Here is a 57,671-nt window from a genome sequence, read left to right on the forward strand (position 1 = left end):
GGAGAGGGGGGTCGGGTAAGCGGAGGGTCCGGACAGAACAGGTGGGAGGTAGGAAATTCGGGGCCAAGGCCAAGGAGTATGCGGATTTACGCGCCCCTACATCGCGCAGGACCCACACATCGACCACTTCCGGCTCCGAAAATTTTTTTTCGGACCCTTTTTCGGCTACCGATGATATGCACAAAACACCTACGCTGGACGATAGCGGCCCCAAAAATGACGTGCACACGTCATTTTTGATCTCGCTACGTCGACTCCGCGCCCCTCGGCCACCCCGACGACGACGTGTACACGTCATTTTTGAGTCTGCTGCGAAAGCAAAACACCCCGGCGAACGCTTCAGAAATGACGTGCGCATGTCATTCTGGCCGTCACTTCGTATCCGAGCCCTGTGATGCGTCGCCCGCTGCATCTCTGGCGGCGTTCGCGTCATCGGCTTGCAGGAGTGTCTTGCGGTTTTGAATCAAGTGTTCGAGCTTCTCCCGCAGTTCGACGATGGTCTCCTCGGACGCGTCCGCGAGCATGCGAAGATTCACATTGAAGACTGAGCCCTCCACGCGAAACACGGCGGGCTTTGCCCGCGCAATTCCCTCTTTGCTCTCGCTGGTCGCGCGCTTCACGAACTCCTTGACGCGCATCAGGTTCCAGCCGTCTTCTAGCGCTCGTTGAATGTGGCGTGCAGTCAATAGCGTCGCGCGCATCGGCTCGGTCTTCCGGAAGTGCTTGTGGAGTTTTCCGAATTCGATTGCTGCGTCGCGCGAGATTGTGCGGTCGGCCTTCCGCGGCTCGGCCGGTGGCAGAAGAAACGCCCCGCCCTCCGCAGCCGCCGCGAGTTCCGCCTCAGTCCGCATGAAGGGAGCGAGGTCCTGTCCCCGGACCGCGGCATGCACTACGGCGGGGCAGTCATCGTGTAGTTGGAGAAGGGTTCGCACCTTTCTCTCATCCATCCCAATATCTGCAGCAACGTCGCTCGCCTTTTTCAGCTCGTTGAGTTCTCGGTACTGTGCGAGCGACGCGGCCTCATCCATTGGATTGAGGTCTTCCCGCACCATGTTCTCGTGTAGCGCTTGCCGTAGAAGCTCGGAGTCGGGAACGCCAATCTTGAGTTCGACTCGAAGGTGAGCGAACCGTGCCCTTTCGTCTTCAGTCGCCTCCTTGTAGAGGAGCTTCACTGCCTCGGCGCGCGTGCCGCCGGCAATGAGCATCACCCGTCCGTCTTCGAGTTGCTTGCCGCTCGCCGCCTGAAGCTGGCCCGTCTGCTTGATTGACGAAGCGAGTTCCCGAACCTTTGCGGGATTCATCCAGAGTCGCGGCTGGAACTTGTTCTGGACGACGAGCTCAATCGGCACAAGAACCGTCGTCATTTGCTCGTACCGTCGTCCGGGCTCATACGTCAGCTGGCCGCCCTGGACGGAAACAGGCGCCGCCTTGCTGGCTGCAATCTCGTCCTGGAGAAATGCGTTCGTGGAGCCAGCGGGGGATGGCTTAGTATTTCGCACGGGAAACAACCTCCTCAACGAGACTCATGTATTGCTGAGAGCCCTTGTGCTCGGGCTCCAGAAGCACAATCGGCTTGCCCTCGCCCGAGGCGGCCCGGATGGCAGTCGCTTCGTCAATCACCGTCTTGAAGACGAGCGCGCCGAAGATTTGCTGCACCTGCTCCAGTGCCTGTCGCCGGACGGTTTGCCGGCTATTGAATGTGCCGAGCACTCCGAGAATCTGCGCACGCGACTCCAAGTCCAGGCGGACCTTCTCGACGAAGGTCCGGAGCGCAACTGCGCCAAACGCCGCGAGCGGCGAAAGCTCAATCGGTACCAGGACATTACGGCACGCATTCACCGCGTTGATTGCCAGCATGCCCAGATTGGGAGGGCAATCGACGATTATCCAGTCGTACTCCTCGTCCACTCGCCCCAGCGCGCGAACCAGCTTCTGGTTTCCGCTCATGTGGTTTTCCAGAAGGCGCATCTCCAGCAACGGAGATGTCGACTTCATCGCGGGCACAACGTCAAGCCCTGCGAGGCCCAGCTGGGCTCGCTGGGGGCTGAACTCGCCCTCACCCAGCACGAACTCGGCGGTGCCGTATCCCCCCTTCTGCTTGACGAGATGCGCGAGCCCGACACAAGCGGTCGCGTTGCACTGTGGATCGAGATCCACCAAAAGAACGCGGCTTCCGCCCTGAGCGAGAGCTGCCGCGCAGTTCACCGCGGTCGTCGTCTTGCCCGACCCGCCCTTTTCATTGAGGACTGCTATCCGCTTCGACCTTCCCAAGAGCGCCTCCAGTTGCGCGGCACCATACCGAATGAGCAGGACGCTCGCTCGGCCGACCGCCAGGGCCCGGGATTAGCACTTTGAAGTGCATTTTTTCCACCAACAAATGCAGCAATGGCCCACAGGCACCTGCGACCCTGCCGAGTGGCCGAGAGGGGAGAGGTCCCGCCATAGTCCGGCCCCCCCAGGCCGGCACAGGCAGACTCAGCCTGCGGGCCTGCCGCGCCAGCTGCTATTGCTATGCGGGACGCGCTGGGCGCGCACGTCCCATCTGAACACCAATGAGGAAGCGTGATGGCACCCGTGGATGCAGAACTACGTTACGCCTTCTGGGCCTCCCCACCTCCGCTCCCTCGAGGAGTCACAATCCTTCGGACGGAAGCCTGCGTCATGCCGCAGTCGGGCCCTCCCGGGCACGCGATTTACGACCTGGCCGAGGTGCGGCTGGGCGACGCTCAACTGCCCGTGTTGGTGGGCTACCGTACCCCCCTTCACCCTGTCGACGTCCCGACGATGCGTGAGCGCCTCCGCCGTGTGGACGAGCACATCCAGCGGCGCACCATGCCCCACGCCCAGCCTGTGGAGCGAGCGCCAATGATTGCCACAGACTCTGTTTCCTCCCGAGTCCTCGATGTGTGTGAACGCGAGGGCGTGGCCGTCATTGACCAGAGGGGCACATTCTTTGTCCGCGCTGGCGGCACCCTCATCAAAGTCCACGGGAGCCTCCCTGCTCCCAGCAGGCCGCGAATGCCTCTGTTTCAGGGAAAGGGATGCCGCCTTGTTCGGGTTCTGCTTCAGAATCCCAATGAGGCACAAACAATCCGCGCGTTGTCACAGCAAACTGAAACGAGTTATGCAGTCGCGCGGGGACTGCTGCGTCAGCTCATCGTGGATGGATATGCCGAGTCAATAGAGGACCGACACGGATTCCGCCTATCCCATCCGGTGGAGTTGATTCAGGCGTGGCTCAAGAGCGAATCGAAGACTGCAGTGGTGGAAGGATTCAACGCCGCCTCGACCACGCCGGACTTGCTTCAACGGGCCTTCTCCAAGTTGCAGGAGCAGGGGGGTCCGCGCAATCTTTACTCTTGCCAGCGAACTTCTACCTGAAGAGAGGTTCGTTTCCGGATTGCCGCACGGACTGTACCTCTCGGGATCCATCAAGGCGGCAGTCTCTGCGTTTTCGCTGCGGTGCATCACCCCCCACAACTTCTGGGTTCTACGCGCAGAGCCTGCGGCCGAGACCGAAGCAGGTGGCATCTACTATGCGCCTCGGCAACTCGCGCACGGACCTGGCGTGGGGCTTCCTCAACTGTGCGTTGACCTCCATCTCAGCGGAGGCCGAGGGACGGAACAGGCTGAAGAGTTGGTGAGGCGCTACGCTCAGGCGCTCGTCGCACTACCCACGCTCCAAGGGCAACCGTGATGCCCTACGGACAGACGTCGGCGAGGGTTTGGGAAGAGGGGAGCGTGGCGGCAATTAAGCCTAACGCATCCTATCTATCAGGGCACGCCCCACACCCTCGAGTATGAACGCGCTTCAGTTGCACCTCCACGCGACCCCGCGCGGCCAGGGACGGTACGGTGCGCGCCGTCATTTGCGCCGGCACGCACCCGAAGCAGATTACGCTGCCGACAACGCGTCGTCGTCCGCGTCGTCACTGGCTTCTGCGCCGACGTCTGCGGAGGAGGGGAGCGAAGCCGGCGACACCTCGTCCTTCTTGACGTGGCGACCGCGCTTCGAGCACGCCGCCTCTCTCCTGGCGGCGACACGCGCGAGCGCCTCGGCCTCCAGGTTGGGTACCTCCAAGCCGAAGAGGCTGCAGCCGTCAAGGAATGCGGCGCCATACGTTTCAGCATAGCTCGGCGTCGCGAACCTGACGGCGACGGCCTCGACCAGGAGGCCGGTGAGCTGCTGGGCCGTCATCGTCTCCACTGCCGCAAGCAACGTCTGCTCTGCGCTGGCCGTGTCGCGTCGGGTGAAGCCGCGTCGTCTCGCGAGCGAGCGGCGCACGTCCTGCCACGAAGCCTCCAGCACGCCGCGAGTGACGTAGCGAAGCACCTCCACCGGCAGGCCCCCCGCCTCAGCTGCTGCCACCATGGCCTCCAACCCAACATCGACCGTCGCCCGCTTGCGCGACTGAGCCTCTCGCTGGGCGGCCTCAGCGGCTCGCGGGTCCGACGCGGCCCCAGCCGATGGACCACCAGTCGCGCTCTCTCCTTTCGCTGTCGGAGCCTTGAGGCCAAGCGCTTCCAACGCGGCGGCGGCCTCAGCACGCAACACCAGGCGGTGCCCACGGCCGTTGTCATCGCGGGCGAGCGTGACCTGCAGGCGCGCCTTCTGGAGGACGTCCCTCCAGGTGCGGTTGCCCTCCACTTCGGGGCAGGGTGCGGCGAGGTCGACGTACGGCGCTCCCGGAATGAGGCGGCCGCCGTATGCGAAGAGATGCCGGCTCGTCTCCTCGTCGAGAATCTCCTCGCCCCTGGCGAGGGCCTTCTCGCAGGCGAGCGTCCACGCCGCCGCCGTTTTCTGCGCAAAGCACCCCCCGTCCGTGCAGAGGTTTTCCTGAGAGAAGTCTCCAAAAAGGTCCGCGTTGGCACCAGTCCGCCTCGGGCACGTCGTGCATGGCCCCGCCTCCGGCACCAGCGCCTCGCTCTTCGTGTCGAACGCGGCGTCGCGGAGCGAAAGCATGTACCGCTCCGCCACCCGCCGGCAGCGAGCGTCGCTGGAGATGCCGTCCGGCGAAACGAGCTCGCGCAGCGCACGAGCCTGCACCTCCGCGCCCGGAAGGCGCGCCAGCGTGAAGGCGCCATACTCCGAGAGCGAACCAGCGCGGAACGCGGCGGCAGCCTCGGCGCACAAGCTGTTGAGGCTCAACCGCCGTACCACATACGCCCGAGACTTCCCGATGCGGGCGCCAACCCGCTCAGGGGTGTACCGGTGCTGGGCGAGCAGCTCCGCGAAGCTCTCTGCTTCCTCCAGCGGATGGACGTCTTCGCGGCAGAGGTTCTCCACATGCTGCAGCTCGCGCACCTGCTCGTCGGAGGCATCCATGAAGATGACGGGCAGCAGCTGCAGCCCGGCGCCGAGGGCGCCGCGCTTTCGACGGTGTCCGGCGATGAGCTGCGCCTCGTCCCCCACCATTCGCGCGAGGACCGGCTGACACACACCATGGAGCCGAATGCTCTCCGTCAACTCCGCGAGCTTCGCAGGGTCGTACGTCTTCCGGGGCTGGAACGGCGAGTCGTGCAGCCGCGAGATGGGCCACAGGACAGGTTGCAGCGGGACAGGCGAGGGGAGGGGACTCGAAACAGAACCTTCCATGAACAACCTCTGCCGGCGTGGAGCCGGTCGTGTCTGCACCCGGGTCCGTCCCAGGTGGGCGCCGGGGCGTTGTCACCCGTCAGCGTGAGAAGGTTGTAGCAGGTAGGTCCGACATTGAGTGACGTCGCGCGGGCGACCATATTTCAGCTCTGACAGGCCCGGTTATCGACACAACCACCCGGGTTGTAATCACCGACACGCGCGACAGTTCAAGCTCCGCGACGCGGGGCCTCCACGCACGCGTCACCGGGCGCCCAGGCGCGGTAGCAGCCCCGTAGACGTCTGCGCCGTTGAGGCACTCCTCGCCTTTGGCGAGGAACGGATGCGCCGGCCGGAAGTGGTGGACGCAGTCAAGGACGCGCGAAGCGCGCCGCGGCACGCGGGCGACAGCTCCTTGACGGCGGCCACCACGGACGGCACCTGCGGAGAGAAGGGGCACCGAATGGACGGCCTCGGGCTGCCGCGGAATCTGCACAGCGGAGCGAGCCGTTCGGTTCCTCTCATGCGGAGTCGTCGCCCAGGAGGCGCCGCTCGAGGGCGCGCGGGGAGGTGCTCCTCGCGCGCTGGATTCACCTTCGGCGGCGTGACGCAGCGGCTGCAACGAGTTCCGGACGCACGACGTCGGCTGCAACGCCGGCGGCCAGCAGTGGACCCTGCTCGGAGTAGGCGGGCGCGGAAGGGGAGGGGAGTTGCTCGGAAACGACTGCGAGGCGGCGAGCCTTCGCGAAACGCTTTAAAGCCCGCGCGAGAAGGAAAGCTACGACAGGAGGGGCGAGGAGAGGGCGCCAAGTGCCGAAGTCCACCACCAGGTGCACGCCAAGCACGAGGCCCGCGGCGGCGAAGAGCAGGGCGGCACGAACGCGAAGGCGGTGGACCAAGTGGCGACGAACTCGGGAGCTCATGCGAAAAATCGCCCCCGGCACGCTCGGGGGGAGGTGGTGCCGGGGGCGACGGGGCAACAAGGTTTTTGTCAGTGAGGAGACCGGGCGGCAACTGCAGCCTGAGTGAGAAGGTCTCCGCTCTGAGATAGCAGCGTCCGAAGCGCCTCCAGCGGTTGCCTGAGTGAAGGATTCAGGGACGCGTCGACAACAGCAGAGGACAGCTCCGAGGCGGCGGAGGCGACATGGTCTCTCGCGCGCTCGATGTGATTACAGGCGGGAGAGTCAATTGTCATCGACAAGGAGGTCGGCGAACTCAGGAAGCTGAGCAGGCGAGGAGAGAGGAAGTTCCGAGTCCCCGGCGTTGCGACGGAATTCTACGGACGGCAGCGGAGTAGGCTGCATGTTCGGAGAAAGCGCCTGGAGCGGCACGGTCCGCTCGAGGATCGCTCTCGTCATGAGCCAGCACGTCTTGGTGGTAGCCCTATCCCAGGACGCGCGGCCGGGAGCAGCCCTCTCCTCGCCATGAATCACTGTCGCCTGATTACGAGGCGCCCCGTCGGTGGAGTATTTGCCGGGCTTTCCACAAGCACCGCAAGTTACGTCCATGCCCTCGGTGAGAGCGGTAGACGATTGAGTGGAAGATGTTTCCATAGCAACTCCAGAGTGAGCGGTGGGAGGTGTTAGCGGCGCCGAAGCGTCAGAGCGCCGTAGAGCTGGAGAACGCCAGTCCCCGTTCCAGCAACGGTGTTGAGACGAAAAGTGCCGACCGTCCGGAAGACCGGCTTGCCGCCGTTGCGACCCGGCTTCCGGCGACTCGACTTCACCGTCCACTCCGACTCCCCGGCGACCAGATCGAGCTGTGAGGAGGACTCAAGGAAGGCCACGAACGAGAAGTCCGCGCTGGACGGAAACATGTTGAGCTCGAGTTGGCAGTCGCGGGGGCCGAGAAACGCGTCGCCGACATGTTGGGGTTTCTGGAACCCCGGCTGTTCGGCCATCAAGCTCCACTGCTCCCGTTGCACCTTCTGCGGGGAAGCGGCCCCCGGAAAGGAGGGTGCAGGTGTTGGTGGAGAGGTAGCGCTCAAGAGGGCTCCGACGTGGAACGCGGTGAATCCAACGCACTCAATCATGCAGCACCGACACTAAATAGTGCAAGAACTGGCAACACAAGTGCACAAAAGTGTAGGTGGGGAGAATTTGGGGTCGCGCAGCATGGACGGGCGTCCGGAAGTCGGGACGGGCCCGGCGAAAGCGGCAGCAGCTCCTGCTCACCGGGGTGTCGCGGTAGGCGGACGCGGCGAAGCCGCGCAAAAGCCCAGGCACACCACCAGTAAAGCCGCAGAAGGTAGCCTGATGACCGCAGGTGCGTCGAAGTCCACCGGCCACCCCTATCCTCGATGCCCGCTGGAAAGCATCAGGGCAGGGAAGTGGGTGGCTTCCGCATGCTTCCCGTGGAGGCGCGCTTGCGCGCCGGAACGTCCAGGCTTGAGGGCCCGTAGGGCCCGGATCTCCGTGTTCCGCTTTAAAATCTATTTGCAGGGGCTTAGAGGCAGATCTCTAGATAGAGGCAGTGCTAACTGAGAAGCTATATGCGGGGAAGCGAAAATCGCGGCTAAGCACATGAATTTACATGGCTTTTATATATGGTCACACCGCGACTTTTTGGGGTGCCCCCGCATAGGCTCTTGGGGTGCCGCAGCACACCCTTTCTGGGGTGCCACAGCAGCCTTTCTGGGGTGCCGCAGCAGCCTTTCTGGGGTGCCGCAGCACTCCAAGCTATGGGGTGCCGCAGCAGGGATAACCCAGGTTTCTGGGGTGCCGCAGCACACCCTTTCTGGGGTGCCGCAGCAGTTTTCGTGGGGTGCTGCAGCAACCTCGTGGGGTGCCGCAGCAGGGATAAGTCCCTTGCTGGGAAGGCGGCCGCGCTCGGACGTCGGCCCCTTTGGCCGTCTTATGTCCCCAGTCTATGGTACATAAGATAGGTGCCGGAAGACGTCTCCCTCACCGAGTTGCTTCAGGACCTCACCCCGGATCAAGCGGCGCAGCTCTCCCAGGCGCTCAGGCGTCTGCGGCGGCAGCTCGCAAGCGGCGAGGCCCTGCAGCTCGGCGCCATCATCATCCGCAAGCAGGTCGTCCGGTGCGGGAAGGCACGCTGTCGCTGCAACGCGGCCGTGGCGGCCGCCGCGGGGGTGCCTCCCTCGCTGCATGGGCCGTACTGGTACGCTTGGTGGTGGAGTGCGGCGGGACAGAAGCGCTCCGCCTACGTTGGTAGAGAAGTGCGACGCAAGCGGGTGGACGCTCAAGTCCGGGTGTTGGAGGGCCTGGCGATGACCCTGGCGGAGCTTGAGGAGCTCGCCGCCGTCACCGACGAAGAGTTGGACAGGGGGTGGGCGGGTGAAGCCCCTGGGGACGCAGCCAGGGCCCGGCTGGCGGCAGCGCTGGCCCGGGGAGAGCTATCCCGGAGGAGAGACGGAAAGGTCGACGCGCCCGCAGCCATCACCTGGCTGGAGGCGCTAGGCGCTCTAGGGTTTCGCCAGCGGCGGCGCCGGGGTTGACGAGGCTGTTGGGCCGTCAGTCGCTGCTTGGCAGCAGCCTCGCGGGCACGTGCGTGGGGCTCGGAAACAGTCTGATGCCGCCGCGGACATACTGAATCTTTGCCTCAGGGTAGAAGACGAGGGCCTTCGCGGCCTGGAGCTTGAAGTCGCGGGCGAACTCATAGGGATTCGTGTGGACGGTGCCCATCTGCTCCATGAGCTTCTTCCATGGGATGGGCGGCGTGGGCTTCTCGAGGCCGTGCATTCGGCCCGTCCACCAGACGTAGATGTCCATGGCGAGACTCGAATGCGCGCGAGCGAGCTCGCGCATCACCCGCATGTCGACGGGGGTGTTGTGCTTCAACAAGTGCTGGAAGAAGGTCTCGTTGAGACTGACCTCCGACTGCCAGAAAGCGCGTTTGTCCGGGTCGCTAGGGTCCCAGAAGAGAATTCTCGACTCGATGGGGAAGATGTTCTGGCCCGTGTCGAGGTACTTGGCCTCGCGCCAGGTGGTGCCGTCCTGGCCTGAGGACCGGTACTGCCAGCTGATGCTCGAGGTCAGAATTCGCCTGAGCTGATTGCGGATAGCCGCTTCCGACCCGCTCGGGCCGCCAGTGCGGGGAAGCTGCAGCTTTCGCATGAAGGCGCCGAAGCTGTCGCCGAGCTCAATGCGCCGCGACCGCGTCCGCACCGCCTCCGTGCCCAGCCACGCGAACAGAAGCCGAGCGTGCGTGCCGAAAGGAAGGCCCATCCGCTTGTGAGTCTTCGTCGCCTCGTCGTACTGCAGGCCGGTGCTGAACGTCAGTGTGAACCGGCCATTTTGGCGCGTCCACGCTGCGAGGTCCCCCGGGTCCTTGTGGGGGAGGGCGGTCTGCACCAGGAGCTGACTGAAATAGCCGAGTTCGCCGGCGTCTAGCGCCGACTGGTGGTGCACTTCCGCCGCCGCAGCCCCTAGCTTGCTCGCATTCTTCACGCTGAGCCGGCGGGCTCGGGAGGCGGAGGACTCCCGGGGCTTCACCGCGGCTCCAACTCGTGCTGGGTCCAGCGAGTCCGCTCCAGGCGCATGCGCTTCGCGCGTCCCGAAGACGCCGGGGTACAGATCCAAGGTCGCAGTCGATTTGGTGTCGCTCATGGCGCCTCGCGTACGCGCGTTGGAGTTACTGTTGATCGACTCCGCCCTAACGGGTAGGGGGTGGCGTCCGAATTCCTGTGGATCGGACGGCTGCAGACGTTTGCGGTGCTGCTACAGGGTGCTTCATGCCTGCCGCAGCTCGGTACGCGTAGAAGAAGCCGAGGACGGAGCGGACGTACTCCGGCGTTTCTCCGTTGTCCGGAAGCGGCGCTCCCAGCTCTCGAGGCCGAGCGTTGTAGGCAACCAGGACGGAGATGACGTCGCCCTGGTAGTGCCGGAGGAGCACGGCGAGCAGCCGGGTGCCAGCGAGGATGTTGCGGGCCGGGTCCACCAGGTCCTCCACGGTGACCCCGAGCAAGGGGGCGTTGAAGGGCATCACCTGCATGAGGCCCAGGGCGCCGGCCTTCGAGCGCGCTTTGGGGTTGAAGGCGCTCTCCCGGCGAATCACCGCCTTCACGAGCTCCCGAGGCACGGGGTAGGTGGGAACGGTGGCAGCGACGGCCGCGTCAATCTCCCGCTCGAACGGAGTCGGCGTGTCGAAGGGTGGAGGCGCTGCTGACAGGACGAGCGTGAGGAGTAGCAGCATGGGCAGTCGATGAAATGAAAACGCCTGCCGCGACGCGGCAGGCGTGAAGGGGCCGGCAGGATGGGAAGCGCGAACTCCACCACGTGGTGAAGTCAGCGCTGGGCGCTAGAAGATGGAGGGAACCGACGTCTTCACCGGCCGAGCCGCGGCGGAGGGAGCCTTCGCGGGGGTGCGTGAGGCGGCGGGGGCGGACGGCGGCACCTCGCGCAGCGTCGCGTAGCTCCCCAGCGCGAACCCCAGGAAAACGGCCAGCGTCAGCGCCGGCCGAGCCATCAGCAGCCTGAAAACCACCATCAGGACGGACGCCAGGAACGAGAAAATCAGCAGCACGGCAACCTCCGGGGAGCGGGGTGTGCGCAGGCGACGTACGCAGCGCGAGCCAGATTCACCACAAAATGCGCTGCACGCACCAAATAGTGCAAAACCCTCGGAGCCGCAAGGCCCCGCCCATGAAAAAGCGGGCTCGGCTCGCGCCGGCCCGCCTAGGAATGCTGCTGGTGCTACCTCTACAGGTACCAGCTCCAGGAGAACGTCACCGGGGCCATGAGCACCAGCGCGGGCTCCGGCCCCACGAGCAGCTGAACCCGTGGCTGGAACGACACGCTCCAGTGGTCGCCGGCCGCCCACTCCATGCCGAGGACGGGGGACAGGACCAGGTTGTTCGCGGTGAAGTCCCGCAAGGGGACCTCATAGGCGACGGGCGCGGCCGGGTTGCTGTCGTCGATGTGCTCCATGCTCGAGTAGCTCCGGTGACTCCAGCCCACGTCGAGCCCCAGGGAGACCCGCCACACCATCCCGACGAGGTAGCGCGGCCCCACAACGGCCCCGTACCGCTGCACTGTCTCCCGGAGCGTCCCTCTGAAAGCGCTGCCCTCGGAATTCAGCGTGACGCCGTTGTGCCACCCGGTGACGGCGGGCTCCCAGAAGGCCGAGGCAGTCAGCTCCAGGCGGTTGGAGAGCGCATAGCGGCCGCCAAGCCAGACCGAAGGCGCGGTAAGCCGCAGGGTGCTGGAGTCCGGTGCATAGGGCGCGCGGAGAAAGGGGGCGGAGACGCCGCCGCCGGCGTCGATGCTGAGGGCGCCCCTGTCTGCGAGGGCGACGCTTGGCAGAACAGCCAGAAGGAGGAAACAGGCAGCTCGCATAGTGGAACGTGCTCCTACTGCGTCACCATCAACGTGAGAGGCCCAGGCACGACGAATGGATAGTTGAAGAGTTCGTTGCCGCTGCTTCCCGACCGCACGTAGAAGGAGCGCACCAGGACGCCCGACAGCGGCGTCGTCCCGGTCACTGGCTCGCAGGTCCCCGTAGCAGCACGCCGGACGTACCCAGGCACCCACTCACCCCGTGTTTCCGAAACCCGGTAGGCAGCGGTGCCGCTGCCCACAAGCCAGCCAGGTGCGGCGTTCGGGTCCGTGACGAACGTCCCGTCGCGGCCAACTTCACGGCATGGAGAAGCAATCGAGGTGAAGTAGACGTCCACTCTTTGGGCGATTTCGCCGGTCGCAACCGACCTCGTCACCAATAGCTGTTCGGTGCGGTCCTGTAAGTCAACGGTGTAGGGCTCAACCAGCGTCACGAGCCCGCTGGTGAGGCCGTAAGAGGCTCCGAGGGTGCCCCCATCCGCCTGAGCGACGCGAACCAGGGGACCGCCTGCGGGCCCCTGAGGGCCTGCCAGGCCCTGAGGGCCTGCCGGTCCCTGAGGGCCTGCGGGCCCCTGGGCCCCAGCGGGGCCGGTGGGACCGACAGGGCCTTTGTCGCCGGAGCATGCGGAAACGAGGAGAGCTGCGATGAGGATGGTGCCGGAGCGCATAGAGGCCCTTCAGTTGTTGGTCAGGTCAACCTCGCCGGTAATACCACCGGAGGCGACGAACCGCGGTGCCCCAACCGCAGGGAAGTTGCCGGCACCCGCGTCATAGGTCGCCATGGCGTTGATGACGTACGGGAGGGCGAGCGAGAGGGACGCGCTGGTCATGTCTCGGTACAACAACGCACGTCGACGGCTGGAGAGCCGCTGGCGGTTGTCATTGGGGTCGGTGCAGCTTTGCCCGCCCGTTTCCACGGTGTAGTCGAGTGCGTAGAGGTACTGGTACCTCGTCCCGCCCTCAACGGTGAACTGAGGCATGGTGCCACGGTTGCGTGGAACGAGGGCGTAGAGCACCAACTCTCCCGGCACGGCCCCGGAGGCAGCTGGCACCCGCCACGCAGCCCTTTCGTTCAACGAGTAGCCACCAGGGGCGAGCGAGGACTCTGGCTCGTTGCCCGTTGGAGTCGGAGAAAGGTAGCCGGCCGACTCCACGTCGCTGCGCGCTTCAGCCACGGTGGAGGGAGAGGTGTAGCTGGGCACGACGCAGCTCCATTGCTGGGAAGAGCCAAGAGGGTGAATAGGGTTCGACAGCACCACGCCATCCTCGACTTCGCAGGGGAACTGAGGCCTCGGTTGGCCACCCGCGCAGGTGTCGTACGCGCCGAAGAGGTCCCAATGCTGCAGGGCCGGGAAGGAAAAGCCGTCGACCGCTGTCGCGGTGGTGGATGAGTCGTCCACCTTGCGGTGGGTGTAATTCTCCTTCAGCGTCCACGTGCCAGCGCCAGTGCTGGTGAGGTTGACGACCATCGGAATTGAGTGCGGATTGCGGACGCGGAATCGAGCGAGCCTCATGTGCGCCTTCCCCTCGAAAGCCAGGGTGCCTGGAGCCCAGAGATCATCGTAGGTGAAGAGCCCAACCCGATAGCCATAGGGGCTTTTAGGGTCCCTCGCCGAAGGGTAGGCGTCCTCCTTGAGCACAGACAGCATCGGCGAAATGAGATGGAAGGTCACCGACGCCGCCGCGCTGGTCGCGGAGTTGCCAGCAGCGTCCCGCGCCGTCACATGAATAGTCAGGGTGACTGGAGTCTGCGTCGCATTGCGCAACCCGGGAATCGTGTCGACGGTCAGGGGGAGCGCGTAGGTGACGCGGGAGCCTGCCGGGTCTACCAATAGCAGCGAACCGGAGCTGGAGCTGGGAGCGCCGCACCCAGCGCAGGTGATGGCGTAATCTACCCCGACGATTTCGGACTCGGTGGCGGCTCGGACGACGGAGTATTTCAGCCACGGGGTGTTTGTGGTGTTGGAGGACGAGAGGTCGGTCCCGTCTAGCGGGCCAGGCGCGATGCGAGTAACAGCCTTGAAGACAAGGCTGCCCGCCGTCAGGGCCACAGAAGGACTCGACACCTCGTACTGCACAGGGACGGCAGGCACGCCAGGAGCAGTCTCCTTGTGCCGGATACCCGCCTCGGGACGATAGAAACCGCCTTCGACCAACTCGACAGTCGGCGGAACCGTGTCGCGTCGAACCGTCGGAGTCAGCTTGTAGGGATGGCTGCGTGACTCGCCGCTGTTGGCCGGCGTGGCCGTGTCGACGGCCCACACGTGGTACTCGATGTCGCCTTCGCCCGTGGCGGGCAGGGTGAGGCTCCACGTGCCCTGTGCGTCCTTCGTGGCGGCAATGGGCGTGCTGGAGCCCACGCGGCGGCCGTACACACCAGCGACGCCGGCGGCGCTGTCCACGGCGCGAACCGCAAACGTGACAGTGTTGGCGTTGGTGTTCTGGACGGGGGCTGTCGCGAAGGACAGCACCGGGGCCTCGCGGTCCAGCGCAAACGTCTGCGGCTTCGAGCGGCAGTTGCCGACGACGTCGCACGCGGCGAAGGTGGCCGTCACGGAGCCATCCGCGGTGCCCGCCGCCGGCGTCCAGCTGCCCACCACGTGCGTGATGCCACTCACGGACGCGCCGGTGAGGCCGGCGACGGAGTGGGACGCGACGCCGTTGGTGTCCGTTGCGGTGGAGTCCACAGGCACCGCACCCGCGCCGTAGAAGGCCGCGGCTGCAGGAGCAGAGACAGCAAGAGCCGGAGCGGCGTTGTCGACGATGAGGACATAGCGTGAGGTTGTGGTGTTGCCGAGGGTGTCCTCCGCAACGGCGACGAGCTCGCTCGTGCCGTCCGCGGTGGGAGTCCACATGCCGGAGACGCGCCCCGAGGCCGTCTGCTGCCCATTCAGGGCATTTCCGTCCGCAGTCACCGTGAGAGCCCGTACTCCCGACGCCTCGGGGTCCACCGCGGTGGCTTCGACGGTGAGCGTGTTGGCCACCACCTTCGTATCGCCGACAGGCGCGGTGTAGGCTGTCCCGTTGTCTCCCATGAAGGTGATTCGCCAGCTCACCACCGGGGCATTCGTATCGAATGGCGTGGGCGGCACGGCCGAATCGAAGAGACTCGAGGTGTCGAGGCTGATGGTGTCGTAGACGTTCGGCTCGGCGCTCCTGAAGTCCGCCCGCGCCAGGCCACTGCGGTTGTGCGGGCCAGTAACGAACCGGTCCAACGCAACGGCCAGCCGGACGCGCAGCTCGTCCGCGGAGAGCTCATAGGCGGGAGTGCCCAGGACGCGGAGCAGCAAGCCGCCCTCGCGGCCGTCGAAGCGGCCGTCCGAGATGTCGCGCTGCAGGAGCGTCAGCAACTTCACCGCGTCGAAGCCCTGGACGGGGCTCAGGCCCGCGCTGAGGGCAATGCTGCGGGCGAGCTGGTTTAGGGAAACGTCGGGCAGGGCCGCGAAGACGACGTCACGCAGCGCCTGGCTGGGCGGCTGGGTGAGTGAGGCAGGGACAATCCTCCGCAGGGCCCACGGCGTGGCGCCGGCAACGTGCTTCTCGAAGAGGACGTCCACCACCGACAGGGCGTCAACATACGAAGACGCCGGAAATGAGGAGTTCTTCCCGCGCGAGTAGGCGCGGGCGGCCGAGTCCGCCAGTGTCGTGTAGAGCGTCACCGGGGCGACGAGCGTTTCCCCCGTCTTGTAGTGGCGGAGACTCGAGGTGAGCGTGACTGCGGCGGGGATGCTCACCGGCGCTGTCCCATCCGTCGGGTCCACGTAGGACAGCGTCGAGGAGCCTGACACCTGCAGCTGCACGGGCCCGTCCCAATTCTCCTGGGAGAGGGAGAAGGTGAGGGTGCCGTCAGCCTCGGTGGGCCCGCCCTCTCCGAGGACGGAGCCTCCAGGCCGGCTGGCGGGCCCGCCCGTCGTTACGTCAAGCGCCACGACTCGGACGGTGGCGCCAGCAATGGGGTTGCCGGCGGACACCGAGACTTTCACCGTGCCGAGAGCGACGTTGTCGACCTTCACGACGACGGACACGTCGGTGGATGCTCCGAAGGAGTCCTCGGCATGGAACACGAGGACCTGCTCGCCTTCAGGCGCCTGCGTCGTATCCCACTGCGCGGCGTAGCTGTCCGCGGCAGCGAGCGTGTCAGGGCCCACTCCGGAGGGAGCGTTGCGGAGCTCCAGACGGCTGACGACGCCCTGCTGAGAGGTGGCGCTCGCCGACAGGAGCACCCGCCCACTCAACGTTGCGCCGTCTGAGGGTGCGGAGACGGAGACGGAAGGCCCGCGGTTGGACACCGTGACGGCCACGCTCCTCGAGACGGTGTTTCCCTTCGCATCCTCCGCTGCGACGGTGAGGGTGAGGGGGCCGTCGGGAAGGGCGGACACGTCTAACGTTCCCTTGAGGAGGGCGCTGGTGCCGTCGATGACGGAGGTGAGCGCGACAAGGCTCGCGGGGGCGGTGAAGCGCAGGGACTTGATGCCGCTCGCATCCACAGCCCGAACCTCCACGGGAGCGGAGCCGCTGACACCTGTATCGGCCGCGGGCTTGAGCCACGTCACCTCGGGTGCATCCACGTCCACCTCGGCGGCCGGGCCGCCCGCGAAGAGGTACTCGTCGACGGAGCCCGCCATCGCGTTGATGAGGCTGCGGACGTCTTCCAGCCGCAGCGCGCTGGCATTACGGGGCCCCGAAACGAAGACGCCGATAGCAGCGGCGAGCCCGCTACGCGCCGTCAACCCGTCCAGGGCATAGGAGGCCTGGCGGAGCTGCCCAGCAGGGCCGGCCCCGTCGAGGCGGCCGTCGGCGCCGTCCGCCGCGAGCGCGCTGGTGAGCGTCGCTCCGTTGACGAGGGCCGCGCTGACGCCACTCTCCTGGGCAATGGTGGCGGCCTGCTGCGACAGCGCGGCGAGCACCAGCCCCGCGCGCACCTGGGGCGTCAGCGTGGTGGCGCCCGCGACGGTGAGGTCCACTGGGGTGGCAGTGCGCCAGTCCACGTCGCCGAAATGCGCGTTGAGGTGCGAGTACGCCTCGCCCACCGCCTGCGCCAGCTCCTCGCCGGCCGCTACGTGGTGAGCCGCGAAGGCGGCCGTCAGGGTGGAGATGGGCGTGACGCGGACACCGATGAGGTGCTCTCCGCTGCGGTAGGAAGGAATGACAGCGACCATTTCCCGCCCGCCAAGGGAGACAGGCGTCCCGAGGGCTTCGTCCACATAAGTGCCGGAGCTGCTGACGACGAGCAGCGCTCCGTTGTAGCTGCCAACGGGGACGGTGAAGGCGCCGCTCTCGTCCGTCCGCGCAGTGCCAAGCGCGGTGCCTCGAACGAACTTGGCGTCCAAACGGTAGACGGTGACGCTCGCATCTTGGACGGGGCCCTTGATGACAACGCCAGCCACCTCGCCGGCGCTGGTGCCGATGGGTTGGACGGGATTGCCACCACCGCAGGCAGAGACGAAAGCGAGACAGAGGGAGAGGAGGCGGGCGCGGGCCGGCCGAAAGGCTGTCGTGAGACGAGGGTGCATGGTGACCTCCGAAGAACTCAAACGCCCCTTAGCACCATAAGGTGCAAGGGGCGCAGTAACACGTGCAAATAGGTGCGGGAGGCGACGTCAACCGCTCAGAAGGCGGCTTTGACAATCACTTCAAAATCTTTGCCAGCATCCAGGAAGAGCACGTCCTGCGGGGTGGACGTCCCACCTCCGCCCTGCTGAAGAATGGCGCCGCCCGCGCCGCGGACGACGTCGGCGGCGGTGCCGCCCGTCACCGTGCTCAGGACGGTGGAGGCAGCGCCCTTCGCCACCTCCGCGCCCACGTCGGTGCGGGGCGCGGCAGCCGCGACGCTGCGGGTGGCACGAAGGCCCGCCTTCTGCTCCGCGGTGTCCAAGGCGAGGCCTTGAAACTCGTACGTGGCGAAAGAGGGGAGGCGGACGTTGGTGAAGGAAATGAGGAAGCGCCCGGCCGACGTGCTGCAGGTGCCGTAGAGGCGCGTGCGGCTGGGGAGGACGACTGCCCCCCGCTCCACGTGTGCCCGCACCAGCTCCGCCTCGACTGGGCCGTTGGCGCACGCGTCGCTGTCGACGTTGTTCTTCAGCCTTGCCTTGATGTGAGCGCCCATGGGCACCCCCAACTCTGCAACCTTGGCGCTCCCGGCGTCAGCGGCGCCGGAGCTCGACACCTGAAGCCATGAAGGCGTGGGCGGCGCGGCCGGCGCGCGCGCTACCTCGGCCGGCGCCTGGGCGGCCGTTTCACCGGCGCCCGCCGTGAGGGCGCCGTCAGGAGTGACTCGCGGACGCCCATACTCCCGCGTCAGGGCCTCGTTGATGCGGCCGGCTTCGCCGCCCCTCGGCGCGCGGACTGCGCGAGTGCCTTCCGTCGGGGGTGGCACTGAAACGGAAGCGCCCGTCGCGGGTGCAGCGGGAGCGGGGACTTGAGGCGTCGGAGTCGCCTCACGCACCTGCGGAGGAGGCATTTCGGCGACGAGCCCCTCGGAAGACAAAGAAGGCGTGCCGCCATCGGAATAGGCGGTGAGGAGGGTACGCGGCGCGTCCTGCGGAGTACCCGGCGCGCGCATCACGAGGCCCACCACAAGCGCGGCAGCGGCCGCGGCGCCTCCCGCGACCAGCCATGTCCGCGAGGAAGGAGGAGGCGGAGGTGCGGGCCGACGGAGGGCCTCCTGAACCTCATGGATGGCCGTGGCAAGCTGCCCGGCCGGCGCAGCAGCCGCAGGCGCTGCGCCGGCCGGCGGGGTGTAGCGCAGCTGGTGGCTGGACGGAGGTACGAAGGCAGACGTCTGCGGTGTAGGGGCCGACGGAGGCGCCGCGCTCGTTGAGGGGGCCGGTGCGGCAGCGGCAGGCCCTACAGGAATGCCGGCGGAACTCGGCACTGGCAGGGCGGACGCACTGGGGAGGACCGCGAGAATGGCCGAGTCCCGCACCACCTCTTCGGAAGGAGGAGAAGCCGCCGCGAGCGCCTGCACGCTCGGACTCGTCAGACGCGGCGTGGGCGCACCGCCTTTGCCAGGACGCATCGGCACGGGAAACGGCTGCAGCCACTCCGCCGTCGACGACGTCGCCAGGCACTCGTCGACAGCTTCGGCGAGCGCCATGCCAGAGGGCGTTCGCTCCTCGGGCTTCTTCGCCAGGAGCTTCGCGAGGAGCTCGTCCACCGCGGGCGGCACCGCCGGGTTGTGCGACGAGGGGGGGGCGATGGGCTGGTTGAGGATGATGTCAATCAACCTGCCAGGAGACTCCTCCTTCTCCGTGGTGAAGGGAAAGACGCCGGTGAGCGCCTCGTAGAAGAGCACGCCGAGTGCCCAGAGGTCCGTCTGGGGCGTGTTGACGAACGGCTGAAGGTTCTCCATCGCCTCCGAGCCGGCATAGGCGCAGTACTCGGGAGACCAGAACGGCACCGTCCCCACCATGCTGTAGTGCTGCGTCACCGTCCTCGTGGACAGCGGGCGGGCAATCCCGAAGTCGATGACGACCGGCTCGTCATCCACCAAGCGGACGAGGATGTTCGCGCTCTTGAGGTCTCTGTGGAAGATGCGCAGGCGGTGCATCTCCGCCAGCGCGGTGCCAATCGTCCGGAAGACTCGAAGGATGACGGTGAGGCTGGGCTGCTTCTGGACGCGCCACGTGAGCAGCGGTGGACCGTCCACGTAGTCCATGACGAGGTACGGGTAGCCGTACTCAGGCTCGGGCCAGACGTCGTGCGCGCGGATGGCGACGATATTTGGGTGGTCCAGCCCGTTGAGGGCCGCGACTTCCCGGCGGATTCGCGCCTCTTCCGAGCGCCGCTGCTCCGCGGTGAGCTCCTCGAGTTGGAAGGTGGCGATTTTGAGGGCGTACACCTTGCCCGCGCGGGTAGCCCGGTAGGTGGCACCCATGGCCCCAGTCCCGATGAGGTCGACAATCGAATAGAAGCCAACCACCGTGCCGGGAAGCAGGTAGCGGGGATTCACCTTCGTAGGTGTGGAGTCCATGGGTGCACCTCGGGTTACAGCTCGACGTTGTTCAGCGCGACGTGGCGCGAGCCCGCTCGCTCGAGGAGGCGGAGCGTGAAGCGCTGACCCGTTGTCTGGGTCGGCGTCGTGAAGGCGATGACCACCTTCGTCACCTCGCCAGGGGGCAGCTCGGGAATCTCGCTGTTGAAGGTGACCACCTGGGCCTCGGTGGAAGCGCCGCCGCCGGAGACGCCGATTTCGGCGCGCTCCATCTGCCAGACCTTGTCAGGGTCGCGATTCTCGACGGTGAGGACGACATACGACTGACCGAAGAGCCGGTAGACGGCGCGCGTCTCCACCAGGAGCCGTGACTGCTTGTCCAGGTGGCGCGCATTGAGGCGGCGCTCGACGGTGAACGCCTGCGGCTTGTCGAAGTCCTGGGAGAGAATGAGGGAAGCGACACGACTCACCCCCGCCGTGTCCGCCGTCGACTGGCACTCGTCCAGGCGCGCCTGCAGCGCCATGAGCTTGTCGGTGAGGGCGGCGGCGCTGCTGGGTGTCGCGCGCGCCTGGAGCACCAGCTTGATTTCTATCTGGACGTCCACCTCGGCGGGCACAGTCACCAGGCGGAACGACTGGACGGTGCCGTCCAGAAACGTCAGCGTGAGGGGGAACGTCTCTCCGGGCGCCAAGTCTCGCTGGGGACTGAGCACCAGGACTTTATTCTCCTGGAGCGGCAGAGGCGCCGGCACGACATGGGGGGGCGCCGCGAGGATGGCGCCTCCATTGCCTGAAATCGCCTGCGGGAGGACCAGCGTCGTCGCAGCACCGGCGGCGACGCGGAGCTCGTGGATGTCGCTCGCGTTCGCGTCGCTGATGATGATGGTCCGCGACTTGAACTCCCGCCGAGGAACAGACGTCTGAGGGGCGGGACTGGTGGCCCCCTGCCCGAAAGCCGCAACTGAAACAAAACAAGACATCACAGCACACAAGCACACGGTAATCTTTTGCACAGTTTGCCTTATACAGGTGTTGGTGAAATCACGGTAGAGAGGGGCCGGCACCGGCGTCAGCCGGTGTCGGAGTTGGGGGCGTAGTTACGGCGAAGTCTCGAATCACAAGGCCCGAAGGCCGGTGCATCGTTCGTGCCTCCACGCCTTGTACGAGGTCCACCTTCACGCGGTCCGTCTTCGGCGTCGCGCCGGTGAGCAGGTCGGAGCGTGTGCGGGAAAGGAGAGCGCGCACGTGAAGCAAGCTGTCGGTGCGCTCGACAAGCTCCACTGACTCGAACTGGAGGTCCGTTCGGACCTGCGCGGCCTTCCATGTTTCCAGGACGCGCTGTGCCGCGTATTCGCGCTGGAGTTTCGTGGCCAGGGCCCCGTCCATCATCGCCAGCGCTTCTGGCCACGTGTTTTCCAGGGTGCTGCTGTTCACCCCCAGCACCAGCGAGAGAAAGTGCCGAGTCGTCTGGAGTACCTCCGCCTCGCTGGGCTGTCCCTTGGCCTTCTGAATGGCGAAGAGGATGGAGTCGCCCACCGCCGCCCGCGGCACGTAGGTGGCCTTCCCGTCCGGCGTCACCAGCACCACGTCTGGCGCGCGGTCCGCCAGGTGGACATTGGCCACGGTGAAGAGGGCGATGACGGCCAACTGCACCAGCAGCACCCAGTTCTTCCACGCCCCTTGTCGCGCGAATGCGACCCATACCGCCGGCGGCGCCGGTAGCGAGGAGGGGCTCGGCATCACAGTCTTGAGTTCGGCGGCCATTGAGTTCCTCACCTGCGGTCATTGCGAGTGCCCTGCTCCGAAGGAGGGGAGGGCTGCTGTGGAGAAGCGGCACCACCCGGACGAGCGCGGCCATCGCTGGTGGCGTCCTGGGCGGCGAAGATGGTCGGCGCATCCGGCCTTGACGCGGGAGGAGGCCCAAGGACGGGCACGTGCCCCAGTGTTTCCTCTCCTGTGGCGGAGGGCGCGGGTTCGCCGCGGAGCTCCCGCAAGGATGGAGGGTCTGCACTCGCGGCCCACCAGGAATCCCATTCAGATGCCTGGGCTGCGTCCGCCGCGTCGTCCCTGTATCTCCCCTCGCGCTCGTCCCACCCTGGCGGAGAGGGAGGAGGGGAAGTTGCCGCAACCCCTGGAGGCGGCGGCAGCTCGGCCTCGAGCCGCTCGTGAACGGACATCGCTTCGCGCCGCGCCTGACTCCCGGAGGTCCTCGTGTTGGCCTCCTGTGCCGCCAGTGACGCGGAGGTCCTCGTGTTGGCCTCCTGTGCCGCCTGGCTCGCAGAGGTGCGTGTCGCTTCTGGAGGCGGACGGGGCCGGCCCAGCGTGGTGCTTCCCTGCGCAGGAGAGCGGGCCCCCTCCGCCTTCGTGGGCGCGCCAGCGAAGGGCACCGAGGGAGGGGGAGGCATCGGCGCACCCTTTGTCTCCTCTCCCGCCGTTGCCGCCGCCTGCCGAAGCATGGCGGCTGCGGCTCCTGGGACGTCGGGCGCGCCGGGCGTACCTGCGTTCTTCGCGTGGGCCACCGCAGCGGCCGTCCTTTCGCCCATGCCCGCCGCGCCAGCTGCAGCGCCGCCCGCCGCGTTTGCGGCGGCAGAGGCGCCGCCGGTGGCCGCAGCGGCCTTCATCTCCGCTGCGCGGCGCGCCCAGCGGCCGACGTCGCCGGCGGTGCCAGCAGCATTCGCCGCTGCATGGCCGGCGAAGTTGCCCGCGCCCACCGTCACCAGCGCGCCGGCAATGGCGGGCGTGGAGACGGCCGTCGCCACAAGGACGAGCGCTGTCGCGACGCCCTTGAGGGCCTGGAGGACGGCGGCGGAATTCGCGGCCACCGCCCCCGAGGAGGAGGGAGGCGCAGTCGCCACGGAATCAATTGAGGAGGTAATCATCTGGCCCACCAGCGCGACGAGAATCGCGCTGATAATCGGCCACGTGCAGTACGTGGCGAACTTGCCGAACCAGCGCAGGGCGATGCCACCTCCCGACGGAATGGCGAGCATCAAGGCCAATGGACCCAGGATGTAGAAGAGGCTGATGAGGATGCTGGCGAGCTGCCCCAGCACCCAGTGAGCCAGTAGCCCCAGGAGCATGACGAGGGAGAGGAGGGCATTGAAGATGGCGCCGCCAATTTCCGCGGTGGCACCAGCGAGCTTCTCGGCCACCCACCCAGGCGCTGCGGCGGAGGCGTCCCCAGTGAGCACTTCTTTCGCGACGGCCGCGTTAGCGGCCCGCATGCGCTCAATCATGCTGCGCATCGAGGCTTGGTACTGGGCCTGCGCTTCGTCGGCGCCGACAGCATCACGAATGCTGCGTGACGTCTTGATGACCGTGCCGAAAACCGTCGGGTAGTTCGCGAGCAGGGCAAAGCAGAGCATGGCTCGCCAGGCGAAGCCGGCGAGGTTCCACGTCGGCGTGGGCCCGGACTTCAGGAAGGCGACGATGAGGCCAAGGATGATGGCGGTGGCGAGCCACGACCAGGCGATGGCCGTCGTCTTCTCCAGCAAGGCGGCGACCGCTGCATTCCGCGGGTCCCCGTTTGCAAGGGCCACCCCCGGCACCGAGAAGAGGATGGCCGCGACGAGGCGTGTCGCACGCATTACTGCCCCTCCTGTTGCATGTCGAAGCCCCCCTCCACCTCCACGGGAGTGGGGGTGGGTGCGAAGAGGTCTACCGCCTGCTCGAGGAACTCCTCACGCTGCTGCGCCCCTCGCTGCTCGCGTTTGCGCTCGGCCGACTCGTGGGCCAGCTGTGTCGCCTGCAGCGTGTTGGACTGCGCGAGCTGGTCGGCAATCGCCGCGGACTGCTCCAGCGCGGCAATCTGCGCTACGCTGCCGGCGGCCTGACAGGCGGAGAGGTCCTTCGCCGAGGTGCAGCGCTCCATCAACGCCCGGGCCGTGAGGCGGAGCACCGCGTCACGTCCCATCTGGGACTGCGCGGCCTCCAGTGCGAGGGCGGCCTGCTGGTCCATGATGTGGCCCTCGATGTCCCCGGGAGGGGACGTCCCGAAGGTTGCGGAGATGTTGCTCGTCGCCTGCTGCAGACTCAGGGCGCCCTGCACCTCGGTGCAGCGGCCCTGGGCGATGCAGACGCGCACCATCTGGGACAACTCACCGCGATTCTGGAACAAGTCATTGCTCCCGGAGGCGGCTGCGGAGCGGAGATAGGCCAGGTCCGGGAAGGTGGCATCGAGCGCCGCCGTGACGTCGCCGGAGAAGACGCGAGCGCCCAACTGCTGGAACTCGTGGAACTCGGCGGCCGCCTCCGCGGCGTACGAGGTCAGGCGTCGCGTCTCCTCGTACGCGGAGCGCGCGGCGCTCAAGCTCTCGTTCAGCACCTCCAACTGGGAGAAGGAGTTCGACACGAGCTGCACGAGTACAGGCACATCTGCGCCGAACAGGTCGGCGCGGGCGGGAGTGGGGTAGACGACCAGCAATGCGACAAGGCCGGCAGCAATGAGCTGCCGGGGCGCGGAGCGCACCATGGGACACCTCCTGAGTGAGAGGACGGGGACGAACCAGCAAACCGACGGCGCAGACGTCTGCTATGCGGCCCGGGAGTTGGGACGGCCTGGCTGCGGCGTGCGCCACCCCTGGGGGTACTGCTGTGCGAGGTGACGAATCAGCTCCAACTCCGGCATGGCCGGGTTGGCCGCCTGTGCGCAGCGCAGCAAGTCGTTGTCGTACCGGTCCGTCGTGAGGAGCCAGTAGGTGTACGGGTCCACGCGGTTGCGGCAAACCACCTGGTGGGCGCCGTACATGAGGAGGAAGTCCGAGTAGAAGCCGGGACTCGTCGAGAGGCTTTCCAGCGCCGCCTTCGCACGGGGCGTCAGGCGGAAGTGGTGGGACAGCTGCTCGTAGCCGCCCTGGGGATGGTAGAGGACCATCTTCAGGGTGCTGTTCTCAATGAGCGTCGGGCCGCAGCGCGCACTCGTGAAGTCGTTGAACTGCTGGGAGATGAGCCAGCAGCTGATTCCCTTCTTCCTGAAGGTTCGGTAGGCGTACTCGATGAAGCTCTCTGTCGCCGGCGTCTTCAGGAGTTGGTGGGCCTCGTCGATGGCGAAGAGGGTGAGGGCGCCTCTCTGCTTCAGCGCCCGGGCGGCCCGCACTTCGACGGTGCGCGTAATCGTCGCCAGGGCGAGGGCCTTGAGGCCCTCGTCCTTGGAGACTTCCTCCAAGTCAAACGTCAGCAGCGGCGAGGAGAAGTCGAGGGTGCAGGGGCGGTTTAGCATGCCGGCATAGGTGCCCTCGGTGCAGTTCCAGAGGCGCCGCACGAGACTCTGCGCAATCGCCTCGTCGTCCTGGGACTCCCAGCGGAACCCCACCAGTGCTTTGGCGAAGTCGCTGATGATTGGGCGTCGTGACGGCTCCTTCCGCAGCTGGACATACGCCGCGCTCACCGCACGGAGGGCGACAGCCTCGTGCAGCTTGTCGAAGGTGGGCAGCGTGGAGTCACAGGTGCACACCGCGAGGAAACGCACCACATTCGCCAGGTCGGCGGGATTGAGCGTGCCGTCCGCCTGCACCAGCTCGGAGTACGACTCGAAGGGGGAGAGGCTGGTGTTGAGGGTGACGGGCAGAAACGCGCCCCCGGAAGCCTCGGTGAAGCGCCGCCAGGAGCCGCCGTTGTCGAGGAGGATGGCCTCGTAGCCCCGCGCCCGCGCGTCGCGGACGAGGCTGCCAAACTGAAAGCTCTTTCCGCTTCCCGTGGCTGCCGCCGCGAAGCCGTGCGTCGAGGGCACGCTCGGGTCGAAGAAGTCGAAGGCCACCGGGTCCCCCGCGGGCGTCTGCAGCAGACTCGTGGGCGTCGTCGTCCCGCGCCACGGCCCGAAGACGGGCAGGAAGTCCGCCGCATTCCGGGAGGTGCACGCCTTGCGGCGGGCGGGGTAGGCGAGGGCCCCGGGGAATATGCTGAAGAACACAGGGAGCTGCGCGACCGTCTCCCGGTACAGCTCCGCGTTGCCCTGGCGGTTGAAGACTTCCCGCATGCCCTCCACCTGCGCATCCACCTCCTGCGGCGTACCTGCCTCGAGGAGGACAGCAACACTCAGGTCCACCACCTTGGAGGAGGTGTGCTGCAGCTCGCTGAGCGCGCCGAGGATGGAACTCTGGGCTGCCGCGTCCTCGATGTCCTGGCTGGCGCTGTGGCCGCCCAACCCCAACCGGCCCATGAAGCTGCGGGAGAAGTCCACGAAGCGTGCACGTCGATTCAGCGTCGCCTTGCGCTCCCGCTGGTTGCCGACGGTGAGCGAAACAGATAGCCAGAAAGGGAAGAGGGCCTCACCTCCCCCGCGTACGGCAGCACGCGGGTAGAGGAGGTGGTCCCCCAGGGCATAGTGGGTGTCGCTCTCCGGGAGCACCTTAAGCGTGCAGATGGCGCGCACCCGGCGCTCCTGGCGCCAGAAGCCTCGCTCCTCGAGGATGTCCTCGTAGGAGAGTTGCTCGCCCTCCGTGTATGCGCGCAGTACGTCGCTCTGCCCCGCCTCCTGGGAGTGGGGGATGCAAACGCGCGGTGCCCGCAGGCGCTGCTGCGCCCTGTCCGGGTTGAGCAGCTCGTAGTGCACCTGGCGCACCTCCTCCACCGTCATTTCCCGGGAGGGCAGGCCCACCTGGCGAAGACGGCTGGAGAGCTTGTCGCGGAGGGCAGCAAGGCCCTCCAGCGCGCGCCGGTGCTCCTTCTCGGCGTGCCCGGCGAGGCTGGCGAAGGGGAGCGCGGAGCCGAGCTCGCCCCGTACCAGCCGGGAGCCTCCGGGCAGGCAGAAGAAGAGGAAGAGGCGCACCCGCCGCATGGGCAGTGCCCGAAGCCAGCGCGCTCGGGCCGCGACATGCTCCCGGAGGCTGGGCTCGCAAGCCCCCGCACCCGCCTTCTCGTACTCCCGAATGGCCTCCTCGCCGTCGCTGTCCACGCGGTACAGGAAGCGCACGGTGATTCCGTCGTTGAGGGTGGAGACGAAGCTCCGGAGTCCCTCGCCGAGGGACTTCAACCCCTCCTCGGACTCGAAGGTGCAGTCCCGCGGTTGCACCACGAGGGCCCCGCAATAGTCGAGGGAGGGGCTGATGACTGCCGTGACGCCCTCCTGGTGCACGGTGGACCAGAGAGGCACATACGAAGCAAGGGAGGGAGAATTCATACTCACCTCGCGCGCGCAGACGCCTATGGGCGCCGACGAGCGTGGAGGAAGGGGGGCTGTTTGCAGCGTGTTGCCGCGCAAAGACGGGCGCCTCGAAGACGGCGCCACCACCACGTGAGCGAGTGCATGACGTGGCCAGGGGGCTTGCCGTGCGTCGCCGCTCGGAGCCCGACGTACGCGAGAACCGTCAGGGCCAGCGTGACGCGTCCATCATCGAAGAGACCGACTCCTCCGTAGGCGACGAGTGCGACAATCATCACCTCGGAGGGAAACGCGAGCCCAAGGAGCGTTTCCCTGAGCTCGATGTCTCGGTAGACAGGCGCTCTCATGAGCGGTGACTACGGCTGCATCACCTGGATGACCTGCTGCCCCTGGCTCGCCACGAAGGCGATGACGATGCAGATAATCGCCACCATGGCCGCACCGGCCGCGGCCTTCGGGTTGAACTTCGCGGCGACCAGGGCAATCACGATGGCGCTGATTCCGAGCGGCATCGTGATGTTTGCGACGGCCCATTTCAGGGCCTTTTCTCCAAGATACGCATGAGCGTCCACGGCCCACGTGCACACGGCCGCGACGAGCGCGACTTGAAGCCCGGCGAGCTGCTCGCGGGTTGCCTTACGGAGATTCCTCGTTGGATTCATGCTGCTCCTCTGGGTATAGCCGCGTGAGATTCGCGGCGTAGATGGACCGTGTCAGGTGCGCGCGCTTCCTGAGCTGTTGGAGCCACGCGCGCGGAGAGGCGGCGCGAGGCGGCTCCAAGTAGAGGAGGGCGCCAACTGCGACAAGCAGGGCGAGGCACCACAGACAGAGCGGGTGTCGGGCCGCCCATCCCCAAGGGGACGTGGCCTGCGGGTCCACCGACTCTCCGTACAGCACCAGCACCGGAACAGACACGGACAACACCACCAGGAGAGCAACGAACAGGCGCTCAGCCATTGGCAGCAGCGTGAGGCGAGTCAGGAGAGGAAGCTCGGGAGCCCTGACTTCGCGCTTGAAACCACCACGACGCATGCTGCCTCCAAGCACCTCAGGTGCGGCCTGCGCCGCCCTCACTGGTGAGAGTGACAACCCACTCTGAAAGAATGATTCGGATGTGCTCCCGGTGAGAGAGCTCCTCCCCCAGCTGCTGGGACAGCGCCGCGCGTTCTCCTTCGAGCACGCGACGCTGGTCCGGCGGAGAGCCGAAGTAGCTCCCGACGTCATCGACCGCGGCCGTCAGCACGTGCTTCGTGTGCCCAAGCTCCTTCACTCGCTCGTCGACGAAGCGTTTGAGGCGCATGGGGACATTCACCGTGGTGCGTCCGCTCTCCGATGCCGGGTCGTCGGGAGCCAACGTCCGCGGGGGCAGCGGCTTGGGCAGCTTCCGTCCGGAGCTGGCCAGATTGACGTAGCGCCGGGAGATGACAGAGCGCGTGTACTCGCGGCGGGAGGGAATGCGCCCCTCGTCCCCAGCCATCCGCTTTCGGTCCTCGTCGAGGACGGCGCACTGGTTGAGAGGAAGGTCGAAGAAGAAGGCGACGTCGTTGGCCGCCTCCACGATGGCGAGTGGAGTCGACCCGACCACCGCCGACCGCTCTCTGAGCGTCACAAGCTGCTCTTCTGTCAGCTCCACGTTCACCTTCGCCATCAACTCCACCTGAGAGGGAGTTCGGGACACGAGGGTTTCCCCATGCGCCGCACCACAGAACACCAATAACTGCACAGACTCAAGCAAATAGTGCCGAAAACACACTATATGGTGCATACTGGTGTTTAAAGGTGCGACGCCGCAATGTCACCTCCACCACGGAGGCGACAGCGCGGTTGTACCGCTGCGCCGCACCTGGAAGCGCGGAAAACGCGCACCCAGGTGTATTGGAGTGTGGGGATAGACGCTTGTTGGTGCAGGGGCGCCGCAGGCCAGCCGGGGCCCGGGGCGTCGTGCGCGCGCCCGGCAGGGGCGAGCGCCCCGGGAGGCCCGGCCCTTCTGGGGCGCCGTGTCACCGGGCGCCACCAGGCGGGGTGGAGTGGGGCCTACTTCGGCGCTGAGAGCAGCGTGCGAATGGCGGAGAGGACCTGGGTGCGGCGTACCGCGGCCTGCGTCGGCTCCTCGCGCTGCTGCTTGTGCAGCGTGACGAGGAGTGCCTCGACGACATCCTCGAGCTTCCAGGCGCCCATTGCCTCCTCGGCCGTCAGGACGCGCAGTTGTGCCGCCCAATCGCGGCTCTCAGGCTGAGCAGCCCACCTGCCGGAGTAGCGGAGTTCCACGAAACCTCCTGCCTCCGTCAGCCACAGGCCCCGCCCCGTGAAGGTGCCGGCGGTGCCCCCAGGCTCGGTGAGCTTGACGGGCGTCGCGTCCCCCGCCACGTGCACGGCACGCACGTCCTCCCCGTCCACCACGGCGTACTCCCGCTGCTCGTCCTTGTTGCCCGAATCCCCGCGCAAGAGGAGGCGTGCCGACGTGGGCACCTTGGCCGCGACATACGGGAGGGCCGGCGCGACGTCCGAGACGACGTCTTGGAGGAGCGCGGCCGCCGCGGCGGCTGCGTTGCCCTTCGCATCCTCGTGGGCGCGCGCGCCGAGGGCTACGGCCTGCGCCAACTGCTTCAGGAAGGTCCGCGCCTCCTGCGCGCCCCCAAGGGCATTCAGGAGAGCATGGGGCGTGGAAGGCTCGCGACGTCCGGGGGGAGGCATGGGTGAGTCCTATCAGCGGGAAAAAGGGAAGGGCAGTGCGCCGGCGACGTGGGACAGCCGCCTCGGTCGGACTTCACAGCACAGCACGGGGAAGCATCGCCAGGTGAAGGCTCCAGCAGCCCTGACACAGCCGCGGTCGTCACAGCCCGGCGGGAAGCGACTCTGGACGCAAGACGAGTGGAAGCAACACCTGCGCGCTGCATGCGGCCGCGACTGAAGCATAGGGTCCCGGCCGAACACCAGAGGGGCGAGCGGGGCAGCCAGGCCCCGCTACGCAGAGACGCTCGGTTACACGCGTTGCCGGCGCGAGGACTTGGCGGGCTTGGGGGCAGGCGCCTCGGGGGCGCTGGTCTCCACGTCGGCGGAAGCTGCGGGGACGGCGGGCCGGAAGAGAGAAGGCACCTTGCCACTCGCAATCCCCCGGGTGAGCTCCTCGATGATGTTGGCGTGCTCCTCTACCCATGCCTGGAGGAACAGGTGCTCCGGGTCCGCGGGCTTCAGCTTGCCGTGGCCGTAGGCGAACCGCCCAATCACCGAATCGCCGACGTCGTCGCGCAGCAGCACCTCGGGCAAGCCCGCGGCATTCGTGGTCCCCAGCACCTCGACGCTCCACCCGTCGATGAGGCGGAAGCTCCTGAGCTCGGAGTCAGCCTGCGCAGACGTCTGCGCCGTCGTCGTCGGCACGTCGGCTTCGACGGCAACGTCACTTGCAGGGGCGACGGGGGACACGTCCTCCGTGGCCAGGGTGGGCAGGTCCCCGTCCCCATCGGAAATGCGCTCGACCAGGGCCGCCACGAAAGCGGGGTGAGCCACCCAGAAGGCCGCCTGAGCCTGGCTCTCCGGTGTGCCGGGCGCGGTGTCGGGAGCGTGCCCGTACTCGAGCCGCGCCGCAGCGCCCTTGGCGGCTGCCGGCCACCACGTCGCAGGCATGCGTGCGTCCGTCTCCTCATGGCGGAGCAGGAGGTGGACGTGGTCGGAGTTACTGGCCACAGGCTCGATGCGCCAGTTCCCGGCGTCATCGTCGAGCAGGAGGACGAGCTCCTCGACGCCAGAGGTCGGCTGCACCTCTACGCCGAAGCGACGACACGCCCTGATGAACTCCGGCTCTCTCTCCGCAGGCCTGCCATGAATGAAGGAGTACGTGTCGCCGGAGTAGAGCGCATCGGCGAGCAGGAGGTTGACGAACGCTTCCGGAGCCAGCGACGGAATTCTCTTTTCGAACGCCTCGAGCGGCTCCTGGCCGGGCCTCGCCCAGAAGTCGTCAGCGAACTCCAACCACTCGCGGACGTCATAGAGCTCCGCCAGCAAGCTGAGCGTTTCGGCCATGGGGCGTTGCTGCGCAACGGCAAGCACGCGCTCGATGGCATCCTTCTGCGCCTGCGCACGTGCGTTGCGGGCCTGGCCCGCCTCGCTGCGCTCCTCACGCTTCTCGGCGCGCTCCCGCGCGGCCTGGTCCTCTGCCGCGCGCTCCTTCTTGAAGTCGTGGCCGGCACTCTTCAGGAGCTTCGCCAGTCCCGCCCTGGGAAGGAGCGACTCCGGCCGGCCCGAGGGACTGCGCGCAACCGTGACGAGCTCGGGCCGGTCCTTCACGACCTCGCGCAGGAGCTGTTTGTAGGTACGCTGCTTCGGGTCGTCGGAGCACTTCGCGTCGAGGAAGACGTAGGGTGCGTCGTACGCGAGGCTACCGTTGTACTGGTTGAAGACCTTGGCTGCGTCCTTCTCCGAGAGCACGCCCTTGCCAGCCGTCGACGCGGCCTGCTTGGCGAGCGTCCAGCTCGCGTCGCACTTCTGGCTCCAGCACACCTTGTCCGTGCAGAGGTCAGGGTTTTTCGTGTCCTTGAAGAGAGGGTCATTGCCGCTGCGCTTGGGGCACGCACCGCAAGCACCAACACCCTTCACGAGTTCGCTGGCCTTGACGTCGAAGGGTGCCTTCGTCAGCAGAAGGAGGTAGTCCCGGTGGACGAGGTCATTCACGAGACGGGCCGAGGGGGGCTCCCCGTCGTTGCGCTCCGTGAGTTGCTTCAACTCCGCCAGCAGCGCCTCCTGCACCTTGTGATTCGGAATGCGCGCGACGTAGAGCGCGGTGCTCTGCGTCAGCACCTTGCCGGAGAGGTACAGCTTCCGGCCCGCGGGGCACAGGTTGAGGAGCTTGAGGCACGCCCGAATGGAGCTCACGCTCTGCCCGGTGCTCTCCGCGAGCTCCTCCGCGGTGGAACCCGCGTCGAGCGCCTTCTGGAAGCCCTCCGCCGTCTCGAGCGGGTGCGGGTCCTTGCGCTGGAGGTTCTCCAGCAGCTTCAACTCGAAGAAGAGCTTGTCCGGCATGTCCGAGGCGACCTTCGCCTCGATGTGCGTCCGCTTGAGGAAAGCGTGCGCGCGGACACGTCGCTCACCCGCAACGACCTGGTACTGCCCCTTGCCGACCACCCGAAGGAAGACGGCCTGCAGGAGTCCGTGCTTGTCGATGCTTTCAGCGAGCGACTCGAGGTCCCCCATGTCCTGACGGTAGTTGTCGTCCAGGAGGATTTGCTTGAGGGGGACGGTGACGGTTGGAAGCGACTTCTGGACGTCGGCGGCCTTGGAAGCGCCCTTCATGGGGGCCGTCTTCGACGTGGCGTGCGGCTTCGGCATGATGACCTCGGTGCCGGGAGGGCCCGGCGGAGTACGCGGCGCGAGTCCTTCCCGCGCCGGACAACGGTGCTGCGAGTGCGCGGAGTGAAGCGCGCACTAAATAGTGCAGTGGAATGAGCAACAGCAAGAAGGCAAGACTTTTTTCACCCCTCGGCGCGGTGCTGCTCCAGGAACGCAGCGGCCTCCGCGGAGTCGGGCAACAGCGTCAGTGCGACACCATCCCAGCCAAACCAATGCCCCGGGGAGAAGTCGCGCAGTACCTCCGCGAGGTAGGCTGCGGAGTGAGTCTGACGGTCAGGGAGGCACGCGGGAAACAGGTGCGTGCCATCCCTGTAGAGCAACCAGAGGAAGGGCACACGCTCGTCATTGCTCGCACAGAAGCGCTTGTCGTGCACCGTCACGTCGGTGCGGAAGCGGAGCGGAAGGCCGTGGCGCTGAACGGCCGCCAGGAGCGCGGCGTAGTGACGCATGTCGTCTCTCCAGGCCGGCGTGGAGCCGGCGGAAACAGCCCGAGTCCTTCCCGGGCAAGGTGTTGGCGGCGACTGCCACCAGCACATGTGCAGTGTAGCAGCGGAGGCTGACCTCACTCAGGGGAGCTTCCGTGGCTCCCTGCCGAAAGCCTTCGGGTAGGAGAGGCCAGAGGGGAGATGTTTCCAGTCCCTGCGCCGGAGCGCCCATGCGTACTTGTGGCACCCGGCGTGGCGGAACTTCGTCGTCAGGCGCGGCAACCAGCGCGACAGCCACGCCGCGGCGTCCTCGTCGGCGCCGAGGGGCGTCGCGCCATACTCCACCAGGAACCGGCTGGCGTAGCGCCACCCTGACTCGCGCCGGCGAATCTTCTGCAGCGCCCGAGGTGAGAGGACCTGCCCATTGGGCAGCAGGCGCTGCGTCCGCGGCGTGCCTCGTCCCAGGTAGCGAGCGTTGGAGGCCTGATAGATGGTGCCGACGTGTCCCCCGAAGACAAGGGCTCCGGTGTGGCTGCGACGCTGAACAGGGTCGCTAAACGACACGACGCCTGCGAGCCCCTCGCGCCTCAGCAACTCGAAGGTGCGGGCAATGAACCAACTCTCCCCATTCGCGGGGACGTCATCGAGAAGGATGAAGCGGCCGAGCTCCACGCCGTCGCGAGGACCTCCAGGAAGCACCTCCAGCACAGCGTCGTTGACGGGGTGGCTGTAGACGGCCACTCCCACCAGGCGCGAGCGGTGAAAGAGGCCGTAGCGGAAGCGGGCAGCCGGATAGCTGGCGCTGTAGTGGTGGGCCAGCACGAAGGCCCTCGCGGTGCTGTCGTCGGGCAGCTCCTCTACGTCATAGGCCGCGGCGTCGATGTGCTCACCAGCGACACGGTAGCTGTCCTGGCCAAAGAGCCACCGCTGCACGGATTGACTCAACATGAAGTTGCACTCCTGGAGCCGGCGTGGAGCCGGCGGCGTCGGCCCGAGTCCTTCCCGGGCGGTTTGAAGCAACGGCTTAGCGTCAACTGGCGAGCAAGGTGGGTGCGTCATCGGCGAAGCCACACCCAACAGTCTTCCGAGCTCGCTCCGCCGCGCCGCAGACGCGGCACGGCTCCACCCGAGGCCGGTAGTCGCCACGGATGAACTCCGGCAACGTCGGTGCCTTGTAACGAATGACGGCACCGGAGGCGTCGCGCGTCGCCCGAAACCCCATGATGCTGAGCCTCAAGCCCGCCGTGGTGAGCTGCTTGCGCGCCTCCAGCGCCACCACTTTGCGGAAGGTGGCAGGCTGCTCTCGCGAGAGGCGTTGCCAGTCCGCCTTGGAGCTGAACGGACAGAAGCTACATGCTGAACCGTGAGGGAGCGGGAGACTCGCGCGCCGGGCCACCTCGAGGCAGCGGCACCTGCAGAGGCTCCACTCGATGAGCGGGAAACGATTCACGCGGACGGCGTCGCCCGCTCGGCGCTTCCGCCTCTTCTTTCCGGCATTCGGGTCCTTCGCAGCACGGGCCTCCTCACCCGCCTCGAAGCCAATCCACACCTCGACGACGTCGCCGGGAAACGCGTCCGTCAGCCAGCGCTCGAACCTCTCCACCTTGGCCACGACGGTGCAGATGCGGCCCGGCATGGCGACGGGAATCTGCCGTCGAGCCCAGAGCCACGCGAAGAGACTCCGGGCGTCACGGACGGGGTAGCGCTGACTGTCGAGCCACTCGAAGCGGATGCCGTGGCGAGCGCAGAAAGGCTGAACGACCTCGCGCAGGTGGCGGTACGTACCCGGCCACTCGGCGGGGTCCTCGCCGGCCGAGTCGCCTACGTCGATGAAGACGACAGCATCCAGCCGAATGCAACGGCGGACAGCCTCCAGGAGCATGACCCACGAGTCCAGGCCGCCGCCGTAGCTCAGTACACGGCGGCTGGGAGGACGCGGCCGTACAGGGGCGGCCAGCAGCTCGAGCTGCGCGGCACCCGAGGCCAGCGAGGCGCATGAGGATGCGCTCACAGCACACCTCCAGCTTGAGGACGCGGGGCCGAGTTCAACCGGCCCAGTTGCTTCCCGATGCCGCTTATGCCCTTGAGGGGAGAGAGGGGCGTCCAGCCCAGCATGTGCCAGGGCAGCGCGTAGTCGGCGCCGGCGAGGAAGAGGACCTCGACCCGGAGACCGAGAAACAAGCCTTCGAGCTTGCTAGCGCAGCGGAATGCCCATGCGTCGCGCTCTCGGCGGGGAAGGCCGTGAAGAGTGCGCTCGTAGGGGGTGAGGAGGGTGTCGGGCGTCACCACCTCATGGAGTGCGGAGAGGATGAGGACCTCGTCGGCGTGGAAGACCTCCGTCGAGTACCGGTAGGCCGCACGGAAGAGGGCGCCGGTGTAGAGCTCTCGCGCGGGAGTGGCGTCCTGATGCTTGTTCTTCCCGCAGCCAACGAGAGCCAGGCGCACGGGGCGACCCAACGCGGCCAGACGCTCAAGGCGCTGCCGGCGGACGGACTGAGCGGCCGCGGCCTCCGCGCCGGCCGCCAGGGACGACGCCTGACGCTGGGCGAGCTGCTCCGCCGAGAGGGGCGCGTCGCGGCGGCGACGAAGCTCGCAGCGGGAGCAGGCCGGGTTGATGCCTCGACTTCGACAGAGGGCGCAGCGCTGAAGGACCGGGACAGTCACATCCAGCGTCAGTTGCGACGCGGCGGGGCGCGGTGAGCCACGCAGGAACAACATGAACAACCTCTGAGCCGGCGTGGAGCCGGCAGTGACGTCGCCCGGGTCCGTCCCGGTGCGGGCGCTGGGGTGGCGTCACCCGTCAGCGTGAGAGAGGTTGTAACAGGTGGGTCTGACACCCACGACCGACTGAAGACACCTCATGGAACAGACGTCGGCGAAACGTGCGGCGCATCTGCATGCGTGGACAGAGCAGCGTCATGCCGGGGGAGCGTCGTCGGGCACCGAGGCTTCATGCACCTCGACGAGCGTGAGGGTCTCGCGCGCACCGAGGAGGCGGATGGCTTCCCGCTCAATGGCCGCATAGTCCTGGCGAGCTCGTGCATAGCGCATCCGGGATGCGGGACTCCCGTCCAGCGCGCGTTGAGCGCGTTGCAACTCCGCTTCGACAGCCGCGAGGTGGTGGGCGACAGCTCGCCGCTCAATCATGTCCATGTGGGGCGGCGTGTGCACCCTGCATGCCGCGGGGGCAGGACACGCAGCGGCATGAGGCGCCCCGTCACGGAAAGCGGCGTGGATGTCGGGCAGTGGCTGCCGGCTCAGTAGAGTCAAAGTCGCAGGCCGCCATGTGCGGCCCGGATGGAGGAGCAATGGGCTGGCTTGATGAGTGGAGTGCTTGGTGCGCGCGCGTAAGTGCGGCGGGGGAAGGACTACGATTTATGCGCACGCAGCCGATGGGACCATCGGAAGCGAGATCGATAGAGAACCGGACACTTATTCCAGAACTGCGAGACCTCTACAATTTGCTCGTCGACTTCAAGACGCGGTTTGCCCTGGACATCCCTACAGGTGCAATTGCGGCGATTGAAACATTTGTGACAGCGCACGGCACGCTCTTCTCCGAGCGCGGGAAACCAAACATGGACGAAATAGCCGTCCTATACACACTCCTACTTTCAAGGGTGAGAGCCCAAGTTGACTACTTCCTCGCCGACAAGCAGGCGAGAGCCCGGCGCGCTGTCGCGCGGGCGTTCACCCATTTGCAGCGGAGCCTCGTGGCCGACGAGGACTTCCGAATGAAGTGGCAGAAGGCCTTCAAAAAGGGAGAGGAGACCTGCGAAAAGCTCGGTGCAGTGCACTTGCTGCTACATGGCATCTGGGCGTTCAAGGCCGACGCCAAGGGAGGGAAGACGGACCTGGTCCTCAGAGAGCCCGTAAGGGATGAGGAGGCGGTGAGCGCGGCCGATGCCATGGTGCTCACCGAGTGGAAGCGCGTGCGGGGAGAGGATGACGCGGAGAAGAAGGCGATGGAGGCATTCCACCAAGCCGAGCACTACGCGCGTGGAACGCTCGCAGGTTTCGAGCTCTCCTCACACCGCTACCTGGTGCTGGTGTCAGAGGACTCTCTGCCAACCGTGCCGCAGGTGCCATCACCGGATGGACGCACCTACGAGGTGCGCAACATCGCAGTGGCACCGTCGACACCATCAGTGGCCGCGCGAGGAGCGGCGCAAGCTGCATCACCGCGCAGAGCCACGAAGAGGCGGTAGGGACGAGACGTCAGGTTGTGGTGACAGGCGTCTGCGCCGTAAGGCAGTCCTCGCCTTGGCGAGGGACGGTAGCGGAAGGCCGGTAGCGGAGGGCGCGGTCAAGGACGCGCGAAGCGCGCCGCTGAAAGCGGGCGGTAGCTCCTTGACGGTGGCCGACGTGGACGGCAGTCGCGTCGTGCGCAGGAGGCCGAAGGGATGGCCTCGGGCTGCAGCGAGGACTGCAGAGCATGGAGAGCCGTCCGGCTTCTCGTCGTTCAGCAGCGGCGGCTGCCTGCGAAGGGAGTATGTAGAGAAGCAAGTGCGCAGGTGCCCCACGGGCGTCGGGACGTGGGCAGTGAGCCGCACTCAGAGAGGACGAGACGCGTGAAGTTCACGGAACCGATGACGGCCCCGGAAGACATCAGAGGCCAGGTGGAGCGGTTGGCGAGCTGGGTGGCAGCCGCAAGGGCGGGGGCAGCGGGAGAGCTGCGCTTGGCGTACGGGACGAATGCTGCGGAGGTCGTGCCTCCCGTCGTCGTAGAGGTGTTGGAGAGCGCGTTGAACGCGTTGAAGGACGGAAACGCGGTTGTCGTGGGCGTGGTGCCGAAGGAGCTGACGTCCAGGGACGCGGCGGCATTGCTGAACGTCTCGGAAGCGTACGTCGGCACCCTGGTGCAGGAGGGAAAGCTTGCAGCGCAAGGGGAGGGCGTGCAGCGAAGACTCAAGCTCGACGACGTCCTCCGGTTCCGAGAGAGCCGGGATGTAGAGCGAGACAGGACGCTCCAGGAGATGGTGCAGCAGACAGAGGAGGACGGCGGCTACCCGGAGTGGACCGACACGACCAAGGGCGACAAGGGGCGCTAGCGAGCGGAGGGGTTGCCGGGAAGGAGCTCGTCCTCGCTAACCCCGAAGTGACGGGCGGCCTCGGCGAGGAAGGCGGACTTCCAGAAGCCTGAGGGAAGCGGCGCGAGGACGTCGGCGAGTTGCTTGCGCGCACTCAGCTTGGCGTTGAAGGACGCGGCAGGCCCACCGGGCAGCAGGTGGGCGAGGAAGTGCTGGGACAGGGAAGAGGCCTGAGCCAAGAGCGCGGAGAGGGCGTCGGGGCCCTCGCGGAGGACGAAGACGTCCGGGTCATCGCCCGCAGGGAGCAAGGCGACGCGGGTGACAAACCCCGAGGGAAGCAGCAGGGGCGCAAGGCGGGCCACCGCGGCAGAGCCGGCAGCGTCACCGTCGAGCAGGAGGACAAGCTCCTCGACGCCAGAGGCGCGCAGCAGCTCGAGGTGCTCCGGACTGAGGGCGGTGCCGCAGAGCGCGGCGGTGTGGGCCACACCGGCGTGCTGAAGGACGGCACAGTCGAAGTAGCCCTCCACCAGGACGGCGGTGCGACGGAGGCGGAAGGCCGAGCGGGCGACGTCGGCGCCGAACAGCGTGGCGGACTTACGGAAGCGCGGGGACTCCTGCGTGCAGAGGAACTTCGGGGCGTCCGACGGGCCCAGCAGACGGCCCGCGAAGGCCAGGAGCTGGCCGGAGGGCGCTCTCAGCGGAAAGGTCAGCCTGTCCCGGAGGAAGTCGTAGTGTCCGCCACTCTGCTTTCGAGCCACGGCGAGACCCAGTGTCCGGGCCGCGGGGATGAGGCCCTCCTTCGCGAGACGGTTGCTCAACGAGCTCCAGCTCGCGGGGGCCCAGCCGATGCCGAAGCGGGACACCGTTTCAGCGCTAAGGCCGCGTGAGGCGAGGTAGTCCCGGGCGGGGGCACCTTCGGGCGAGGCCAGGGACTCAACGAAGTGCGCTTGCGCGAGCTGAAGGGCCCGGGTGAGTGGGTCCACCGGCGCGGGCTTCTCGTTGCGAGAGGGGAGAGAGACGCCCGCGGCGGCAGCGAGCTGGCGGGTGGCCTCGAGGAAGGACAGGCCCGCCGTCTTCTGCAGGAAGGCAATCGCGTCGCCGTTGGCCTGGCACCCGTAGCAGCGCCACCGCTCCCCCTCCACCGTGAAGGAGCCAGTCTTCTCCTGGTGAAACGGACAGAGGCCCCGAAGGGCCTTGCCGGACTTCTTCAGCTGGACGTGCGCACCGACGAGGGCGGCGAGGTCCGTCCTCCGGAGTACCTCCTCTAGGAGTTCACGGGGAATGGAGAGCACGTGCACCTTCCTACTACCGCGCAGCACGAGGGCAAGAGACTGGGCAGGGGCGGAGACTCAAAGGCAGCGGACTACTGCGACTTGTGAACGCGGCCGTAGATGCTGCCGGCACCGCGCTCTCGGTAGCGGACCGGCGAGTTCACGGGGATGGGCAGGGTGTTGTGAGTCTCAGAGGAGTCGGAGTTGTCGGCGGTTTCGGGAGCAGGACGGCAGACGCCCTCGCAGACGTGGCCGGAGGTGCAGCCGTCCTTCGGGCCGCAGCGCTCGCCGGGCTGACGGACGGCGCCGCCGCCTGCCTGGGCCCTGGCGGCGCTGTCCCTCAGCGCCTGGTGGAGGACGACGTTGTCGACGCACAAGCCGTTGATGCACGTGTTGCCGAGGTAGCACGGCGCCTTCGCGTCGCAGGCCTCTCCCACGTCCCGGTACTGGCTGGCGGGTGCGATGCAACGCCCGGCGCCGCAGACAAGGCCGAGGCAGCACTCCGAGTCGGAGCCGCAGGCGGAGGCGGCGGCGCCGCAGGACTGAGGGCCGGCGAGTGAGGGAAGGACGCACGCGCCGGCGCGGCATACCAAGCCTGAGCAGCAGGCCTTCCCACGCCCGCAGGGGGAGTCCATGGGCGTGCATGCGGAGGAGGCCGTGCAGACGCCGGTGGGCCACGCGGAGCCAGGAGTGGCGCCAGCGCAGGTGAAGCCGGGACAGCAGGTGTCCGAGGTGTCGCAGCGGCCGCCGCCCCGATTGCAGGAGATGTCACGCGAGGGGGCGGAGCGGCACACGCCCTCAGCGCAGACATTCTCCCCCGAGCAGCAGTCGGCGTTGGACGCGCAGCTGCCCCCGCTGTGACTACACCGCGGTGGGGCGGTTTCGGCGGGGAAGGAGAGGATGAGGAGGGCGACGGCGAAAAGGGAGGCGAAGACGGCGAGCCGGGACATGAGGACTCCTGGTGGAAGACGGACCCGCTGGGGCAAGAAGGAGGCCAGAAGTGGCGAGAGGGAAGGGGACACGCGGGCGGTCCAGAAGGGGAGACGGCGAGTCCAGACGCGAAACAGGCGTCAGCGTGTCAGCGAGCGCTTAGGACTGCGCAGCTCGGCGAGGGCCTGAGCCAGTCGGGCGCGGTGGCTCTCCACGGCCTGGAGGTGACTCCACGGACGCGTCCGCTCATGGGGCGTGGAGCGCTCGAGGAGCGCGGCGGTCTCCTTCAACTCCCGCTCCAGGAGGGCGGCGGTGACGTCACTGCGCTGGAGTACCTCGCGGAAGGCCTGGCGCTGGACGGCGTCGACGACTGAGGGAGAGGAGCGGCACAGGAAGAGGGCGAGCCGGACGGCCCAGGCGCCGAGGTGCGGCCGGAGCACGAGGCCCAAGGCGAGCCCGAGAAGGGGGAGGAGGAAAAGAGCAGCCGCCATCCGCACTGCATAGCACTTTTTAGTGCATTTCACACACCTAAAGGTGTGAACACCCGAATCCTCACGCGAAGGAAACCACGCCCTCACCGGCGCGCTCCGCCAGGGAGAGCAGCTGCGCAGTGCGGTCGCGAAGGTAGCCAGCGGGACGTCCGCAGAAGACGAGGCGCGGGTGGCCGTCGTCATGTTCCTCCCGGGCTACAAGTGCGGGGTCGACGTTGCGGGCTTCGGGCCAGAGGCGTCGCCGGCAGCGGGCAGCGAGTTCGCGGGCAGGGAGGACACCGTACAGGTCGCCAATCTCCTGTGGGGTGTACCCGAGCCACGTCAGCAACTCACGGGCGTTGGTGTTGGAGAGGGTGGAGCGCGTCGTCGGGAGCGTCGCGTGCGACTGAAAGAAGGGGACGCTCAAGAGGGCTCCGCAGGGAAGAGGGGTGACGTGCCTCGTCAGCCTCCCGTCCGCCGCTCGTGCCCGAGAGGGGGCGGAGGAAAGGGGATGGCAGTAGGTGGGCAAACGTTCCGGGAACCGCGCCACGGCGGTGGAGGGCGGGCCAGGGACAGGTGCTTGGTGCGGCCGAGCGCGGGCGCTGCGACCAGCAGGGAAGGCGAAGGACGCGGGGGGAGCGGGATGACCACCGGAAGAGGCAGAGGGCGACGTCCGAAGCGCACGGCGGACGCCCGCAGACGTCTGCGGGCGCTGACGCGTGAGGGCGCACCTACACGGAATTAACCCACCGTATTGACCAGCCCGTGAATCGTCGGGGGGCGGGGCCGTTGACCGCCCGCGCATGACGCGACGCGTCTCAAATGATCACGCAGGTACAGGGAGGAGAAGGTGCATCGGGCCGGGCCTGGATGAACCAGGACGCACGCTGGCGTGTGAGCCAGCGCGCGAAGGCCAGCACTCCACTGCGTGTATGGCGGCCGACGGCGAGACGCTCCACCCCAGTTGCGACAGCCAGTGGGCACAATAGACAGTGTGTATGACACTCCATACCCCCATTCATGGGGGCGGCGGTTTCTTTGACTGAATTGCTAGGAGCGTCGTATCTGGTTGCGTGTGGAGAACCCAAGCAAGCGCACGGGCGCGTACGATGCGTAAAGAGAGGAAAACTGGAAAAGACTGCGCCCAACATCCCGCTGGGGTTGGATTCCAACTGGCCCATACAGAGCGTCGCTGAACGCCTCACCAAGCGTCGCGATGAGAGCGTGACGAAACGTGTTTGAGATCGATCATAGATTGCAATGATCGGGCCCGGCCAAGCACTAGATCTCGCGTTGACGGGTCCAAGTCCCCCCCATAGCTTGTCTTCAGCCACACCGCTTCAAGGCTGTTGCCTCAAAAGGAGCTGGAAGAAAGAGCTTGGTAGGAGCCTAGGTAGACAGGTGGATGGAAGCAGGTAACGTGAAACTGGCCGTGAAAAAACGAAAGGCGCCCACTGCCAGGTGGGCGCCCTTCGAATTGCGGAAGCGCCTCGGCACTCCGCGAGTCGCACCAAAAGGATGGTGCAGCCAGGGTCAGATCGCAAGAACTTCAACGGAGGTGACACAAGAAACGACATCGAAGGACAAGTAGTGGATGTGAAGACATAGGAAAGCAGTGAATCACAGGGGAAGCATCTCGGCACTCCGCGAGTCGCGTCCGTCGTGCCCGAGATGACCGGCCCTGTACGGGAAGGTTGTGCGCAATGACGACGAAGTTCTTGTTGTTCTGGGTGCTTGGCAGTGGCAGCGCGCTGCTCGGGTGCCTTTGGTTGCTTCACGAGACGCGGGCTCGTGCAGCAGAGAAGCAGCTCTCAAACGAGAAGATGCTGATCTGGCTGCTGGGCGGCAGCGCCGCGGCGGTGACATTGGGGTGGGAACTCTTCCGGCTCTACCTCGACCAGCCGTGACGTCATCGCGTCCGCGACGATAGGGCCTAGAGGCTGGCGGGTGCCGTCGAAGAAGGCGGCACCCGCCAACATCAAGCGACAATTGAAGGAATCCTACAATGGTTAAGAGCCATTAGACTGTCTCTGTGCCCCGTCAAAACCTCCCACCTGAGACAACGCCCGTGGAAGTGGTCCAAGCCATCGAGCGGCTGGGCAGGAACATCGCGATGGCGCGCATCCGCAGACGGTTGCGCCAGGTGGACCTCGCGAAGAAGACGGGGCTGGCCCTCGGGACGCTCAAGCGAATCGAGGCCGGCAGCCCGACCACCGCGCTCAGCGCGTACTTCACCGTGCTGTGGGCCCTGGGCCTGGAAGGAGAGGTCGCGGACCTTGCCTCACCGGACCGCGATGAAGAGGGGAAGACGCTCGAGGCGGCGCGACAGCCGAAGCGGGTGCGCAGGCGGGCGGAACTCGACGACAACTTCTGACGTCGTCGCCGAGCGCTGGCAGAGCACGAAGGTGGCGGCGCACGCGCCGACAGCCGTCGTCAGAACCCGCAGGTGTGGTAGTTGCCCGCCGAGTAGTACCGGCAGTCGCTCGGCCGAGCGCAGGCGGAAACGCACTGGTTGGAGCTGCCACCGGGGTACGTGCAGGTGTCGCAGAAACACGTCGTCTGCGAGCCGAAGGCCGTCACCAGGGTGCTGCAGAAGCCATTCGGGCTTCCCGTCCGTGCCGCGCAGTTGTCGGCGACGAGGATGCCCAGGGAGCGCGCGCACATGAAGTGCGTCCGCGGACGGGCGACGCTCGTGCCATCCGCACCCGCGCAGACGCCGTTGTCGTCGATGGAGCCACACGTGCAGGCCCCCGTCCCCTGCGCATCGACGGTTCGGCACTGGCCCGCACCACAGCCGATGGCGACGAGGGCGCCGGCGTCGCAGCGCACCCAGGTGTCACCGGCGCAGTAGCCGTACTGGGAGACGCCGCCACACGCGCCGCCGACGCGGACACATGCCGTGCCCTGCGGGTTGGGCACATAGCCCGAGTCGCAGAAGCACGTGTCGCCGCTGGGCGAGCACGTCGAATTGCTCGGGCAGCTCCCGCAGGTGCCGCCACAGCTGTCGGGGCCGCACACCTTGTCAGAACAAGAGGGGGTGCACGCGGAGATGCACTGCCCCGTAGCGGAGCACGTCTTGCCATTGGGGCAGCTCCCGCAGGTGCCGCCACAGCCGTCGGGGCCGCACGTACGCCCGGAGCAGAAGGGCGTGCACGTGGAGATGCACTGCCCCGTAGCGGAGCACGTCTTGCCATTGGGGCAGCTCCCACAGCTTCCACCACAACTGTCGGAGCCGCACGTACGCCCAGCGCAGGAGGAGGTGCAGGCGGACGTGCACTGACCGGTGGCCGAGCACGTCTTCCCCGTCGGACAGCTCCCGCAGGTGCCGCCGCAGCCGTCGGAGCCGCAGGACTTGCCGGAGCAGGACGGGGTGCAGGTGGGCGTGCATTCGCCGATGGCCGAGCACGTCATGCCGGAGCGGCAGCTGCCGCACGTGCCCCCGCAGCTGTCCGGGCCACATGACTTTCCGGAGCAGTTTGGCGTGCAGGCCCCAGCATCAGGCGGCGGGGTGGTGCCGGCATCGTTCGGTGAGCGAGTGCCAGAGTCGGGTGGCAGCGGGGAGGTGCCGGCATCGAGGGGGACGGAAGGCGGAGCGTCCTCGATTTCATCGTCCGTTGGGCCGCAGCGGATCAGGAGTGCCACCGCGAGAAGAGGGAAAACGAGGCGGGCGAGATGGCGGGTACGTCGGGACGGCATCGAGGTGCTCCTTCCAGAGGGATGACATGCGAGCCAACACCGGAGGGTGCACCAAATAGCACTATTTAATGCAGAAACGACACTATGGGATGCACTCACCTTTCCACGGCTGTCGTGTCATCCGGGACGGGTACCCTCGCCGCCGGGAGGTAGGGAGTGGGCGCGACGCAGGCGGTGGTGGAGCAGCTTCGCGAGAAGATCCGCCAGCTCCAGGCGGCGCCCCGGCGCTACCTGGCGGTGTTGCGCACGGGCATGGAGGCGGTGGACGCGCTGCTGCCCGCGGGCGGCTTTCCGCTGGGGCAGGCGGTGGAGCTGTGCGGAGAGGCGGCCTCGGGGCGCACCAGCCTGGCGCTGCGGGCGGTGTCGGCGGCGCACCGGGAGGAGCGGCTTTGCGCATGGGTGGATGGCCCGCGTGAGCTGTACCCACCCGCGGCGGCGGCGCTGGGCGTGGACCTGGAGCGGCGGCTCATCGTCCGGCCGCAGGCGCCCGAGCAGCGGGTGTGGGCGGCGGTGCAGCTCGCCCGGAGCGGGGCCTTTGCCTGCGTGGTGTTGGACTTGACGCGAGGGGTGGGCCCGGCGGGGAGGACGCCACGAGTCTCTTTGGCGGAGGCGCGCAAGCTGGCGGACGCGGCGGAGCGCGGGGGCGGGCTGCTGTTGCTGCTCACCTCGCCGGAGGCGCCGGCGGACGGGATGACGCGGCTTCGCACGGAGGCGCGCGACGGGAAGGGCTGGGCCGTGGAGGTGATGCGCAGCCGGCAGGGTGGCACGGGAAGCCGCGCGGAGCTGCCATGGAGCTCCGTGTACCCGGAGCTCGGGCTCGAGGACGGCGGGCGGGTGTTAGAGCTGCCAGCGGAGGAGCCAGACCCGCTGGAGGACTTCCAGCGCGGGCAGACGGCGGCACTCCGCAACGGGGTTGGCATTCTGGGACAGCGGCCTGGACGGGACACGCCGATGCCGTCGTTCCCGGAGCAACTGGGTGCCGCGCGGTAGAGCACGACACCGGGCGAAAGAGGAGCGGGCGCACCCAGCAGACGTCTGCGCTGGAGGACCAGGTGGGTCTCTCCAGCAACGGGACGACCGTCGAAGGCCGAGCAGCTACTCGAGCGTGGGCGACAGCTCGTGCACCCCAAAGGGGACGTCGTAAGCCGCGTATCCGAGCAGCGGCGCCGTCTCCGGAGGCAGCTTCCGCCACGCTTCGAGACGCCCGAGGAGAACTTGGTGGCCCGTCTTCTCCAGCTCCGCGGCGAGCCGGAAGGAATCCCCGAGGAGGCCCATTTTGTCGCGGCAGATGGCCCGGCTGTACAACGCGAGGGGAGTGTCCGAGCCGTTGACGTCCGTGAAAACAGCGTCCGCCTCGTCCCAGCGGCCGAGCTTCGCGAGGAGGGTGCCTAGGAGGACGGCCCCGGTGTCATCGTCCTGGTTGAGGTCGGCGGCCTTGCGGTACTCGGCGAGAGCCGCCTCGACGTCGCCCTCAGCCTCTAGCGCCGTGCCAAGAGCGACGTGGGCATTGGCGTCCGTGGGCAGTGCGCCGGTCCACTGGCGCGCAGCCTCCCGCGCCTCCTGCAGCTTGTGGGATTGAGTCAGCACGCGCACCAGACTGCTGAAGTTCCGGGTGGAGTCGTCCAGCTTGAGGGCGCCACGGCGCGTGGTGGCCGCCTCGCCATAGAGGCCGAGCAGCTCCTGCACGTACGCGAGGCGGGCGAGAAGGTAGGGGTCCGTCGGGAAGCGGGCTGCGGCTGCAGAGAGCCGGGAAAGCGCGCGCTCGAGGAGGTTGAGGCGGCCGCGGAGGGTGAGCTTGCCAAGGGTGGCGCGGTAGGCGAGGGCGGAGCCGTAGTAGGCGTCGCAGGGGATGGGCTTCTTCTTCGTCGCCTTCTCCAGCACCACCAGGACAGCGTCCATTGCGACGATTTTCTCGTGCGCCGCGGTGTCGACGTCGCGCCCGATTTGGGTGCGCTGGGATTTGGAGGTGGCTGCGGCGAAGGGGGCGCTTGTCAGCGGCGTGCACTCTTCCAACGGTGGAGCGGCGCGACCGAGCGGAGCAAAGAGGAGGACGGCGACGGTGAGGACGAAGCAGAGGAAGCGGGGATGAAGGGCGGTGCGCATGGGACTCCAGGTTGAGGACCTGGAAGCGGTGCAGCGCTGGGGCCAAAGCGAGGTGTTGCGGTGATGGGGAGTTGCGAGGTCCTAACAGTCCACAAGCGGCACGGGCATCCAGGCGGTAGGACGGCGGAGGTTGGGGTCAGAAGTCTAGGAGCCGAACGGTCCACATGAGGATTCTGCCGCCTTCGTTGACGAAGCACCGAAGAGGCCCGTCCGCCGAGGAGAGGAGAGCGATTCGTCCCTTACCTCCAGCTACGAAGGTGGCGGCGGCACGGTGGCGCGAGCCATGCCTTCGCATGTCGTAGGGAATATCTTTAGTGCGATCTTCGGGGTCGAGCACCTCGTACACATCGCCATATTTCGATTTGGAGGGGACCTCGTATTGAGCGCCGAGGATGGTGAACCCGGGCCCTAGAAGGACGGCGTTGTCGATTGCGGTGAGGCGCCCGATGAAGTGGTGCCATCGCGCGAGTTCCGCCAAGGTCGTTTCGAGGTCAAAAAAGAGGGCGCTGCGCTCGGCTGTCACGGTGAGTGGACTTGCAACCTCGAGTTTGCGGAGGGCGGAGTCCAGTCGAAGGGCCTCCTTCAGCAGGTCGCGAAGGACGGTTCGATTTCTGACCGGAAGCTTGAGCGCATGTGAGTCAGCCGTGGAGAGGCGCGTCGGAAGGAAGAGCAGCAGACCGCCATGGCCGGTGCGGTTCATGGCGACGGCGAGTTGCTGGAAGGTGTCGCCTACCGGCGAGCGGAAGAAGCGGAGGTGGTTGAGGTGCAGGGGGACCACGAAGGTTTTGAGTGCCGTGCTGGCGGGGCCGCTGAGGAGTGACAGGCCGGGGGGAAGGCGGCGGCCGCGCTCGTAGCGGAAGAGTTCATTGCCCGCGTGGGCGATGGTGACGGAGCCGGGCGAGTCCGTGCCGAGAAGAAGAGGGAGGGTGCGGCTGGAGGTGAAGGGGCGTCGCTTCGCGATGCCGTCGATACGGAGCTTGTCGGCAGGACCACCGACGACAAGGAGGGAGTGACCATACTCTGCGAGCGGAGCTGCCTTGATAAGCGCTGGGATGTTGAAGTCGCGTCGCGCAAGTTGAAGGACGTCCCAGAGATGCTCCCGCGGTGGAGAGGTTGACGGCTGCTCAGCGGCTGCGAGGCCACGAGCGCCGTCGGGGTGCCAGACAAGGGCGACGCGCGTGGCCTGCTTCTCTTCGGTTCCGAGGCTCGCGAAGAAGAGAGCCCGAGCAAGCGCGAGGAGGACCTCGTCGTCGCGGTTGGAAACGTCAATGAAGGTCAGGGGCGGTCTTGCGCGAAGCCACGTCTGGAGGGCCTCGTCGATGTACACAGGTGTCGATTGGAGGGTCTCGTCACTGTACTCAGGCATGGACATTCCTCAGCAGAGAAGCGCCCTCAGTGGAAGACGGCGTCGGGGGCATTCGCTGACTTCAACATCGCGGGCGTCGATTCAGCACGCGGCGCAATCAGGCACGCACTGGCTCCCCAGGAGTGTCCAGATGGCGCGACCTCCGAAAGTCCACCCCTGGGGTACAGCATGTTGGGCAGGGAGCACCTGCCTGCCCGCTAGCGCGATTCGGCAGTGCCCTGCAAGTTGTCATCGTCGTCGCCTCTCGGAGGCGTGCCATGCCGAAGGAGAACACCACCCTTGTCAACGGGCTGAGCCCGGTGACGAAGGAGAGCGGCGGGACGGTGGTGGGGTTTCCGGACGTGTGCAAGGCGCCAGGGCCAGGCGGGCCGGTGCCGGTGCCATTCCCCAACATCGCAAAGAGCGAGGACCTGGCGGGAGGCTCCAAGTCGGTCACCATTGGAGGCGCGTCCGTCGCACTCTCCACCTCGTCGATTGCGCGCTCCAGCGGGAATGAGGCCGGCACGGCGGGGGGCGGCGTTGCCTCTGGCAAGACGCGGGGCGCAGCACACCCGGTGACGTTCTCCTTCGACGTGCGGATTGAGGGGAAGCCCGTCGTGAGGAACCTGGACCTCTTCACGCTGAACGACCGCAACACCGCGCCGTTCCCCATCATGCAGCCGCAAGTCTCGCGCCCGGCTGCGGTGCGCGTCGAGGAGCGGGAAATGTCGCGGCCGGTGGAGCTGTGCGCGTACTGCAGGAAGGAAAAGCACGCCTTCGACACGAAGGGCCGCGTCGGCGGCAACCTCGGCAGTTCCGCGGTGCTCGGGCGCAACATGCTGGAGGGCCGAGAGCTGTCGTCGCACCTCTGGTACGCGGGGCCGTTCTCGCTGGCGGCGCACCACCTCATCTGCCTGGAGGCACTGGAGAATGAGAAGTGGGCGAAGTACTGCGTGCGCTACGGCTACCATCCGGACCGAAAGCAGAACGGCGTCTTCCTGCCGATGCGAATGGTCATTGCCTGCGAGCTGCACGTAGCTGTCCACCGAGGTAACCACGCCGAGGGCTATGCGTTCGACGTCCATCTGCCGTACCCCAAAGCGGTGATGCAGGAACTGCAGAAGATTGATGGCCTCTTGGAGCGTGGCGCGTTCTGCTCGGACCCTGCCAAATTCCTTCGAATGCTCGATGCTCTCAGCGCGAAGATTCTGGCCAAGGTCGCAAGTTTCACGTGGACACTCACCCGGGACGGACTCGACTACGCACCGGGCGGGAAGGGATGCTCGGGACTCAGAAGCATCCGGGAGAAGCCGAGCTCCGACGCATGCCCCCGGGAGAGGCGGCATCGCCAGAAACACGCAGTAACAGGCAGCCCCCTGACGGGACGTCCCCTTCGCATTGGAGAGTGAGCGATGCAAACGGACTACTTCGTCATCGAGTCAGCGCCGAACAATAGCCACCCGCTCCTCCAATGGGACGAGGAGGTGGTGGGCTTTGGGAGACCGGAGCCCGTCGCCATTTCGCACCCCGTGCGGCTGAGGCTAGGCTCTCCAGTACCGCGGAGCCCCGTGATGGTGGACCACCACAGCCTGCCGCAGCCGGTGTTCTCCGCTCGAATCAGGGAAGCACTCGAACCGCTAAGCCTCCACGGCGTTCAGCTCGTGCCGGCCGACGTGAAGGTGAAGCAGGACGACGTGCGGCGCTACTGGGTGTTGCACGTCTACAACGAGATTCACTGCCTCGACCGGGAGCGGTCCGTCTGCACGTTCTATCCGGAGGAAGACGTCGTGCTGAGCCTGGACTCGCTGGTGCTGGACGAACGTGTGTTGGCGGAAATTCCGCTGGAGCGGCGGCTGCTGTTCGTGCTGGCGGAGTCCATAAGTACCTACGTGTTTCACCGCTCCCTGGTGGAGAGACTGCTCGCGCTCACACCACCTGCGGACGGCATTCGCTTCGTCCGTGTGGACAGGTGGAACGACTCCGCGGGCTTTCAGGACGTAGCCGTGCCGTAGATGAGCCGGCGGGGCGGGAGCTGCCCAGCTCTTCTGCCTGCCACTCAGTGCTCAGCGGAGGATGCCGGGCGCGGCGGCGGGGGGCGGCGGCGGGTGGGCGCGCGGCGCTTGTGGATGGCGTAGGGCCGGTAGAACGACTCCCAGAGGGCGGCGCGGCGGCCCCGGGGGCGCGTGCGCAGCTCCCCCATGGGGGCGCGGATGAAGAAGGAGGAGATGAACAGGTAGGTGGCGGCGATGGTGAGGAAGACCAGGAAGGCCATCACCACGGGGCCGGGGAGCCAGGCCACATGGGCGCGGTACAGGAACTCGGCGAAGTCCTTCGGCGGCTTGGGGTGGCTGTAGACCTTCACGAACCACGTGGCCATCAGGACCATCAGGATGGGCCCGTAGGCGCGGTTGAGCCGCGTGGAGATGGCGGAGAAGAGCGACAGCTGGATTTGCGGGCGGGACATCTCCACCGCCAGTTCGCGCATCGCGTCCGGGTCCAACGGCTCGCGCCGGAGCATGGGCGCCCACCAACCGTCTTCCAGCAGACGGACGCGGCGGTTCCACAAGTCGTAGTACCGGTAGCGCCGCGCCTCGATGAGGAGGAACGACACCACCATCCAGATGCCCACGAGGAAGGTGACGTGCGAGCTCTGCGGCGTGGCGAAGCCGAAGGAGATGACGGCCGCCGTCGTGGTGAGCGCCCAGTTGGTGGTGGTGTCCAGGCGCGTGCGCCACGTGTCGGAGCGGCTCAGCTCGCCACGGAAGAGCTGTGCCATGGCCTGCTGCGAGAGCCAGGGTGGCTCCATCAAGTCGTTCTTGTTGCGCTCGGTGCCTGCCATCCGTCCCTGCAAGGTGGGACTGCTTGCCTGGGAGCGCAACGCGGCCAGGGTTTCCAGGGGCACGGACTAGAGGGAGGAGGCAGGCAGGCGCCCCGTTGAATAGCGGGCGAGAAGGGCGCCGTCCTTCAGCCGCAGACGTCTGCGATGGCTCCGAGGCGGAAAAGGGACCTTCTCGGAAGCGCTGGTGGTTCCGATTACGAGGACACCACCACCTGAGTGACGCCCGGGGCCACCCAGCGCCGGGCGGAGTAGCCCGCGATATACAACCACTTCACCGCGCGGTTGCCGGGCCCATGCCGCTGGCGCTTGAGGTGCCCGCGCACCAGCACCTGGTCGGCGAGCCGGCCGGCTGTCCCGTCTACGTCGCTTCCGGGACCAGCAGGGGAGGGGGCTCGGGCCACGCGCTCCTCGTCAAGGTACACGTGCCGCACGTGGAGGCCCTCGGCGGCGCCGCCGCCTTTCTTCACCCGCCGAGCCGTGTCGCGCTGGCGCTCCTCCTCCACGCGCAGGGGAGCACCTTCGGCGTCGAGGAGCAGTCCCAGCACCACGGCGAAGCGGGCGGCCTCGCGGGCCCACGCCTCGTGCGTGGACATGTCGTCCACCAGGGGCGAGCCCATCTGCCGCGTGCCCTCCTCCAGTTCCTCCCCCGTCCACCGCGGGCGCCAGTGGACAACACGGCACCAGCCGGACGCACCCAGGCCCAGCAGGAAGGTGGTGTTTGGCTCAACCTCGTAGCCAGCCAAGGCAACGGTGTCACCCCAGAGGCGTTCGCCCGCTTCAGGGCGCCGAACCTCCAGCATCCACGGGCCCCGTAGCAGCCGGGATGGGGAGTCCGGCAGGGAGTGCAGGTCGGTCTCGCCTACCTGCCGTGCAGCCGCGGGCCTTACCTGGTGGGCGACAAGGCGCGTCCGTCCAAGAATCGCCAGGGCGGCCATGTTGACGAGTTCTGGGCCACTCGTCAGCGCGGTCGGTCCCCAGCAGGCAGCGGCCACGGTGGGAGCGGCCTCGCGGAGGAGGAGCGCGTCGGGAACCTCTCGCGCGTAGGGGAGTGCCTCCATCACCAGCTCGAGCATCGTGGCATATCCATCCTGCCAGCTCATGTGTCCTCCGGGGGCTTCCAACCGCGTGTCTTGGCGTACTCCACGGCCGCCTTGCAGAGGGCCCCAGACGTGCTCGCGCTGTGCTCGGCGTCCGGGTGCGCGCGCAGGTCGTCCACGAGGAAGCGGACAGCCGAGTCGGCAACCCGTGTGAGACTGACTTCGGGCTTGCGCACCACCGAGCCCTTTCGGGCTCGGCGCCTTTCGGGTGGGGTCTTCGACGAGTCGTGTGCCATCTCTGCTGAACGCCTCTCGGTAGTTGCGAAGCTATGACGCGGGAGGGAGTCCAGCAGACCCATCACGAGGAGTCGACGGCAGAGCGGAGAGTGGTGCGCGTCAGGCCTGGGCCTCCATGCTCGCGGCGTCCGGGATGTCGCGCTGCAGGTCGGCGTCCCAGTGGAGCTCGAGGTCCGGCTCATCTCCCCAATCCATCTCCCAGTAGAGCTGGCGCCAGCCGTGGAGGTGGTGCCAGCCGCGCGCGCGCGCGGCTGCCTCCAGGTGGTGGGCGGCGTCCCGGAGCCCGGGCCACGGGGCGCATGCGGCCAGCACGTGCGCGGCCCGCCACACATCGCCGCGCTCGTCGTAGGAGCCGCGCTCCCTCTGTGCCTCAGAGAGCTTTCCGAGGTCATCCACCAGGGCATGCACCAGCGCCGTCGCGCGGCGCCGCTGGGTGGCGACGGCCACGCCGGCCGTACCCATCCCCGGCGCCACCGTCGTCAGCGCCTCCGTGAGGGCGGACAGCAGTTGCCCGGCCTCCAGCGGGGCGTCCTCTCCGCACACGGCGACGCACTCGCGGCGCGACACCTCCTGCGCGTCCGCGGGAAGTCCCAGCTCGCACAGCGCCAGCGTCACCACCTGGCGAGCCGCCACCTCGGACAGGCCCGAGCCCCACACGACGTCGGGCCTGCGCTGCGTCTCCAGGTGGCAGTCGCGCTGCGTCTCCAAGGCGGTAACTCTCCAGCCGTCTTCGTACAGCCCGAGGACGAGGTCCACGGAGCGCTCCGGGCTCTGGTTTCCGCCCGCGTACCCGACGCGGGGCGGCTCCAACCCCTCAAGATACCACTCGACCTGCGCGCCCGGCAGCCTCCAGCGCGCGTCCTCCTCCTCCCACGTGGGGCCGCCCGCCCAGGTCGGCCGGGAGAGGTACGTCCGCATCTGCTCGCTCAACGTCGTCATCGGCATCTCCGTACCCGCGCGCGGCGGGCTGTGTGTTGTGGGCCGGACTGCGCCGGCATCGCCCGGAGGCATCGGCGTGAGGGCCGCGAAAATGGGACTACGAAAGCAGCTGCCCGTTTGTCGGGTGGTGTCTTGGTCGGTGTTGGGGCTCTTGAGGCCGTCCTGAATCACTGCATCGACCGCTCACGCGACACGCGGAGTTCGTCATTCTCCTGCGCGCGGAGCATCTCATCGCAACTCCAGCACGGCGCCTGCTCCCCCGCGGGCAGCTCTGGGTAGTCCTTCGACTTCCAGTTCCCCAGCGCGGAGAGGCACTCCTCGCATACGGGCCGGCCGTCGTCATCGCGGCGCGTTCCGGTGTGGATGCTCGCGTCCACCCAGTCCACACAGCCAGTGTGGCAGCGGTGGACCGTTCCGGGGTGGGCTCCGCTCCCCAAGGTGCCGGTAGAGGTTCGCAGGTTCAGCACGCCGAGCGTGGCGCCTCCGTCCTCGCCACATACGGGACAGACACGGCCAGCTTGGTGACGCGGGTAATCTGCGCGGGCTGGCACCAATTCGGCAGAGACAACTCCGTCCAGCGCGAACCCGCAGAGAGCGAGCGCTTCCAGTTTCAGGTGCACGGCGGTTGCTCCTCCCGGCCAAGCCGGGGAACCACGAGGTTTGGAGCGCCCAAAGGCATCAACGCGAGAGGACTGCATGGGACGAGCGTCACATGCCCGTCACGCTGCAAGGGCTGCCCCGGGCAGGAATGGCGACCGCTTACAGCCGGTGGGCGCGCGTCGCCACCCACTCACAGCCACGGTGGTGGACGTTCCGCAGCTTCACCCAGGCTTCGTCTTCGTCCTTGGGCGGCACCGCCGCCGCGTCGCGTGCCGGCACGTCTGCGGCGCAGTAGGCGCACTCCACCGTGGCGTCGTCCGTCTCCAACACCTCGGCAACCTCGCCGCTACGTGTGCCGCGCACCAGCATGGCAACCTCGCGTGCTCGACGCGGCAGGAGTGCCGCCGTCAGTGGGGAAACAATAAGGCCGGCCTTATCTACTGTCAATAGAGCCGGCCTTGTTGCAGAGAGGAGAAGAGCACGGTTGCAAGACGGAACGTGTTCCCGGCCATCCTCTGCGGGCGCTGCGAAGAAGAGCGCCACGGTGGACGGGAGTGCCGGCAACGGCACCGCGCCATGGATTCGCGCCAGCTGGTGAAGGTCGCCCAATCGCGCCGGCACTCCTGCGGCGTTCGCAGAGTTCGAGCAGCGGCCGCATATCTGCGGGCCGCATCGACGAGGGCCGCAGTGGGGGTGAGCGCCTTGGTGCTGAGGGAAGCGAGGCGCGGAACCTATGAGCTCACCGGCTTGAAGACGCCTGAGCGGGGAGGACGTAGAGGACCTTCAGCAACATGGTGGTGAACGCCATGGAGTCGGTCGCCTTCTCCTTGGTGCAGAGCTGAATCCTGTGGTTGGTCTCGTTGCCGAGGTCCCGAATGCGGTCGACCCAAGAGGCGTAGGTGCGAGGAACCGTGTTGCTCGTGAAGAGGTACTCGAGGGCGGTCCAAAATCTCTCCAGGGCCTTTGCGGGGGCACCTCTCTCAGCAGCGATGTGGAGGAGGATCTTCCGCGTGAGCATCACCGCAGCAGTGAAGGCAGAGGCAGCCATGCAGTGGCGCGCTTCCTCGTAGAGAGTTCCGAGGTCTGCGGGAAGGCCGGGGAGGGGCTCGCCAAATGAGGGAGGCGGGTACTGTCGGTCGAGCTCGGGGCGCTGCAGGAAGGTCTCGATGAACGTCGGGTAGTTGCAGTGCTCGCAGAACCTCAGATGGCCAGTGACATTGACGACGGCAAAGGTGATTTCTCCCGACGCGTTCTCTTCAGGAGGGAGCGAGTAGTGCCGCCGGGCTTCCAGACCTTCGGCACCTGGGCTGCGGTCGCCACACCAGCCGCAGACGTAGGGGCGGGGTTGCAATGGGGGGCCCCAGGCCTTGGCACCAACGGTGGACGACGAAGGGACGCGTGGGGGGATGCGGCTCATCGGTAGCGCTCCGAAAAAGGCAAGAGGGGAAGCAACCTTCGACCGACGAAAGCCGGGAGTATTCCTGACTGCGGGCTGACGCCCGCTAATCACCGCTTAGCGGGCGTCAGCGCGGAAGGGAGTTTCAGTAGAATCTCCACACCCCTTAGCAGGCGTCAGCCAGGAAGGGAGTTTCAGTAGAATCTCCAAGTACACACAAAGGCCGTCCGGGCAGGCGGTTGGATTCAATGTAGGGCAAGCCACCACCCAATTAGCCTTGACAGGAAGAGGGGACGGCGACCTCGCGAATTACCATGCCCATCTGACCAGCCTTGGCGAACCCGAAAGCGCCCGGGCGCCAAGCGCGATCTCCAGGTCGGCATTGGGGTGGCCGTCCGCATGGCGGTTGGTGCAGACGAAGACGTGTCGCTCTAAGAACGAGGGCAGCGGGTGATTCGACCGGCTCCCGTCCAAGGTCTTGGCGCCGGCGCGGGCGAGCTCGGCTGACTTCAGCGACCGGGTTTCTGCCCTCCGTGCTGACAGGTGACAGGAATTCGGTACAACGACTGTGAGGTTGAGCGTCACCCGCTTCGGTGGACAGGTTGACTACGCTGCATTCCTCTGCACCTCAGCCGTGCGCTCGTACTCGGCGGGGCTGACGTAACCGAGTGAGGAGTGACGGCGCCTGCGGTTGTAGAACACCTCCATGTACTCGAACAGCGCGAGCTTCGCCTCCTCACGCGTCCGGAAGCTGCGTGTGTGGACCAGTTCCATCTTCAGGCTGCTGAAGAAGCTCTCCACCACGGCGTTGTCCCAGCAGTTGCCCTTGCGACTCATCGAGCAGGTGATGCCACGCTCAGCCAGCCGCGCTCGGTAATCCTCACTGGCGTACTGACTGCCCCTGTCGGAGTGGTACAGCGCGGGGGCCTCACGCCCCGTGAGCGCCATGTCGAGAGCCGCGAGGACCAGGTGGCGGTCAATGCGCTCTGCCATGCTCCAACCCACGACGCGGCGGCTGAAGAGGTCCAGCACCACGGCCAGATAGAGCCAGCCCTCGGCAGTCCACACGTAGGTGATGTCACCCGCCCAGGTTCGGTTGGGCTCCGGAGGCCGGAAGTCGCGCGCCACGACGTTGGGGGCGACCGGATGGGTGTGCTTGCTGTCGGTGGTCCGCACGAAGAGGCGTCTTCGGCGAGCCGCCAGGCCCTCCTGTCGCATGAGACGCGCGACGCGCTTCTCAGAGACGCGGCGGCCCCGCGCGCGCAGCTCCGCATGGACGCGCGGGCTGCCGTAGGTACCGCGGCTCTCGCGATGCACGGCTGCCACCTCCGCGGTGAGTTCGCGGTCGCTCTTCTGGCGCTGGGACTCGGGCCTCTTTGCCCAGGCGTAGTAGCCAGAGCGGGAAACACCCAACTGGCGGCACATGAAGACCACCGACAGGGAGGCCTTCTCCGCGTGGATGAAGCGGAACTTCACTTCATCTCCTTCGCGAAGAAGGCGGCCGCATTTTTTAACAGGTCTCGCTCCATCTCGAGCTGGCGCACGCGTTTGCGCAGCCCCGAGAGCTCCGCTCGTTCCTCGCTGGTGAGCGCGCCCGGCTTGCCATGACCCTGGTCCGTCCTGGCCTGCTCCACCCACCTGCGGAAAGCCGTTTCGGTCAGGTCCAGGTCCCGCGCCACTTCCGCGACGGACTTGCCCTCCTCCAGCACCAGCTTCACCGCCCCGGCCTTGAACTCCGGGCTGAAGCTACGCCGCTGCCTCCTGTGTTTCTTCTCGCTCTCCGACATCGAGCACCCTTCCATCACATCGAGGGTGTCCACGGAAGCGGGGGACTCTCAGGTCTCAGCTCGTGGAGCTGCGCCGAAAGTAGAGGGGTCGGGCGAAGATACGGGTGAGCAGGTCAGGTGGAGCTGATCGCTTGCACGAGCGACTCTATGCCCCGGGCGAACAGAGATGGCGCGGCAAAGAGGGTTTCCCTCGACTGGACTTGCGTCCGGACGAACGCAGTCCAATACACGGAGCCGGCGCGGCCTGGGATGCGGCGCCGAAATTTGAGGCGTGGAACAAAGCTTGGGTTGAGCAGCTGAAGCTGCTCGGTTCGCTATCAGGAGAGTGGGGGGAAGCATCACCAGGTGGGGACGACACGCGGTTTGGACCGCCACGGGAAACGTGTCGTTTGCACGGGGGGAGCGCGCACCTGGCCGCTCTCGTCCAAGGTTCGGACGCCACCGCCCCGGGCCCAGTTTCTGACCGGTCCAGCGGAGTTTACATAATCCACGTTATACGACACCAGTAAAATCGAGCACTTATGTAGTCACGCACGTTATCACGACGTCAAGAAGATCACTCCGCTTCTTTCTCCCACAGGCATCGAACACCCGCATCCCGCGGGGGAACGCCTGTGAGGAGATGTTGATGACGAAGTACAAGATGAAGGTGCGCCGCCTCGTTGAGGCGGCACTAGACGTGGCGAAGTTCAGCTCCGAGTGCTCGGAGCTGGAGGCCGTGCTCCTCTCCAGCCTCGCCGGGGAGCTGCAGGAGCAGTTCGGCCTCGATGATTCGGCAGCCTTCAGCGCCGCCGAGCGCCTCGCGGAGGTAGCGCGCGAGCGCCTTGCGCTGTGGCGCTGTCACGGGCTGTAGCGAACCCCAGAGGCGACACCGGACGCGCTCCGGCGGCGCCCCTGGTCTCCTGGAACACCCTGCCGGCCGCACCACCTCGGCCCGCCCAGGCGGACCATATGCACTGCCCCGCAACGAGTAAGCTGTCGGCCCATGTTTTCAGGAGGACGCATGCCGCGACGTCAAACCCACGTCCCACAGGAGCCGATGGTCTGTGACTTCGCCAACTCGGCTGTCTTCTCGGCGGGCCCGAGTCCCAGTGAACCGTGCTGGGGAAGCGTCCGACGCGTCGAGGAAGGCGTCTACGGGTGCAGCGGCCACTGGAAAATGCTGGCCGGGGCCGGGCCATATCAGCCCGACCCGTGGCGCAAGACGCCGCCTAGCACCTAGAGGTTCGCTGAGGAGAAAGCGGCCCAAGAGTTCCCCAA

At 67.0% G+C, this 57,671-nt stretch carries 50 protein-coding genes; 11 read left to right on the forward strand and 39 right to left on the reverse strand.

What is annotated here, in order from left to right:
- Positions 1–371: 371 nt before the first annotated feature.
- Positions 372–1,499 (reverse strand): ParB/RepB/Spo0J family partition protein, encoded by a 1,128-nt coding sequence (locus OV427_RS49890; protein ID WP_267863605.1) that lies wholly within the window; start codon positions 1,497–1,499, stop codon positions 372–374.
- A complete protein-coding gene (locus OV427_RS49895; RefSeq protein ID WP_267863606.1) occupies positions 1,486–2,271 on the reverse strand; it encodes a ParA family protein in 786 nt (261 codons plus the stop codon). Before OV427_RS49895 ends, OV427_RS49890 begins: the two co-directional genes overlap by 14 nt.
- Positions 2,272–3,018: 747 nt before the next feature.
- Between OV427_RS49895 and OV427_RS49900 the strand changes: the two genes are divergently transcribed.
- Entirely contained in the window at positions 3,019–3,381 is a 363-nt protein-coding gene (locus tag OV427_RS49900) for a hypothetical protein (protein ID WP_267863607.1), read from the forward strand.
- 514 nt (positions 3,382–3,895) lie between these two features.
- Here OV427_RS49900 and OV427_RS49905 read toward each other — a convergent pair.
- Complete coding sequence (locus tag OV427_RS49905) at positions 3,896–5,596, reverse strand: ParB/RepB/Spo0J family partition protein (protein WP_267863608.1); 1,701 nt, start codon at positions 5,594–5,596, stop codon at positions 3,896–3,898.
- A gap of 1,561 nt (positions 5,597–7,157) precedes the next feature.
- Positions 7,158–7,475: a hypothetical protein gene (locus tag OV427_RS49910; protein ID WP_267863609.1), complete on the reverse strand. Its 318-nt coding sequence runs from the start codon at positions 7,473–7,475 to the stop codon at positions 7,158–7,160.
- Positions 7,476–8,459: 984 nt separating this feature from the next.
- Here OV427_RS49910 and OV427_RS49915 point away from each other — a divergent pair.
- A complete protein-coding gene (locus OV427_RS49915) occupies positions 8,460–9,032 on the forward strand; it encodes a DUF6788 family protein (protein WP_267863610.1) in 573 nt (190 codons plus the stop codon).
- Between the two features lie 16 nt (positions 9,033–9,048).
- Here OV427_RS49915 and OV427_RS49920 read toward each other — a convergent pair whose 3' ends face one another.
- From OV427_RS49920 to OV427_RS50020, 21 genes are all read right to left on the reverse strand, one after another.
- Positions 9,049–10,143 (reverse strand): replication protein RepA, encoded by a 1,095-nt coding sequence (locus OV427_RS49920; protein WP_267863611.1) that lies wholly within the window; start codon positions 10,141–10,143, stop codon positions 9,049–9,051.
- 46 nt (positions 10,144–10,189) lie between these two features.
- Entirely contained in the window at positions 10,190–10,729 is a 540-nt protein-coding gene (locus OV427_RS49925; protein ID WP_267863612.1) for a lytic transglycosylase domain-containing protein, read from the reverse strand.
- A 105-nt stretch (positions 10,730–10,834) separates the two neighbouring features.
- Positions 10,835–11,059, reverse strand: coding sequence for a hypothetical protein (locus OV427_RS49930; RefSeq protein WP_267863613.1), 225 nt, complete (start codon positions 11,057–11,059; stop codon positions 10,835–10,837).
- 176 nt (positions 11,060–11,235) lie between these two features.
- The gene (locus OV427_RS49935) at positions 11,236–11,871 is read right to left on the reverse strand and encodes a hypothetical protein (protein WP_267863614.1); all 636 of its coding nucleotides are present in this window, start codon (positions 11,869–11,871) and stop codon (positions 11,236–11,238) included.
- Positions 11,872–11,885: 14 nt separating this feature from the next.
- Entirely contained in the window at positions 11,886–12,305 is a 420-nt protein-coding gene (locus OV427_RS49940) for a hypothetical protein (RefSeq protein ID WP_267863615.1), read from the reverse strand.
- A 243-nt stretch (positions 12,306–12,548) separates the two neighbouring features.
- Entirely contained in the window at positions 12,549–17,384 is a 4,836-nt protein-coding gene (locus tag OV427_RS49945) for an Ig-like domain-containing protein (RefSeq protein ID WP_267863616.1), read from the reverse strand.
- Positions 17,385–17,479: 95 nt separating this feature from the next.
- A complete protein-coding gene (locus tag OV427_RS49950) occupies positions 17,480–19,843 on the reverse strand; it encodes a protein kinase domain-containing protein (protein ID WP_267863617.1) in 2,364 nt (787 codons plus the stop codon).
- A gap of 14 nt (positions 19,844–19,857) precedes the next feature.
- Positions 19,858–20,784: a DUF2381 family protein gene (locus OV427_RS49955; RefSeq protein WP_267863618.1), complete on the reverse strand. Its 927-nt coding sequence runs from the start codon at positions 20,782–20,784 to the stop codon at positions 19,858–19,860.
- A 61-nt stretch (positions 20,785–20,845) separates the two neighbouring features.
- Positions 20,846–21,568 carry a hypothetical protein gene (locus tag OV427_RS49960; protein ID WP_267863619.1) on the reverse strand — a complete coding sequence of 241 codons (723 nt, stop codon included), beginning with the start codon at positions 21,566–21,568 and terminating at the stop codon, positions 20,846–20,848.
- Between the two features lie 8 nt (positions 21,569–21,576).
- Positions 21,577–23,391, reverse strand: a complete 1,815-nt coding sequence (locus OV427_RS49965) for a hypothetical protein (protein ID WP_267863620.1) — start codon at positions 23,389–23,391, stop codon at positions 21,577–21,579.
- Positions 23,391–24,275 (reverse strand): hypothetical protein, encoded by an 885-nt coding sequence (locus tag OV427_RS49970; RefSeq protein ID WP_267863621.1) that lies wholly within the window; start codon positions 24,273–24,275, stop codon positions 23,391–23,393. The genes OV427_RS49965 and OV427_RS49970 overlap by 1 nt, the downstream gene beginning before the upstream one ends.
- Positions 24,276–24,335: 60 nt before the next feature.
- Positions 24,336–26,921: a TraC family protein gene (locus OV427_RS49975; RefSeq protein WP_267863622.1), complete on the reverse strand. Its 2,586-nt coding sequence runs from the start codon at positions 26,919–26,921 to the stop codon at positions 24,336–24,338.
- A 338-nt stretch (positions 26,922–27,259) separates the two neighbouring features.
- The gene (locus OV427_RS49980; RefSeq protein WP_267863623.1) at positions 27,260–27,415 is read right to left on the reverse strand and encodes a hypothetical protein; all 156 of its coding nucleotides are present in this window, start codon (positions 27,413–27,415) and stop codon (positions 27,260–27,262) included.
- 536 nt (positions 27,416–27,951) lie between these two features.
- Positions 27,952–28,551, reverse strand: coding sequence for a hypothetical protein (locus tag OV427_RS49985; protein ID WP_267863624.1), 600 nt, complete (start codon positions 28,549–28,551; stop codon positions 27,952–27,954).
- A gap of 386 nt (positions 28,552–28,937) precedes the next feature.
- Entirely contained in the window at positions 28,938–29,597 is a 660-nt protein-coding gene (locus OV427_RS49990; RefSeq protein WP_267863625.1) for a hypothetical protein, read from the reverse strand.
- Between the two features lie 288 nt (positions 29,598–29,885).
- Positions 29,886–32,225 (reverse strand): ParB/RepB/Spo0J family partition protein, encoded by a 2,340-nt coding sequence (locus tag OV427_RS49995; RefSeq protein WP_267863626.1) that lies wholly within the window; start codon positions 32,223–32,225, stop codon positions 29,886–29,888.
- Positions 32,226–32,368: 143 nt separating this feature from the next.
- Positions 32,369–32,695 (reverse strand): hypothetical protein, encoded by a 327-nt coding sequence (locus OV427_RS50000; RefSeq protein ID WP_267863627.1) that lies wholly within the window; start codon positions 32,693–32,695, stop codon positions 32,369–32,371.
- 117 nt (positions 32,696–32,812) lie between these two features.
- Positions 32,813–33,619 carry a hypothetical protein gene (locus OV427_RS50005; protein ID WP_267863628.1) on the reverse strand — a complete coding sequence of 269 codons (807 nt, stop codon included), beginning with the start codon at positions 33,617–33,619 and terminating at the stop codon, positions 32,813–32,815.
- An 82-nt stretch (positions 33,620–33,701) separates the two neighbouring features.
- Positions 33,702–34,682 (reverse strand): hypothetical protein, encoded by a 981-nt coding sequence (locus tag OV427_RS50010; protein WP_267863629.1) that lies wholly within the window; start codon positions 34,680–34,682, stop codon positions 33,702–33,704.
- The gene (locus OV427_RS50015) at positions 34,679–35,389 is read right to left on the reverse strand and encodes a DUF6884 domain-containing protein (RefSeq protein ID WP_267863630.1); all 711 of its coding nucleotides are present in this window, start codon (positions 35,387–35,389) and stop codon (positions 34,679–34,681) included. The genes OV427_RS50010 and OV427_RS50015 overlap by 4 nt, the downstream gene beginning before the upstream one ends.
- A gap of 198 nt (positions 35,390–35,587) precedes the next feature.
- A complete protein-coding gene (locus OV427_RS50020) occupies positions 35,588–35,824 on the reverse strand; it encodes a hypothetical protein (protein WP_267863631.1) in 237 nt (78 codons plus the stop codon).
- Between the two features lie 224 nt (positions 35,825–36,048).
- Here OV427_RS50020 and OV427_RS50025 point away from each other — a divergent pair, with 224 nt between their 5' ends.
- Together OV427_RS50025 and OV427_RS50030 are read left to right on the forward strand one after the other, a co-directional pair.
- On the forward strand, positions 36,049–36,879 hold the full coding sequence (locus OV427_RS50025; protein WP_267863632.1) for a hypothetical protein: 831 nt from the start codon (positions 36,049–36,051) through the stop codon (positions 36,877–36,879).
- A 363-nt stretch (positions 36,880–37,242) separates the two neighbouring features.
- On the forward strand, positions 37,243–37,722 hold the full coding sequence (locus OV427_RS50030) for a helix-turn-helix domain-containing protein (protein ID WP_267863633.1): 480 nt from the start codon (positions 37,243–37,245) through the stop codon (positions 37,720–37,722).
- On the opposite strand, the gene dnaG is transcribed toward OV427_RS50030, so the two are convergent.
- Both dnaG and OV427_RS50040 read right to left on the reverse strand, forming a co-directional pair.
- Positions 37,719–38,993, reverse strand: a complete 1,275-nt coding sequence (gene dnaG / locus OV427_RS50035) for a DNA primase (RefSeq protein ID WP_267863634.1) — start codon at positions 38,991–38,993, stop codon at positions 37,719–37,721. The genes OV427_RS50030 and dnaG overlap by 4 nt on opposite strands.
- 71 nt (positions 38,994–39,064) lie before the next feature.
- The gene (locus OV427_RS50040) at positions 39,065–39,409 is read right to left on the reverse strand and encodes a hypothetical protein (RefSeq protein ID WP_267863635.1); all 345 of its coding nucleotides are present in this window, start codon (positions 39,407–39,409) and stop codon (positions 39,065–39,067) included.
- Between the two features lie 196 nt (positions 39,410–39,605).
- Here OV427_RS50040 and OV427_RS50045 point away from each other — a divergent pair, with 196 nt between their 5' ends.
- On the forward strand, positions 39,606–39,833 hold the full coding sequence (locus OV427_RS50045) for a hypothetical protein (RefSeq protein ID WP_267863636.1): 228 nt from the start codon (positions 39,606–39,608) through the stop codon (positions 39,831–39,833).
- A gap of 209 nt (positions 39,834–40,042) precedes the next feature.
- Here the strand turns inward: OV427_RS50045 and OV427_RS50050 are convergent, their stop codons facing one another.
- Positions 40,043–40,393, reverse strand: coding sequence for a hypothetical protein (locus OV427_RS50050; RefSeq protein WP_267863637.1), 351 nt, complete (start codon positions 40,391–40,393; stop codon positions 40,043–40,045).
- Positions 40,394–40,454: 61 nt separating this feature from the next.
- Positions 40,455–40,799 (reverse strand): hypothetical protein, encoded by a 345-nt coding sequence (locus OV427_RS50055; RefSeq protein WP_267863638.1) that lies wholly within the window; start codon positions 40,797–40,799, stop codon positions 40,455–40,457.
- Positions 40,800–42,075: 1,276 nt separating this feature from the next.
- Between OV427_RS50055 and OV427_RS50060 the strand changes: the two genes are divergently transcribed.
- Both OV427_RS50060 and OV427_RS50065 read left to right on the forward strand, forming a co-directional pair.
- Entirely contained in the window at positions 42,076–42,279 is a 204-nt protein-coding gene (locus OV427_RS50060; RefSeq protein ID WP_267863639.1) for a hypothetical protein, read from the forward strand.
- A 161-nt stretch (positions 42,280–42,440) separates the two neighbouring features.
- Positions 42,441–42,746 carry a hypothetical protein gene (locus OV427_RS50065; RefSeq protein WP_267863640.1) on the forward strand — a complete coding sequence of 102 codons (306 nt, stop codon included), beginning with the start codon at positions 42,441–42,443 and terminating at the stop codon, positions 42,744–42,746.
- A 59-nt stretch (positions 42,747–42,805) separates the two neighbouring features.
- Here the strand turns inward: OV427_RS50065 and OV427_RS50070 are convergent, their stop codons facing one another.
- Positions 42,806–43,291, reverse strand: coding sequence for a hypothetical protein (locus tag OV427_RS50070; protein ID WP_267863641.1), 486 nt, complete (start codon positions 43,289–43,291; stop codon positions 42,806–42,808).
- A 933-nt stretch (positions 43,292–44,224) separates the two neighbouring features.
- Here OV427_RS50070 and OV427_RS50075 point away from each other — a divergent pair.
- On the forward strand, positions 44,225–45,058 hold the full coding sequence (locus OV427_RS50075) for an ImuA family protein (RefSeq protein WP_267863642.1): 834 nt from the start codon (positions 44,225–44,227) through the stop codon (positions 45,056–45,058).
- A 105-nt stretch (positions 45,059–45,163) separates the two neighbouring features.
- Here OV427_RS50075 and OV427_RS50080 read toward each other — a convergent pair whose 3' ends face one another.
- Together OV427_RS50080 and OV427_RS50085 are read right to left on the reverse strand one after the other, a co-directional pair.
- Entirely contained in the window at positions 45,164–46,171 is a 1,008-nt protein-coding gene (locus tag OV427_RS50080) for a tetratricopeptide repeat protein (protein ID WP_267863643.1), read from the reverse strand.
- Positions 46,172–46,307: 136 nt separating this feature from the next.
- Complete coding sequence (locus OV427_RS50085; protein ID WP_267863644.1) at positions 46,308–47,537, reverse strand: hypothetical protein; 1,230 nt, start codon at positions 47,535–47,537, stop codon at positions 46,308–46,310.
- A gap of 257 nt (positions 47,538–47,794) precedes the next feature.
- On the opposite strand from OV427_RS50085, the gene OV427_RS50090 reads away from it, so the two are divergent.
- Positions 47,795–48,925 carry a PAAR-like domain-containing protein gene (locus OV427_RS50090; protein ID WP_267863645.1) on the forward strand — a complete coding sequence of 377 codons (1,131 nt, stop codon included), beginning with the start codon at positions 47,795–47,797 and terminating at the stop codon, positions 48,923–48,925.
- 3 nt (positions 48,926–48,928) lie between these two features.
- Complete coding sequence (locus OV427_RS50095) at positions 48,929–49,528, forward strand: imm11 family protein (RefSeq protein ID WP_267863646.1); 600 nt, start codon at positions 48,929–48,931, stop codon at positions 49,526–49,528.
- 44 nt (positions 49,529–49,572) lie between these two features.
- On the opposite strand, the gene OV427_RS50100 is transcribed toward OV427_RS50095, so the two are convergent.
- The 7 genes from OV427_RS50100 to OV427_RS50130 all read right to left on the reverse strand — a co-directional run bounded on the left by OV427_RS50100 (position 49,573) and on the right by OV427_RS50130 (position 56,411).
- Entirely contained in the window at positions 49,573–50,355 is a 783-nt protein-coding gene (locus OV427_RS50100) for a DUF2270 domain-containing protein (protein WP_267863647.1), read from the reverse strand.
- Between the two features lie 194 nt (positions 50,356–50,549).
- Positions 50,550–51,455: a hypothetical protein gene (locus tag OV427_RS50105; RefSeq protein WP_267863648.1), complete on the reverse strand. Its 906-nt coding sequence runs from the start codon at positions 51,453–51,455 to the stop codon at positions 50,550–50,552.
- A gap of 333 nt (positions 51,456–51,788) precedes the next feature.
- A complete protein-coding gene (locus OV427_RS50110; RefSeq protein ID WP_267863649.1) occupies positions 51,789–52,628 on the reverse strand; it encodes a hypothetical protein in 840 nt (279 codons plus the stop codon).
- Positions 52,629–52,795: 167 nt separating this feature from the next.
- Positions 52,796–53,005, reverse strand: coding sequence for a hypothetical protein (locus OV427_RS50115; protein ID WP_267863650.1), 210 nt, complete (start codon positions 53,003–53,005; stop codon positions 52,796–52,798).
- A gap of 382 nt (positions 53,006–53,387) precedes the next feature.
- On the reverse strand, positions 53,388–53,597 hold the full coding sequence (locus OV427_RS50120) for a hypothetical protein (RefSeq protein WP_267863651.1): 210 nt from the start codon (positions 53,595–53,597) through the stop codon (positions 53,388–53,390).
- A gap of 370 nt (positions 53,598–53,967) precedes the next feature.
- Positions 53,968–54,579: a DUF4145 domain-containing protein gene (locus OV427_RS50125; protein ID WP_267863652.1), complete on the reverse strand. Its 612-nt coding sequence runs from the start codon at positions 54,577–54,579 to the stop codon at positions 53,968–53,970.
- 651 nt (positions 54,580–55,230) lie between these two features.
- A protein-coding gene (locus tag OV427_RS50130) for an IS3 family transposase (RefSeq protein ID WP_420718392.1) occupies positions 55,231–56,411 on the reverse strand; the annotation gives its coding sequence in 2 pieces (ribosomal slippage) (positions 55,231–56,141 and positions 56,141–56,411; 1,182 coding nt in all).
- 628 nt (positions 56,412–57,039) lie between these two features.
- On the opposite strand from OV427_RS50130, the gene OV427_RS50135 reads away from it, so the two are divergent.
- Positions 57,040–57,264 (forward strand): hypothetical protein, encoded by a 225-nt coding sequence (locus tag OV427_RS50135; RefSeq protein ID WP_267863654.1) that lies wholly within the window; start codon positions 57,040–57,042, stop codon positions 57,262–57,264.
- The last annotated feature ends 407 nt before the right edge of the window (positions 57,265–57,671 follow it).

Source organism: Pyxidicoccus sp. MSG2 (assembly GCF_026626705.1).
Taxonomy (GTDB): Bacteria; Myxococcota; Myxococcia; order Myxococcales; family Myxococcaceae; genus Myxococcus.

Coding starts and splice junctions, on each gene's coding strand:
- OV427_RS49920 (WP_267863611.1), bottom strand. CDS start 10,143: ATGAGCGACACCAAATCGACTGCGACCTTGGATCTGTACCCCGGCGTC.
- OV427_RS49925 (WP_267863612.1), bottom strand. CDS start 10,729: ATGCTGCTACTCCTCACGCTCGTCCTGTCAGCAGCGCCTCCACCCTTC.
- OV427_RS50100 (WP_267863647.1), bottom strand. CDS start 50,355: ATGGCAGGCACCGAGCGCAACAAGAACGACTTGATGGAGCCACCCTGG.
- OV427_RS49960 (WP_267863619.1), bottom strand. CDS start 21,568: ATGGCCGCCGAACTCAAGACTGTGATGCCGAGCCCCTCCTCGCTACCG.
- OV427_RS50025 (WP_267863632.1), top strand. CDS start 36,049: ATGCGCACGCAGCCGATGGGACCATCGGAAGCGAGATCGATAGAGAAC.
- OV427_RS50120 (WP_267863651.1), bottom strand. CDS start 53,597: ATGCTGGTGCGCGGCACACGTAGCGGCGAGGTTGCCGAGGTGTTGGAG.
- OV427_RS49955 (WP_267863618.1), bottom strand. CDS start 20,784: ATGTCTTGTTTTGTTTCAGTTGCGGCTTTCGGGCAGGGGGCCACCAGT.
- OV427_RS49975 (WP_267863622.1), bottom strand. CDS start 26,921: ATGAATTCTCCCTCCCTTGCTTCGTATGTGCCTCTCTGGTCCACCGTG.
- OV427_RS49910 (WP_267863609.1), bottom strand. CDS start 7,475: ATGGCCGAACAGCCGGGGTTCCAGAAACCCCAACATGTCGGCGACGCG.
- OV427_RS50135 (WP_267863654.1), top strand. CDS start 57,040: ATGACGAAGTACAAGATGAAGGTGCGCCGCCTCGTTGAGGCGGCACTA.
- OV427_RS50000 (WP_267863627.1), bottom strand. CDS start 32,695: ATGCGTCACTACGCCGCGCTCCTGGCGGCCGTTCAGCGCCACGGCCTT.
- OV427_RS49935 (WP_267863614.1), bottom strand. CDS start 11,871: ATGCGAGCTGCCTGTTTCCTCCTTCTGGCTGTTCTGCCAAGCGTCGCC.
- OV427_RS50005 (WP_267863628.1), bottom strand. CDS start 33,619: ATGTTGAGTCAATCCGTGCAGCGGTGGCTCTTTGGCCAGGACAGCTAC.
- OV427_RS50045 (WP_267863636.1), top strand. CDS start 39,606: ATGGGCGTGCATGCGGAGGAGGCCGTGCAGACGCCGGTGGGCCACGCG.
- OV427_RS50050 (WP_267863637.1), bottom strand. CDS start 40,393: ATGGCGGCTGCTCTTTTCCTCCTCCCCCTTCTCGGGCTCGCCTTGGGC.
- OV427_RS50095 (WP_267863646.1), top strand. CDS start 48,929: ATGCAAACGGACTACTTCGTCATCGAGTCAGCGCCGAACAATAGCCAC.
- OV427_RS49945 (WP_267863616.1), bottom strand. CDS start 17,384: ATGCACCCTCGTCTCACGACAGCCTTTCGGCCGGCCCGCGCCCGCCTC.
- OV427_RS49990 (WP_267863625.1), bottom strand. CDS start 29,597: ATGCCTCCCCCCGGACGTCGCGAGCCTTCCACGCCCCATGCTCTCCTG.
- OV427_RS49965 (WP_267863620.1), bottom strand. CDS start 23,391: ATGCGTGCGACACGCCTCGTCGCGGCCATCCTCTTCTCGGTGCCGGGG.
- OV427_RS49970 (WP_267863621.1), bottom strand. CDS start 24,275: ATGGTGCGCTCCGCGCCCCGGCAGCTCATTGCTGCCGGCCTTGTCGCA.
- OV427_RS50090 (WP_267863645.1), top strand. CDS start 47,795: ATGCCGAAGGAGAACACCACCCTTGTCAACGGGCTGAGCCCGGTGACG.
- OV427_RS49985 (WP_267863624.1), bottom strand. CDS start 28,551: ATGGCGAAGGTGAACGTGGAGCTGACAGAAGAGCAGCTTGTGACGCTC.
- OV427_RS49980 (WP_267863623.1), bottom strand. CDS start 27,415: ATGCCGCTCGGAATCAGCGCCATCGTGATTGCCCTGGTCGCCGCGAAG.
- OV427_RS50110 (WP_267863649.1), bottom strand. CDS start 52,628: ATGACGACGTTGAGCGAGCAGATGCGGACGTACCTCTCCCGGCCGACC.
- OV427_RS49900 (WP_267863607.1), top strand. CDS start 3,019: ATGCCTCTGTTTCAGGGAAAGGGATGCCGCCTTGTTCGGGTTCTGCTT.
- OV427_RS50085 (WP_267863644.1), bottom strand. CDS start 47,537: ATGCCTGAGTACAGTGACGAGACCCTCCAATCGACACCTGTGTACATC.
- OV427_RS49905 (WP_267863608.1), bottom strand. CDS start 5,596: ATGGAAGGTTCTGTTTCGAGTCCCCTCCCCTCGCCTGTCCCGCTGCAA.
- OV427_RS50020 (WP_267863631.1), bottom strand. CDS start 35,824: ATGGACATGATTGAGCGGCGAGCTGTCGCCCACCACCTCGCGGCTGTC.
- OV427_RS50080 (WP_267863643.1), bottom strand. CDS start 46,171: ATGCGCACCGCCCTTCATCCCCGCTTCCTCTGCTTCGTCCTCACCGTC.
- OV427_RS49995 (WP_267863626.1), bottom strand. CDS start 32,225: ATGCCGAAGCCGCACGCCACGTCGAAGACGGCCCCCATGAAGGGCGCT.
- OV427_RS50060 (WP_267863639.1), top strand. CDS start 42,076: ATGACGACGAAGTTCTTGTTGTTCTGGGTGCTTGGCAGTGGCAGCGCG.
- OV427_RS49950 (WP_267863617.1), bottom strand. CDS start 19,843: ATGGACTCCACACCTACGAAGGTGAATCCCCGCTACCTGCTTCCCGGC.
- OV427_RS50105 (WP_267863648.1), bottom strand. CDS start 51,455: ATGAGCTGGCAGGATGGATATGCCACGATGCTCGAGCTGGTGATGGAG.
- OV427_RS50015 (WP_267863630.1), bottom strand. CDS start 35,389: ATGTTGTTCCTGCGTGGCTCACCGCGCCCCGCCGCGTCGCAACTGACG.